Below are 53731 nucleotides of genomic sequence, written 5' to 3' on the forward strand. Positions count from 1 at the left end.
GTGGTCGGTCTCGGCCCTGCCGGCGGGCAAGGCCTGGCAAGGCCCCGCGACCTTCCTGCTGGCGCTGGTGCTCAGCGCCTTGGCCGGCACCATGGGTCTGACCCTGCCCTATCTGGAACAGGGCGTCGCGCTGTCGGTGGTGCTGTTCGGGCTGATGCTGGCCATCGCCACCCGGCCCCTGCCGCCGGCCCTGGGCCTGGGGCTGATCGCCATGGCGTCCGCGCTGCACGGCCTCGCCCACGGCTCGGAAACCCCCGCCACCGGCTTCGCCGGCTACGCCGCCGGCTTCCTGCTGACCACCGCCGCCCTGCACATCGGCGGCGTGGGTGTGGGCCTGGCCATCCGGCGCCTGCTCAGCGAACGCCGGGGCATGGCCCTGGGGGGGCTGGGCGCTGCGCTCGGCGGCGCTGGCCTGTACCTGTTTGCCCAACTCTGAGCACCGCGCCATGACCCCCGGCGAATACCTGATCGACGAGGGCGAACACGCCCTCAACCCCGGCCGCGCCACGCTGACCCTGGTGGTGCAGAACACCGCCAACCGCCCGGTGCAGGTCGGTTCGCACTACCACTTTGCCGAGACCAACGCGGCCCTGTCCTTCGACCGCGCCGCCGCGCAAGGCAAGCGCCTGAACATCGCCAGCGGCACCGCGGTGCGCTTCGAGCCCGGCCAGCAGCGCACGGTGGAGCTGGTGGACTTCGCGGGCGAGCGCGTGGTCTTCGGCTTCCGGGGTCTGACCCAGGGCCCCCTGGCCTGAGCCTCAGTGCGAAATGGTGGTGTTCGTCACCACCGGCTGGCCGGGTGCGGCCAGCACAAAGAAGCCCGGCAGCCCGGCGGTGCCGAAACGTGTGGCCGGGTTGCGCACGAACACCGAGTTGGACAGCGTCATGAGGCCGCTGCGGTCGTTGCTCACATAGAACACCGCGCTGCCGCCCTCGACACCATAGTTGTCGCTGACCATGCTGCCGTAGACCGACAGCGTGAAGCTGTTGCCGTCGTTGTAGATGGCACCGCCGCTGCCGCCGCCGGGGGTGCCTGCCCGGGCCGGGTTGGCGCCGTTGCCCACCGCCGAGTTGTGCGTGAGCAGGCTGTTGTAGACGCTGTAGGACACGCCGATGCTGCTGAGCGCCCCGCCGTTGGAGCAGCTGTTGCCCAGACCCAGCCCACCGCCGAAGGTGCTGCCCACCACATACACCGGCCGGTTCTGGTAGATGCTGAGCACCCGCACGGCGCCGCCGCCCATGTCGGGGCCGGTGGTCTCGCAGCGGTTGCGGGTGAAGACACTGTTGACGATCTTGAACTGCCCGCCGCGCACGAAGATCGCGCCACCGCCCCCCCCATCGGTGAGCTGGCCGGTGGAGTTGCCCTGCGTGAAGCCGATGTTCTGCACCGTCAGGCGGGGCGTCTCCTGGTTGTTGCAGTGCGAGGTGGTCCAGACCTGGGCCGGGTCGCAGGTGTTCTGGTAGAGGATGCGCACGCGGTCACCGCCGCTGAGCGTCACCAGACCGCCGCCGTCGAGCGTGACGTCGGGCCGGTTGTTGAAGACCTTGGCCGTGCTCGGCAGGGTGATGGTGACCGGGTTCGGCCCGCAGTTGAACCGGATCTTGCCGCCCAGGGCCACCGCATCCACCACCGCCTGCCCGGTGCAGCTGGCGGGGGTGCCACTGCCGATCAACCGATCGGGCTGGCTGGTGTCCACCGCCGCGCCGTCCGGGGGCACGGGCACCGGGTTGCCGTGGTAGCCCACGCCCGCAGGGGGCTGGGGATCGGCCTCCCCCAGCACGTAGTAGGCAACGCCTTCGTACCGGTATTGCGGCAGGGTGGCGATCACCTGTCCGGCCTCTGCCGAGCTGGTCGTGAAGAAGTGGAAACCGCGGTTGGCAACGTAGAAGCGGTAGAGCGGCCGGAAGCCTGTGCCCGCCGCCGTGCGGGCGTGGTAGGCCACGCCCTCATAGGTGAACTGGGGCAGGGTGGCGATGATGTGGTCGCGCTCCGACTGGCTGATGGTGTAGAAGTGCACACCGGTCTGGCCATTGAAGAACCGGTACACCGGGCTCAGGGCGGCGTCTGAGGTGCCGCTGGCCTGAAAGGCCAGGCCTTCGTAGGCCAGCACGGGCACGGTGGCGATCACCCGGTCCCGCTCGGTGGCACTGGCCGTGTAGAAGTGGGCACCGCTGTTGCGGTTGTAGAAGCGGTACACGTTCACCGGCGTCACCGCCTTGGCGACGATGTTCGTCGCCGGGCTTCCACTTTCTCCTGCAGCCACGTCCGTTTGCTGCACCTCGGCCGCGTTCAACTCCGCGGACTTCAGCCAGGGATCGGTCCTCGGGTCGTCCACCGCATCGGCGCGACTGGACGATGCAGACGACACCACACCGCCCCCGTCTGCGTCCTGGCCACCTCCGCAGCCGCCCAGGCCCACCGCCAGAAGCACCGCCACGCACCATCCACAGGTCTTCGGCCACCTGGCCGCCATCCGCTCACCGTTTCTCAACGCCATCTTGTATCCACTTGGTCAACCGACACCACCGAGTGCAACCTGAGCACCCACCGCACTGGCACGGTTCATGCTGAAGATGGCCCACTCCAAACCGCAAACATTGAAACATCAACCGCCGGCACGGTTTGCTTGAAAAAGATACGGTTGTGAACTTCGGTTACCGCCACCGGTATTCCCGTTCAAGCCCGCGCCCGGACAGCCTTCAGGTAACCGCATGGCCAGCATTCCCAAACGCGCCTATGCCGACATGTTCGGCCCCACCGTCGGCGACCGCGTGCGCCTGGCCGACACCGGTCTGGTCATCGAGGTCGAGAAGGACTTCACCCTGGCCGCGGGTGGCTACGGGGAAGAAGTGAAATTCGGCGGCGGCAAGACCATCCGCGACGGCATGGCGCAGTCGCAGCGCACGCGCGCCGAGGGCGCGGTGGACACGGTGCTGACCAACGCCCTCATCGTCGACCACTGGGGCATCGTCAAGGCCGACATCGGCCTCAAGGACGGCCGCATCGTGGCCATCGGCAAGGCCGGCAACCCCGACACGCAACCCGGCGTGGACATCGTCATCGGTGCCGGCACCGAGATCATTTCCTGCGAAGGCAACATCGTCACCGCTGGCGGCATCGACAGCCACATCCACTTCATCTGCCCGCAGCAGGTGGACGAGGCCCTGGCCTCGGGCATCACCACCATGCTCGGCGGCGGCACCGGCCCGGCCACCGGCACCTTTGCCACCACCTGCACGCCCGGCCCCTGGCACATCGAACGCATGCTGCAGGCCGCCGACGGTCTGCCCATGAACATCGGCTTCCTGGGCAAGGGCAACGCCAGCCAGCCCGCGCCGCTGCGCGAGCAGATCGAGGCCGGCGTGATCGGTCTCAAGCTGCACGAGGACTGGGGCACCACGCCGAGTGCCATCAGCAACTGCCTGGACGTGGCCGAGGAAACCGACACCCAGGTCGCCATCCACTCCGACACGCTCAACGAGTCCGGCTTCGTGGAAGACACCATCGCCGCGACCAAGGGCCGCACGCTGTGTGCCTTCCACACCGAAGGCGCCGGCGGCGGCCACGCACCCGACATCATCCGCGTGGTGGGCGAGGCCAACTTCCTGCCCTCCTCCACCAACCCGACCATGCCCTACACCGTCAACACGCTCGACGAACACGTCGACATGCTGATGGTCTGCCACCACCTGGACGCGTCGATTCCGGAAGACCTGGCCTTCGCCGAAAGCCGCATCCGCCGCGAGACGATTGCGGCCGAAGACATCCTGCACGACATGGGCGCCATCAGCATCATGAGCAGCGACAGCCAGGCCATGGGTCGCGTGGGCGAGGTGGTGATCCGCACCTGGCAGACGGCGGACAAGATGAAAGCGCAGCGCGGCTCGCTGCCCGAGGACAGCTCGCGCAACGACAACTTCCGCGTCAAACGCTACATCGCCAAGTACACGATCAACCCGGCCATCGCACACGGCATGTCGCACATCGTGGGTTCGCTCGAAGTCGGCAAATGGGCCGACCTGGTGATCTGGAAACCGGCCTTCTTCGGCGTCAAGCCGGCCCTGGTCCTCAAGGGTGGCAGCATTGCGCTGGCCGCCATGGGCGACCCCAACGCCTCCATCCCGACCCCGCAACCGGTGCACTACCGGCCGCAGTTCGGCGCTTTCGGCAGCGCGCTCGCCAAAGGCAGCCTGAGCTTTGTCTCGCAGGCCGCGCAGGCCGCCGGGGTGGCGCAGCGCTACGGTCTGGCCAAGACCACCGTGGCGGTGCAGGGCTGCCGTGGCGTGACCAAGGCGAGCATGGTGCACAACAGCTACCTGCCGGTGATGGAGATCGACCCGCAGCGCTACACCGTGCGCGCCGACGGCGTGCTGCTGACCTGCGAGCCCGCCAGCAAACTTCCGATGGCGCAGCGATACTTCCTGTTTTGATAGCAAAACAGGGAAGTTCCATGCTCCAAGTCTCCAAACTCGTCCCACAGGGCAAGGGCCTGGCGCCGGTGCTGTTGCGCCGCGCCGCCACCGTCACGCTCGACTGGGATGTCCGCCAGAAAAGCCGCTTCGACGCCGAGTCCTCGGACGGCCGCCGCGTCGGCGTGTTCCTGCCGCGCGGCACCGTGGTGCGTGGCGGTGACGTGCTGATCACGCAGGACGGTTCGCTGCTGCGCGTGATCGCCGCGCCGCAGCCGGTGCTCAAGATCACCGCCTGCACCGACCACCACCACGGTCACGACCACGACCCCGCCTTCGATCTCATGCGCGCGGCCTACCACCTGGGCAACCGGCACGTGCCGATCGAGCTGCGGCCAGACCACCTGAAGATTGAGCCCGACCACGTGCTGGCCGACATGCTGCGCGCCATGCACCTGAACGTGGCCGAGGTGCGCGAGCCCTTCGAACCCGAGGGCGGTGCTTACGCCGCGGGCCATGGACACGGCCATCACCACGGTGGTGACCACGGCCACAGCCATGGCCACGATCACCATGGGCACGACCATGGTCACGGTCACCACCCCGCGCATGCCCACGACCACGGCTGACGCCCCGGCCAGCGTGGCGGCGGGCCTGCTGCACACGCTCTGGCTCGCCTCGCCGGCCCTGCCGGTCGGCGGCTTCTCGTATTCCGAAGGGCTGGAGGCGGCGGTGGACGCCGGGCTCGTGCACGACGAGGCCAGCGCCGCCGGCTGGCTCACCGACCAGCTGCAGCTCTCGCTCGCGCGCAGCGACCTGGCGGTGGTGGCGCAGGCCATTCCCGCCTGGCAGGCCGATGACCTGGCCCGCATCCGTGCTCTCAATGAATGGGTGCTCAGCACCCGCGAGACCCAGGAGTTCCGCCTGCAGACCGAACAGATGGGGCGCTCGCTGCAGGCCTGGGCGCAGTCGCTCGGTGCGCTCGGCGGCGATGTGCTGCAGCGCCTGCAGGCCGCCGACCTGCAACCACCCACCTACCCGGTCGCCATGGCCTGCGCCGCCGCGGCCTCGGGCGCCGCCCTGGCCGACAGCCTGGCCGGCTTCGCCTTCGGCTGGGCCGAGAACATGGTGCAGGCCGCGATCAAGTCGGTGCCGCTGGGCCAGAGTGCGGGCCAGCGCATGCTGGCGCGACTGGTGGCGGACATACCCGCCGCCGTGGCCCACGCGATGTCGATGGGAGACGACGACCGGCAGGCCTTCACGCCCCTGCTCGCCATCCTGAGCGCCCGCCACGAAACCCAGTACTCACGGCTTTTCCGTTCCTGAAGACGCACACGATGACCGCCCTGCACCACATCCCCCACCGCACCAAGACCCTGCCCCCGCTGCGCGTGGGCATCGGCGGCCCCGTCGGCTCCGGCAAGACCACGCTGCTCGAAATGCTGTGCAAGACCATGCGCGAGCGCTACGACCTGGTCGCCATCACCAACGACATCTACACCAAGGAAGACCAGCGCCTGCTGACCGTCAGCGGCGCGCTGCCGGCCGAACGCATCATGGGCGTGGAGACCGGCGGCTGCCCGCACACCGCCATCCGCGAGGACTGTTCGATCAACCTCGAAGCCATCGACCGCATGCTCGGCGAGTTCCCGGACGCCGACATCGTGTTCGTGGAGTCCGGCGGCGACAACCTGGCCGCCACCTTCAGCCCCGAACTGAGCGACCTGACCATCTACGTGATCGACGTGGCCGCGGGCGAGAAGATCCCGCGCAAGGGCGGCCCCGGCATCACCAAGAGCGACCTGTTCGTCATCAACAAGACCGACCTGGCCCCGCACGTCGGTGCCGACCTGGAGGTGATGAAGCAGGACACCGCGCGCATGCGGCCGGACACGGCGCGCAAGCCCTGGGTGATGACCAACCTCAAGACCCTGGACGGCGTGCAGGATGTGGTGCGCTTCATCGAACAGCGCGGCATGCTGGCCCCGGCCGGCACCACGGACTGAGCACGCCGGCGGCTACAATGCCGCCCACTCCGGAGACGTGGGAGAGTGGTTTAATCCAGCGGTCTTGAAAACCGCCGACCCGCAAGGGTCCGTGAGTTCGAATCTCACCGTCTCCGCCAGGACATCAAGTAAAACGGGCCCTCGCGGCCCGTTTCTGTTTTCTACCCTCCGTGCGCTTCGCGCTGGCGTCAGCGCAGCGGCCCGCCGCCCTGGATTCAGGTTTTTCTTAAGAAAATCAAGGATCTCTTAAGTTCGCGTGCGTATAGTGCCGCCTCTGCGGAGCATGCCGTCGCCGCCACCGGCGCGGCGGGCATCGGCCCCGACACCAGACGAATCGGGGGAGATCCATGGCCACCACCGCACCAGCGACCACACACCGTTTGCCCGCCGTGCGGGACCTGCTGCGTTCGAACGGCCTGTGGCTCTGGCTGATCGTTGCCGCGGGCAGCACCCTGCGCCTGCAGCAGTTCATCTTCAACCGCTCCTTCTGGCACGACGAAACCCTGCTGGCCACGGCCTTTGTGGACCACGGCTTCGCGCAGCTGGTCTTTGAACCGCTGGCCAACAACCAGGCGGCCCCGGTGGGGTATCTGGTGCTGGTGAAGCTGGTCACCGTCCTCCTGGGCACAAACGAATGGACGCTGCGCCTGGTGTCCCTGCTCTGTGGCCTGGCGACACTGCCGCTGGCGCTGGCCGTGGCCCGACTGAGCTTCTCTTCCTCCGTGGCCCGCGCCACCCTGGTGGGGCTGGTGGCGGTTTCGCCGGTGCTGGTGTACTACAGCACCGAGTTCAAGCAGTACCAGGGCGACGTGCTCAGCACCCTGCTCATCCTGTGGCTGACGCTGCGCTTCAGGCCCGACCGTTGCCGCGAGGATGCGTTCTGGCTCGCGCTGGCCGGCGCGATCGGCATCTGGTGTTCGCACGCCATCGACTTCGTGCTCGCCGGCAGCGGGCTCGCGCTCTGGCTGGAGATGGCGCGGCGCCGGGATCGCAGGGCTTGGCTCGCGGTGAACGCCGTCGGCCTGGTCTGGCTGGCCAGCTTCGTGGCCGACTACCTGGTGGCCCTGCGGTCGGTGCCGCACAACGCCTACCTCGCCGGCTTCTGGGCCACCAGCTTCGCCCCCATTCCCCCCACCACACTGGCCGACCTCCACTGGTTCCGGGAAGCAGCCCTGGGCCTGGTGTACCTGGGCTTCCTGCAGATGGGCACGGCGTTCCGCGAGGTGCTGCCCGGCTGGTTCAGCGGCCCGGTGCACGCGCTGCTGGCCCTCACCGTGCTCGGCAGCGTGGCACTGGCGTTCCAGCGGGTACGGGCCGCCGCCATGGGGGCCATCACGCTGATGACGGTGCTGGGAGCCTCCGCGCTCCACCAGTACCCGTTCCGCGCCCGCCTGATTCTTTTTCTGGTGCCGTTCGTGTTCCTCGCTCTGGCGGCCCTGGTGCAGCAGCTGCACGAGCTGCCCCTTCGGCGGGCAGCCCCCTGGCTGGCGGCGGGCCTGGCCGCTGGCGTCTTGTGGATGCCCCTGCGTCTGAGCCTGCACGTCGTCCGGCACCCCCACAACTACCAGGACATCCGGGGCGCCTTGCAGTACATCGCCGACCACCGCCAGCCCGGTGACCACGCCATGCTCGGCAGCTGGACCTATCCCGCCTACAGCTTCTACGCCCCCCGGACGGGGCTGGCCGACATGCCCCGGTTCGTCTACCAGCCCACCATCAACGAGATCCACAACATCCGTTCCACGGTGCGGCGCATCTGCCAGGACCCCGCCTCGGGCCGGACCTGGGTGCTGGCCACCAACCAGATCGTGGCCAACAACCTGGCGTTCCTGGACGCGCTCCGCAGTGTGTCCCCGCCGCTGCAAACCTACCCGCTGGAGGGTGGTGCCCTGTTCCTGCACGACTTCCGGCCCACCGGGTACTGCCAGCGCTACCGCTCAACTTTGCCACCGGCGGGCCGATAGCAAGTCTGACGAGGCCTTCGGGGGTTGCCTTTCCCGAAGCTTCGGACCTGCCATGAACGCCCCCCCTGCCGCCGCCAACAACCCGCTGCTGATCCTGCTGGACTTCGTGGCGAGTCCGCTGCTGCTGTTCGGCGCCGACGGTCACGTGGTGTTCACCAACCAGGCCGCCAAGGCCATGCGCTGCAGGCCGGCGCTGCTGCTGGGCAGCGACCCGCACGTCAAGGCACTGGTGCGCGACGTGGCGGCCGGCCGCACGCTGCCCAGCTTGGAGCTGCGCGTGGAGGCCCTGTCGGACGACGGCATCGCGCGGCTGGTCTGCCGCAGCGCCCCCCGCCCCGTGGCCGGACTGGTGCCGGTGTCGGTGGCGGTGGCCGAGGTGGATGCGCTCGACCCCTCTCCCGGCGCGGCGGCGGAGGCCGACCCTCGCCTGTCACTGCAGCAGATCATGGAGCTGCTCAAGGCCGAGCTGCTGCCCCCCATCCAGCAGGTCACGGGCCTGCTCGAACCCTCATCGAACCCGGTGCTGGCGCAGTCGGTACGCGACCTGCAGGAGCGGCTCAAACGCATGGCAGACCTGGTCAACGTGTTCGGAGAGGACGTGCTCATCGGTGAAGACCGGATGCTGCTGCCCGAGCTGGTGCGCGGCGTCGCGCAGGAACTCGCGCCGCTGACCGACCAGCAGGACGTGTCCTTCGTGATCGAGGGCGACCGCGACGACCTGCCGCCGGTCTACGGGAGCCGGCGTCTGATGCGCCGGGCGCTGTACGAGTGCCTGCACAACGCGGTGACCCAGGCCCGCCAGGGGGTTCAGAGCAGGGAGCCGGTGGCCATCGGCATCGGCTTCCGGCCGTCCGGGCACCACCTGCTGATGGACATTCACCACCTGGGCGTGCTCTCGGCCGCCACGCTGTCGCGACACGCCGCGGCCATCTTCCGCCCCGTGGCCGACTCAAAGGGCGAAGGAGGCAGCGACACCGACGCCCTGCTCATCGGCCTGCCCCTGACCCAGCGCATCCTGCAGCTGCACGGCGGCCGGCTCCGCTTCGAGCAGGACACCGTCGAGGGGCTGCACGTGATGCTGGAACTGCCCACCGGCGCCCCCCTGCGCAACACGCACCACCTCGACATGCTGCAGGCCCAGATCTACGCCGAAGACCTGTCGAAACTGATGGCCCGCACCCGCCGAAGGAGCCTCGCATGACCGCCCGCATCCTCATCGTCGACGACCAGCCCGACATCCGCAAACTGATCCGGCTCACGCTGCAGCACCTGGACGACGCCGAGATCCACGAGGCCGACAACGGCGGCGACGGCTGGCGCCTGGCGCAGGACATCCGGCCCGACCTCATGCTGCTGGACGTGATGATGCCCGGCGAGCTCGACGGCTACCAGGTCTGCGCCAAGGTCAAGGGCCATCCGGTGCTGGCGGGCCAGACCAAGGTGATCCTGCTGACCGCGCGCGCCCAGGTGGAGGACCAGGAACAGGGCCGCAAGGCCGGCAGCGATGCCTACCTGACCAAGGCGTTCAGCCCGCTCAAGCTGCTCGACCTGGTGGACAACATGCTGGGCCGCACGGTCTGATTTCGACAACGGTCGTCGGACGTCCGATGAAAGCGGTGCCCAGACTGTTCGGCCACTGGATGGCCCTGCGCTCGCTGCGCTCGCAGCTGATGACCATCGCCATCGTCCTGTGCCTGGCCGCCATGGCCGTCACCGTGCCGCTGTCGCTCTCCAGCGTCCGCCAGCAGACCGAACAGGAAAGCATCCAGTGGGCACAGGCACTGGCCAGGATGGCGGCGCACGCCGCCAGCGTGCCGCTGGCGGACAACGACTTCGGCGCCCTGAACAATGCCTTGCAGGAGGTCGTGGCCCTGCCCGGCGTGCAGGCGGTCCGGGTGGTCCGTCCCGGCGGGTACGAGGCCATGCGGGTGGAGCAGCGCGCGAGCGGCAGCATCGTGTCGGTGCGTCCCCGGAGCGGTCAGGCCCTGCCGGCACCCACACGAGGACACGATCTGTCCGGCGAGCACCTGCACGCGGTGGCCAGCCTGCTGACCTCGAACCGCGGCGGCGAGGGCAAGGCGGTGAACTATCCGCAACTCGCCCGCGAAGGCTGGGTCGAGGTGGAGTTCAGCTTCGCGGCCCGGATGGCCGCCGCGCGCAAGAGCTGGGTGATCGCGTCGACCGGCGTCCTGATCCTGGTGCTGCTGGCGCTGGTCGGCTTCGCCATGTTCCTGCGGCGCACGATCCAGCCCATCCGCGCACTGGCGGCCTACGCCAGCACCATGGCCGAATCGCCCGGCAACACCCTGAAGCTGCGCTGGGGCAGCCGGGAGGTGCGCGAACTCGGTCGCGCGCTGAACTGGTCCTCGCAGGAGCTGGCCCGCCGGATGGCCGAAACCCGCCAGCGCCTCTCCCGCATGAAGGCGGTGCTGGACACCGCCGCCGACGCCATCGTCAGTGTCGGGCCCGACGGGCAGATCGTCGGCGCGAACCCGGCCGCCGAACGCATGTTCGGATCGGACGAGAAGGAACTGATCGGGCGCCCTCTGGCCGGCGTGCTGCCGGGCATGGACGCCGGCCGGCTGCGCCAGACCATGGCCGACGGCATGCTCATCCACAGCACACAGAGCCGCATCGGGCGGGTCGAGATGGAGGCGCTTCGCCACGGCGGCACCCCGTTTCCGGTGGAGGTGCTGCTGGGCGAGATCTCGGGTGACCCGGAGATCCGCTACACCTGCATCGTGCGCGACCTCACCGACATGAAGCTGGCCGAGGAGTACCTGACGCTGTACGGACGTGTGCTCGACTGCACCCCCAACGGCATCTCGGTCAGCGATGCACGCCGCTACCCGCAGCCCATCGTCCACGTCAACCCGGCCTTCACCCGCATCACCGGCTACACGGCCCGCGAGATCCTCGGACGCGATGCCAGCCTGCTGGCAGGACCCCTGACCGATCCGGACGATATGGCACTGCTCACAAAAACGGTGCAGAACGGTGCCGAGGTCAAGGTCACGCTGCGCAACTACCGCAAGGACGGCAGCGTGTTCCACAACAAGCTGTCGGTGTCTCCCGTGCGCGACGGCAAGGGAGAGATCACGCACTACATCAACGTGATCGAGGACGTCACCGCCCAGGTCGAGGTCAAGCAGCGGCTGATCGAGCGCACCGCGCGGCTGAACGCCACCTTCGACCTCAGTCCCGACGGTTTCGCGGTGTTCGATGCCGGGGGCGAGCTCATCACCAGCAACCCCGCCCTGCGCGCCATGGTGGGCGCAATGCCTCCGTGGATGCCGCTGTCCAGCTTCGACGAATGGATGCGGCAGCTGTGCGAAGAGCCCGAGCGCTATGGCCCAGTGGCCAGCGATGCGGGCAATGGCTCACGGCACACGATGGTGCTGGCGCGCCCGTCCCACAAGGTGCTGGAGCGCGAGGTCCGGCGCCACCTCGGTGGCAGCGGCGAAACCTTCGTGTACTTCCGGGACGTGACCCACCAGTTCGAGGTCGACCGCATGAAGAGCGAGTTCCTCGCCACGGCGGCGCACGAGCTGCGCACACCGCTGGCCAGCATCCTGGGGTTCACCGAGCTGATGATCCACCGCAGGTACAGCGAAGAAAGACAGAAGGACCTGCTGCAGACCGTGCACCGGCAGGGCACGCTGCTGAACAACCTGATCCAGGAGCTGCTGGATCTCTCGCGCATCGAGGCACGCCAGGGCAAGGACTTCCAAATCGTCTCGACGCCGCTGGCCGCCATCGTGGACGCCGCGCTGGACGGCATCGCCCACCAGGAGCTGGGCCGGCAGATCACGGTGGACCCGCTCCCGGAGGTGCAGGTGATGGCCGATGCCAGCAAGATCGAACAGGCACTGACGAACCTGCTGAGCAATGCGTTCAAGTACTCGCCCGCCGGTGGCGAGGTGTCGCTGAAGGTCCAGCTGAGCGGGCGCGAGGGCGAAGAAGCCGTGGAGATTGAGGTGCGCGACCAGGGCATCGGCATGACCCCCGCGCAACTGGCCCGTGCCTTCGAGCGCTTCTACCGCGCCGACACGTCCGGCAACATCCCGGGCACCGGACTGGGACTGAACCTGGTCAAGGAAATCGTCGAGATCCATGGCGGAACCATTGAGCTGGCCAGCGAGCCGGGCGCGGGCACCACGGCCCGCATGAGACTCCGGCGCGCGCCCTCGGCCGTGCCGGCCGACGAACCAGCGACCGCCTGAGTCAGCCGGGCAGGAACAGCGACTGCAGGTCGCTCAGGAAATCGAAACCGCGTGTGGTGGGCGCCACCCACACACCGTCCTGCGCCAGCCAGCCCTTGGCCAGCCCTTCGCGCAGCGCGCCATCAATGGCGGACAGCGGCAGGCCGGTGCGGGCGCTGAAGTCCGTCAGGCTGAAGCCCTCGCGCAGTCGCAGCGCGTTGAGCATGTACTCGAACGGCAGGTCGCGCCGCGCGACTTCCTCCACGCCCACCACCGCATCGCCCGCCATGGCCTTGTCCATGTACAGGCGCGGCTCGCGCGCCCGCACCTGCCGCACCACCCGGTGCGCAAAACTCAGCTTGCTGTGGGCACCCGCGCCGATGCCCAGGTAGTCGCCGAACTGCCAGTAGTTCTGGTTGTGCCGGCAGCGGTGGCCGCGCCGCGCATAGGCCGACACCTCGTAGCGATCCAGTCCCTCCGCGGTCGTCAGCTCGGTGATGCGGTCGAGCATCGCGTAGGCGTCGTCGTCCTCGGGCACCACCGGCGGGAATTTGGCGAACACCGTGTTGGGCTCGATGGTCAGGTGGTAGATCGAGATGTGCGGCGGGTTGAAGCCGAGCGCGGTGCGGATGTCGGTCTCGCACTGCGACAGGGTCTGGCCGGGCAGCGCGTACATGATGTCCAGGTTGAAGGTCTCGAACGCGCCCGCCGCCTCATCCACCGCAGCCAGCGCCTGGGCCCGGTCGTGCACACGGCCCAGGGCCTTCAGATGCGCGTCGTGGAAGCTCTGCACACCGATCGACAGGCGCGTCACGCCCGCCTGGCGGAAGGCCTTGAAGCGGTCTTTCTCGAAGGTGCCCGGGTTGGCTTCGAGCGTGATCTCGGCATCGGCGTCCAGCCGCGTCAGCGCCCGCACGTCGCCCAGCAGGCGGTCGATCGCCTCGGGCGAGAACAGGCTGGGCGTGCCACCACCGATGAACACGCTGTGGATGGGACGCCCCCAGATCAGCGGCAGCGCCGCCTGCAGGTCGGCCCGCAGCGCATCCAGGTACGGCTGCTCGGGCAGCGCCTGGCCCGGTGCCGAGGTCGCGCTCCATTCGTGCGAGTTGAAGTCGCAGTACGGGCACTTCTTCAGGCACCAGGGCAGGTGGATGTAGAGCGAGAGCGGCGGCAGCCCCTGCAGTTGCAGCGTGCCGGGGCGCATCCAGTGGCGGATGTCGCTCCAGTGCGGAGTCTCGTTCATGGCTGGGCGAACCAGCGCTCGCGCATGAGGGAGAGCATCTGCTGCGCTGCCTTGCCGCGGTGGCTGTTGGCGTTCTTCACTTCGGCGGGCAGCTGGGCAAAGGTCTTGCCGAACGGGGGCAGCAGCAGCACGGGATCGAAACCAAAGCCCTGGTCGCCGATGGGCTCCTGCGTGATCAGTCCCGCCGCACGGCCCGTGGCCACCAGCGGCTCCGGATCGTCGGCGCTGCGCAGCGCCACCAGCGTGCTCACCAGCGCCGCGCGGCGGTCGGTGATGCCCCGCATCTGCTCCAGCAGAGCCCGCACGTTGTTGTCGTCGCCTTTCTCGTAACCGAACTGCGTGGCGTAGAAGGCCGTGTCCACGCCCGGTAGACCGCCAAAGGCCTCGACGCACAGGCCCGCGTCGTCGGCCAGTGCGGGCAGGCCGCTCACCTGCGACGCGTGGCGCGCCTTGGCCAGCGCGTTCTCGATGAAGGTCTTGTGCGGCTCGGGCGCCTCGGGAATGCCCAGATCGGCCTGGCGCACCAGTTCCACGCCCAGCGGCGCGAACAGGGCCTGCAGCTCGGCCAACTTGCCCTGGTTGTTGGAGGCGAGGACCAGTTTCATTCGCCGAGCGACTTCTTCTGCGCCACGATCAGCTCGCCGATGCCCTTGTCGGCCAGCGCCAGCAGCGCGTCCATTTCCCTGCGGGTGAAGGCTGCGCCCTCGGCCGTGCCCTGCACCTCCACGTAGTGGCCGGCACCGGTCATCACCACGTTCATGTCGGTGTCGCAGGCCGAGTCTTCGACGTACTCCAGGTCCAGCAGCGGCTGGCCGTCCAGGATGCCGACCGAAATCGCAGCCACGTGGTCCTTGATCGGGGAAGCACCCAGCTTGCCTTCGGCAATCAGCTTGTTGACCGCATCCTGGGCCGCGACGAACGCACCGGTGATGCTCGCGGTGCGCGTGCCGCCGTCGGCCTGCAGCACGTCGCAGTCCAGCGAGATCGTGCGCTCGCCCAGGGCCTTGAGGTCGAACACCGCGCGCAGCGAGCGACCGATCAGGCGCTGGATCTCCTGCGTGCGCCCGCTCTGCTTGCCCTTGGCGGCCTCACGGCTGCTGCGGGTGTGGGTGGCGCGCGGCAGCATGCCGTATTCGGCCGTCACCCAGCCTTCGCCACTGCCCTTCTTGTGCGGCGGCACCTTTTCCTCCACCGAAGCAGTGCACAGCACCTTAGTGTGGCCGAACTCGATCAGCACCGACCCTTCGGCGTGCATGGTGTAACCACGGGTGATGCGCACCGGGCGCAACGAATCGTTGGCCCGCTGACCGGGCCGGCTGGAAATGCTCATGGGAAACCTCAGGAATTGCGTTCGGCGGTGCGCCGGATCGCTTCATTGATCTCGGCGATCGAACGCTCGATCGCCTCGTCGTCCATGTCCTCGATCGTGGGATCGGGCACACCGGACTGGATGGTGGATGCAAAGACACCCTCTTCGATCTCTTCGGTGGAAATGCGCGTGGTCTGGTACTCGTCCGGGGTTTCCCACTCCATCGCCAGCACCGTCACGTTGTCACATCGCGGGCCGCCGCGCTTGAGCGCCATCTCGACCAGCTCGGGCACCGCCTGCTCCAGCGGCTGCGACGCCATCTCGGCAGCAATCTCGAAGTCCTTGACCGTGCCCCAGAGCCCGTCGGAGCACAGCAGCACGCGGTCGCCCTGCTGCAGCTGCACCGGACCGGAGAGGTCGAACACCGGCTTGGCCGGCGACCCCAGACAGGTGAACAGGATGTTGCGGTTGATGTGCGAGGTGGCCCGCCCCAGATGCGCCTGCTGCTCCATGTAGGAGTGGTCGCGCGTACGTGTGAGCAACTCGCCGTTGCGGATCAGGTAGAGACGCGAGTCGCCGCAGTGCACCCAGTGCATGGAACCACGCTCCATCACCGCTGCCACCAGCGTCGTGCGGGGCGTGTCCAGCATGCCCTTCTCGGCGGCGTAGCGGATGATCTGGTGGTGGGCCGCCATCAGCGCACTGGAGAGGAACTCCGGCACTTCCTTGACCGTCGGGTTGGCGGCCTTCTGGAAGTAGGCAGACAGCGTCTGCAGAGCCAGCTGGGCGGCCATGGCGCCTTCAGGATGCCCACCCATGCCGTCGGCCAGCACGAACAGGCCGGACTCACGCGTGTAGGCGTAGCCCATCCGGTCTTCGTTGCGCTCCCGACCGCCCTGACGGCTGATCTGGTAGACCGAGAACTTCATTTGAACTTGGTTCCGCCAGCGGTGGTCTTGCGGGTCGACTTCTTGTTGTCCGAGACAATGTTGTCGAACTGCAGGCGCATCTTCTCTGCCACCGTCAGCTTGGTGTAGCTGCGTTCGGTCTCACGGCTGAGCTCCTTCTGCAGGGCGAACACCGATTGCGGGCGGGACAGCGGATCGAGCGACATGCACCATTCGACCACCTCGATCAGGTTGTCGGAGTACACACCGCGCAGACGGGACAACGCCAGCGACAGGCGGTCTTTCTCCAGCCGCTGCGGCGCGTCGTTGGGCGGATAGCCCTGCATGCTGGCATAGATGCAGGCGCCAATGGCGTAGATGTCGGTCCACGGCCCCATGCTCGAATCGCGGCGGTACATCTCGGGCGCGGCAAAGCCGGGCGTGTACATCGGGCGGATGAAGTTGCCTTCCTTGCTCAGCACCTCGCGCGCGGCGCCGAAATCGATCAGCACCGCCCGGTTGTCGTCGGTGATGAAGATGTTGGCCGGCTTGATGTCCAGGTGCAGCATCTTGTGCTGGTGCACGATCCGCAGGCCGCGCAGCACCTCGTCGTAGAGCGAACGGATGGTGGACTCGCGGAACACCTTCTGCTTTTTCAGCTCGCGTGCGGTGATGATGAACTCCTGCAGGGACGAGCCCTCCAGGTAGTTCATGACCATGTACACGGTCTCGTTCTCGCGGAAGAAATTCAGCACGCTCACCACCGACTGGTGGGAGATCTGGGCCAGCGCACGGCCTTCCTCGAAGAAGCTCTTGAGGCCCAGGCGGTACAGCGACAGCTTTTCGGGCTGGACCTGCGGCAACAGTTCGCCCGGAGCCCGGGAGGCCAGCGACGACGGCAGGTATTCCTTGACGGCCACCTGCTGACCTTCGGTGTCGACAGCCAGGTAAACGACGCCAAAACCGCCCGCAGCCAGCTTGCGAACGATCCGGTAACCACCGATCACCGTGTCCGGTGGCAAGGAAGCTGGTTTGACCTTTGACATAATTCGGGAGGAGTCCGGAACGCCTCGTTGTGGACCATTCAACCGGATCGGACCCAGTCTCATGGCAGTTTACAGCATGACCGGCTATGCCACGGCCCAGTACAACGGGCCTGCGGACGAGACCGGCCGGGAGGCCATGCCCGTGCTGGGCATGGAGATTCGATCGGTCAACAGCCGCTTCCTGGACCTGGCCTTCAAGATGTCCGACGAGCTGCGCGGCACTGAGCCCGCACTGCGGGAACTGCTCGGCGCGCGCCTCAAACGCGGCAAGGTCGAGGTCCGCGCCTGGATCGAAGGTCGCACGGAAAGCGGGCTGCGCACCCCCTCACCCGCCGAGCTGCAGCGTCTGGTCGGTCTGCAGGACAGCATCGTCGCCTGGCACCCCAAAGCCACCCTGCTGTCGGTCGCCGAACTCATCCAGCTGACCTCCCGCCAGCAGGCACTGCCCAGCGGTCTGCACGACCACCTGCTCACCCTCGCCCAGACCGTGCTGGACAGCTTTGTGGGTGCGCGCGAACGCGAAGGCAAACGGCTGGCCGACATGCTGCTGGACCGCCTGAAGCAATTGCGCCAGCTCGCCCGCGAAGCCCAACCGCTGATCCCTGAACTGGTGGCCCAGCAGCGCCAGCGCTTCATCGACCGCTGGAACGAGGCGCTCGGTGCGGGCAACGCGGCCGGCACGCCAAACCTGTCCACCGACGCCGTGCAGGAGCGCGCCCTGGCCGAGGCCACCGCCTTCGCCATCCGAATCGACGTCGCCGAAGAACTGACCCGGCTGGACTCCCACCTGGTGGAGATCGAGCGGCTCATCAAGAAGGGCGGCGATGTGGGCAAGCGGCTGGATTTCCTGATCCAGGAACTGCACCGCGAAGCCAACACCCTCGGCTCCAAGTCCTCCAGCCTCGAACTCACCCGCATTTCGGTGGACATGAAGGTGCTGATCGAACAAATGCGTGAACAGGTCCAGAACCTGGAATGAACTGATGCAATACCCGGGAAACCTGTTTGTCGTTGCGGCCCCCAGCGGGGCCGGCAAATCCAGCCTGGTCAAGGCCCTGATGGAGCTGGACCAGCGCGTCTCGCCGTCCATTTCGCACACCACCCGGGCGCCGCGTGGCCAGGAGGTGCATGGTCGCGAGTACTACTTCGTCAGCCGAGAAACCTTCGACCAGATGGTGGCGCAGGATGCGTTCCTGGAATGGGCGCACGTGCATGGCAATCGCTACGGCACTTCCAAACATGCGATCGAGCAGCGCATGGCCCAGGGAGCCGACGTGGTGCTGGAGATCGACTTCCAGGGGGCCATCCAGGTCAAGCGCATCTTTCCGAACGCCGTGCTCATCTTCATCCTGCCGCCCAGCTGGGAAGAGCTGCGCTCGCGCCTGGAGCGGCGCGCCGAGGACAGCGCCGACGTGATCGAGGTGCGCCTCAAGAATGCCGCCCAGGAGATGGCGCACGCCAAGGAATTCGATTTCGTTATAATCAACGAGTTGTTTGAGCGCGCCTTGTTCGACCTCAAGGCCATCGTCCACGCGCAGCGCCTGCGATTTACCGCCCAGCGCATCGCCCGCAGCGACACCTTCCAGGCGCTCAACATCTCCTGATACCCCCGCTTTCCTACCGAGGCCCGCACATGGCACGCATCACCGTCGAAGACTGTCTGGAAAAGATCCCCAACCGCTTTCAGCTGGTGCTGGCGGCCACCTACCGTGCCCGCATGCTCAGCCAGGGTCATGCACCGAAAATCGAAAGCAAGAACAAGCCTGGCGTGACCGCCCTGCGCGAGATCGCCGAAGGCAAGGTTGGCCTGGAGATGCTCAAGAAAGTGCCGACCTGATCAATCAAGATCGGATCTGCCCCAAAGAAAAAGCCCGCTGATCAGCGGGCTTTTTCTTTGGCCTGGAGGGTCGCCCGATCAGGCCGCTCCAATGTTGGGAACCAGCGCACCCGCGTCCTGACCGGCCTTGTGCGCAGCCGTGAAGGCCAGCATGCGGTCGATGGGCAGGCGCGCGCGCGGGATCAGCGCCGGGTCGACGTGAATCTGGTTCTCACCCGTCTCCAGCACGCGGGCCACGCCCGCCAGGCCGTTCATGGCCATCCAGGGGCAGTGTGCGCAGCTCTTGCAGGTGGCGCTGTTGCCAGCCGTGGGCGCCTCGATGAAAACCTTGCCCGGGTTTTGCTGGCGCAGCATGTGCATCATGCCGTTGTCGGTGGCCACGATGAATTCCGGTGCGTCCATCTCGTGCGCCGCCTTCAGGATGCCGGAGGTCGAGCCCACCGCATCGGCCAGCTTCACCACCTCGGCCGGGCTTTCCGGGTGCACCAGCACCTTGGCCTTGGGATGTTCCATCTTGAGCGCCTCCAGCTCGAAGGCCTTGAACTCATCGTGCACGATGCAGGAACCTGTCCACATCAGCATGTCAGCGCCGGTTTCGCGCTGGATGTAGCCGCCCAGGTGTTTGTCGGGCGCCCACAGGATCTTGTGGCCCTTGTCCTTGAGTGCGCGAACGATGTCCAGCGCGCAGCTGGAGGTGACCAGCCAGTCCGAGCGCGCCTTCACAGCGGCGCTGGTGTTGGCGTAGACCACCACCGTCCGGTCCGGATGCTGGTCGCAAAAGGCGCTGAACTCGTCGATCGGGCAGCCCAGATCGAGCGAGCAGTTGGCGTCCAGATCCGGCATCAGCACGGTCTTTTCGGGCGAGAGGATCTTGGCTGTCTCGCCCATGAAACGAACCCCCGACACGACCAGCGTCTGCGCCGCGTGGTCGCGGCCGAAACGCGCCATCTCCAGCGAGTCGCTGACGATCCCCCCGGTTTCGACGGCCAGATCCTGCAGGTCCGGGTGCACGTAGTAGTGCGAGACCATGACCGCATTGCGCTCCTTGAGCAGTCGGCGGATGCGCTCCTTGAGTTCGGTGCGCTGGCTGGCCGTGGGCTCGGCTGGCACCCGAGCCCAGGCGTGTTTCGTCGGACAGGCCGGCTGTTCGTACTCGACGTCGATGATGGCGTTGGCGGTCATGGTGGTGCTCACAGGGTTTCGAAGCGCATGGAGAAGTCGGTGGCCTTGACGTCCTTGGTCAGGGCCCCGATGGAGATGCGGTCCACACCGGTTTCCGCAAGGGCACGCACCGTGTCCAGGTTCACGCCGCCGGAAATTTCCAGGATCGCCCGGCCGGCGTTGCGGCGCACCGCCTCCTGCAGGGTCGGGATGTCCATGTTGTCCAGCAGCACCATGGTCGCGCCGCAGGCCAGGGCCTCATCCAGCTGCTCCAGCGTTTCGACCTCGATTTCGACGAAACGCGCCTGAGGGGCTGTTTCCTGCACCCGCTTGAGCACCGCGGCCACGCCGCCCGCCGCAGCGATGTGGTTTTCCTTGATCAGCACCGCGTCGTACAAGCCGATGCGGTGGTTCACGCCGCCGCCCGTCTTGACGGCGTACTTCTGCGCCAGGCGCAGGCCGGGGATGGTCTTGCGCGTGTCGACGATGGCCGCGCGCGTGCCCCTCACAGCGTCCACGAACACCGACGTCTTGGTCGCCACCCCGGACAGCAGTTGCAGGAAGTTGAGCGCGGTGCGTTCGGCAGTCAGCAGGGCCTGGGCGTTGCCCTCGATGTGCAGGACCACCTGGTCGGCGGCACAGCGCCCACCTTCCTCCACCTGCCAGTTCAGGCGCGCCGACGGATCGCAGGCCCGCACCGCCGCCTCTACCCAGGGGCGACCGCAGATCACCGCGGTTTCGCGGGCCAGGATGCGGGCCCGGGCCGGACGGCGGGCATCGACCAGCGCGGCGGTCAGGTCACCCGCGCCGACGTCCTCGGCCAGCGCGCGCGTGACGTCGGCTCGCGCCAGTTCGGCCACGTCCGAGGCATCGAATTCAGAGAGGTGTTTCATGGGGCGGAGCATAACGGGAACGAATGGGCGGGATGGACTATAGTGCGCCCCAAATCGACCACCCGCCGAGGGGACATCACCATGAGCCAGACCGCCTCCCTAGCACCCGCCACCGGCACACCCTACGGCACCCTGCCCTCGGCGTCTCCGCTGCCGCAGCGCAAGCCAGTCAGCCTGCCCCGGCTGCAGGAAATGCGCGACCGCGGCGAAAAGATCACCATGCTCACCGCCTACGACGCCACCTTCGCGGCGGTGGCGGACGCCGCCGGGGTCGAGTGCATCCTGATCGGCGATTCGCTGGGCATGGTCTGCCAGGGGCTGTCGAGCACCGCCGGCGTCACGCTGGAGACCATGGTCTACCACACCGAGAGCGTGGTGCGTGGCCTGCGCCGGGTGCAGGGCACCGCCTGGGTCATCGGCGACCTCCCGTTTGGCAGCTACCACGAGTCGAAGGAACAGGCCATGCGCAGCGCCGCGCAGCTGCTGCACGCGGGTGCCCACATGATCAAGCTCGAAGGTGGTGGCTGGACCGCCGACACCGTCCGTTTTCTGGTCGAGCGCGGCGTCCCGGTCTGCGCCCACCTGGGCCTGACGCCTCAGACCGTTCACTCGCTCGGCGGCTACCGGGTGCAAGGCCGCGACGAGGCGGCGGCGCGCGCCCTGCGCACGCAGGCGCTGGAGCTGCAGGACGCCGGCGCCACCATGCTGGTGCTGGAGATGGTGCCGGCGGCGCTGTCTACCGAGATCACCACGGCGCTGCCCACCTGCCACACCATCGGCATCGGCGCCGGCAAGGGCACGGCCGGCCAGGTTCTGGTGATGCACGACATGCTGGGCATCAACCTGGGCAAGAACCCGAAATTCGTTCGCAACTTCATGGACGGCGCCGCCAGCGTGCGCGATGCCATGGCCGCCTACGTCGCCGCCGTGAAGGATGGCAGCTTCCCGGACGACCAGCTGCACGCCTGGTGAACCTTTCCCGCGGTACCACCCGACCCACCCAGCCCCTCACATGCAACTCGTCCACACCATTGCCGACCTGCGCGACGCGCTGGCCCCCTTCCAGTCCCCCGCCTTCGTGCCCACCATGGGCAACCTGCACGACGGCCACCTCGACCTGGTCCGCCAGGCACAACCGCTGGGCGACGTGACGGTCTCCAGCATCTTTGTCAACCGGCTGCAGTTCGCGCCACACGAGGACTTCGACACCTACCCGCGCACCCTGCAGGCCGACTGTGCCCGGCTGGAACAGGCCGGCTGCGACATCGTCTTTGCGCCGCCCGAGAAGGAGCTGTACCCGGAGCCACAGGGCTACAAGATTCAGCCGCCCGCGGATCTGGCGGACATTCTGGAAGGCCACTTCCGGCCCGGCTTCTTCATCGGCGTCTGCACCGTGGTGATGAAACTGTTTCAGTGCGTGTTCTCGGAAGCCAAAGGCCCTCGCTACGCGCTGTTCGGCAAGAAGGACTACCAGCAGCAGATGGTGATCCGCCGCATGGTGCAGCAGTTCTGCATGCCGATTCAGGTCCTGGCCGGTGAAACGCAGCGGGCCGCCGACGGGCTGGCGCTCAGCTCTCGCAACGGCTACCTGAGCGAGTCCGAGCGCGCCGAGGCGGTGCAGCTGTCGATGTCGCTGCGCGCGCTGGCGCGCGACGCTTTGGCCGCCGCCGGCTCGCTGCCCGAGAAGCGCGAGGCTCTGGAAGCGCAGGCGATGCGCGCGCTGGCACTGCGCGGCTGGCAGCCCGACTACCTGACCGTGCGGCGCCGCGCCGACCTGCAGCCGCCGCGCGCGGAAGATGCGCTGACGCCGCTGTCGATGGTGGTGCTGGGTGCCGCCCGACTGGGTCGCACCCGCCTCATCGACAACTTCGAAATCTAGAAGGTTTCTTCCTTGGGGTCGCGCCCCATCAAGGCCGCGACCGCCTGGGCGGGCTGCAAGCGCCCGTCGAGCAGGGCCACCACGCCCTCGCTGATCGGCATGTCGACACCCAGCAGGCGGGCGCGCTGCACCACGGTCCGGGCGCTGTAGACACCCTCCGCCACGTGCCCCAGAGAGTCCACCGCCTGCTGCAGGCTCAGCCCCTGCGCGAGCAGCTGGCCGACCTTGCGGTTGCGTGAGAGATCACCGGTCGCGGTCAGCACCAGATCCCCGAGACCCGAGAGCCCCATGAAGGTGTCGGCGCGCGCGCCCAGCGCCAGGCCCAGGCGGGTCATTTCCGCCAGCCCGCGCGTGACCAGTGCTGCCCGGGCGTTGAGTCCGAGCGCCAGGCCGTCGCACAGCCCGGTGGCAATCGCCAGCACGTTTTTGACCGCACCACCCACCTCGACCCCGACCGCGTCGTCGTTGGCATAGATGCGCAGCGACGGGCCGTGGAACGCGCTCACCAGGGCGTCGCGAACCTCGGCGTGGGCGCTGGCCGCCACCAGGGCGGTCGGCTGGCCGCGCGCCACTTCCTGCGCAAAACTGGGACCGCTGAGCACCCCGGCCTTCAGCCTGGGCGCCACGGCGGCCTGGATCTCGTGACCAAGCAGGCCCGGTGACCCACCACCCTCACGAGGCGCCTCGAAGCCCTTGCAGAGCCAGGCCACCGGCGAACCCTGGTCCGCCAGCCGCTCCAGCATGCCGCGCAGACCTGCCATCGGGGTGGCCACCACCACCAGATCGGCCCCGGCCAGCGCAGCGGTCGGCCAGGGCTCGGCATCGCCCGCCAGCCGCAGGGCCGGCGGCAGGGTCACACCCTGGAGGTATCGGGCGTTTTCACCCTCGGCCCGCATGGCAGCCACCTGCGCCGCGTCGCGCGCCCACAGGGTCACCTGGTGGGGAGTGCCCGGCAGACGGGCGGCCGCAATGGCCAGCGCCGTGCCCCAGGCACCGGCACCGAGAACGACGATGTTCATCGCCTGCGGTTCAAGCCTGGCTTACTGCGTGACAGCGCCGGCAGCCTGCGCCTGCTGCTGTTCGTACATGGCCTGGAAGTTGATTTCGGCCAGGTGCACCGGCGGGAAACCGGCGCGCTGGATCAGGTCGGCCACGTTGCCGCGCAGGTAGGGGTACACGATCTGCGGGCAGGCGATGCCCATGATCGGGCCCATCTGGTCTTCCGGCAGGTTGCGGATCTCGAAGATGCCGGCCTGCTTGACCTCAACCAGGAACACGGTCTTGTCCTTGATCTTGGTCTGAACCGTGGCGGTCACAGCCACTTCGTACACGCCTTCGGCGGCAGGGGTGGCTTCCACGCCCAGCTGGATGTCGACCGAGGGCTGCTCCTGTTCCAGCAGGATGGCCGGGGAATTGGGCTGCTCCAGGGACGCCTCCTTGAGGTAGACGCGCTGGATCTGGAAAACGGGATCTTGGTCGGCCATAAGAGCTTTCGGATGATTCAGGAATGAACAGGGCCCGCCCGGGAAGTCTCCCGCAGCGGGCCCGAGGGCGGATTATCTCAGCAGTGCGGCAACGCTCTCAGCCCCGCAGCAGCGGCTCCAGGCCACCCTGGCGGTCCAGCGCGTGCAGGTCGTCGCAACCGCCCACGTGCGTCTGCCCGATGAAGATCTGCGGCACGCTGGTGCGTCCGGTGATCTGCGCCATCTGGGCGCGCACCTCGGGCCGGCCGTCCACCACGATCTCCTCGTAGTCGGTGACGCCGCGCTGCGCCAGCAGGGCCTTGGCACGGCTGCAGTACGGGCAATAGTCGCTGGAATAGATCTTCACGTGGGCCATGGTGCGCTCCGTTTCAGGCCTTTTCGACCGGCAGGTTGGCGGTGCGCCAGGCGCCCATGCCACCGGTCAGCGAATGGGCGTTCTCGTAGCCCAGCTTCTTGGCGATCGACACCGCGCGCTTGGAGCGCATGCCGGACGCACAGACCAGCACCAGCGGCAGGTTCTTGTTCTTCACCACACCAGCCAGCTTGGCCTCCAGCTCGGGCAGAGGCACGTTCTTCGCACCGGTCACGTGCCCGGCCGCGAACTCATCGGGCCCGCACACGTCCACCACCGCGGCTTTCTCACGGTTGATCAGCTGCACCACTTCGGCGGGGGTCAGGCCCGCCGCGCCGCCGCCCGAGGTCAGGGCGGGAAACATCAACATCCCGCCCGAGGCCAGGGCGATGGCAAACAGCATCCAGTTGTCGAGAAAAAAACTCACGAAACACCTTTCAGGTCAGACAAGGCCGGGATTTTAGAATGTGGGGCTGTCCGGCGCGGTCCGGCCAGCCTCCATGCCCCTTTTTCCTGCTCCCAACGCCTTCACGCCCATGCACAAGCTCGTCCTGATCCGCCACGGCGAATCCACCTGGAACCTCGAAAACCGCTTCACCGGCTGGACCGACGTGGAGCTGACCCCCACCGGCGTCTCCCAGGCCATGTCCGCCGGCAAGCTGCTCAAGGCCGAGGGCTACGAGTTCGACATCGCCTACACCTCGGTGCTCAAGCGCGCCATCCACACGCTGAACTACTGCCTGGACGAGATGGACCGCAGCTGGCTGCCGGTGGTCAAGGACTGGCGCCTGAACGAGCGCCACTACGGTGGCCTACAGGGCCTGAACAAGGCCGACATGGCCAAGCAGTACGGCGACGAGCAGGTGCTGATCTGGCGCCGCAGCTACGACACCCCGCCGCCCGCCCTGGAGGCCAACGACCCGCGCGGCCAGCGCCAGGACCTGCGCTACGCCAAGCTGCCGGCCGACGCCGTGCCGCTGACGGAATGCCTGAAAGACACCGTCGCCCGCGTGCTGCCCTGCTGGAACGACTCCCTGGCCCCGGCCATCAAGGCGGGCCAGCGCATCGTGATCGCCGCGCACGGCAACTCGATCCGCGCCCTGGTCAAGTACCTGGACAACATCGGCGACGCCGACATCGTGGGGGTGAACATCCCCAACGGCATCCCGCTGGTCTACGAACTGGACGCCGACCTCAAGCCCATCAAGAGCTACTACCTGGGCGACGCCGAAGCAGCCGCCAAGGCCGCCGCTGCCGTGGCCGCTCAGGGCAAACGCTGAACCGCCCGGGCGGAACCGAATCACAAGGCTTGACTCCTAGGTGTATATTGGTTTGCAGGCCCGCGGCGCAACCGCCCGGGCCAGCGCTTTTTTCGGGGTGAATGGATGGGCAAGCAAGTGAATCAGAAGCTGAAGATCGTCGGCTGGGTGGCCGCAGGCGCCGTGGCCGGTGCGCTGACCACGGTGCAGCTTCAGGCGGTGGCGCGCGGCTCGCTCGCCCCCCTGCCGCTGGAGGAGCTGCAGCAGCTCGCCGCAGTGTTTGGCATGGTCAAGACCGATTACGTCGAACCGGTCGACGAGAAGAAGCTGATCTCCGAGGCGATTTCGGGCATGGTCTCCAGCCTGGACCCGCACTCCCAGTACTTTGACAAGAAGTCCTTCAAGGAATTCCGCGAGGGCACCAGTGGCCGGTTTGTCGGCGTGGGCATCGAAATCACCATGGAAGACGGCGTGGTCAAGGTGATGTCGCCGATCGAAGACTCTCCAGCTTTCCGCGCCGGCCTCAGGCCCGGCGACCTGATCACCAAGATCGACGACACCGCCGTCAAGGGCCTGTCGATCAACGACGCCGTCAAGCTCATGCGCGGCGAGCCGCGCACCAAGGTGCTGCTGACCATCTTCCGCAAGGACGAGAACCGCAGCTTCCCGGTCACGATTACCCGTGAAGAGATCAAGACCCAGAGCGTCAAGAGCAAGCTGGTCGAACCCGGCTATGGCTGGGTGCGCGTCTCGCAGTTCCAGGAGCGCACGGTTGAGGACTTCGCGCGCAAGGTTGAGGAACTGTACAAGGCCGGTCCGCTCAAGGGGCTGGTGCTCGACCTGCGCAACGACCCGGGCGGCCTGATGGAAGCTGCCGTGGCCCTGTCGGCGGCCTTCCTGCCCGAGAACGTGACGGTGGTCTCGACCAATGGGCAGCTCGCCGACAGCAAGTTCACCTACACCGCCAACCCGCAGCACTACCTGCGCCGCGGCGGCCCGGACCCGATCGCCCGCCTGAACAAGGTGACCAACGGCGCGCTCAAGAACGTGCCGCTGGTGGTGCTGGTCAACGAAGGCTCGGCCTCGGCCAGCGAGATCGTCGCCGGCGCGCTGCAGGACCACAAGCGCGGCACCATCTTGGGCAGCCAGACTTTCGGCAAGGGCTCGGTGCAGACCGTGCGCCCGCTGGGCCCCGACACGGGCCTGAAACTCACGACCGCGCGCTACTACACGCCGGCCGGCAAGTCGATCCAGGCCAAGGGCATCGTGCCCGACGTGATGGTCGACGAAACGCCCGAGGGCAATGTGTTCGCCGCTCTGCGCACCCGTGAGGCCGACCTGACCAAACACCTGACCAATGGCGAAGAGGCCAAGGCCGGCGAGCCGATGACCGATGCCCAGCGCGCCGCCGAACAGCAGCGCGACCAGGAACGTGAGCAGGCCCGCAAGCGGCTGGAAGAAGAGTCCAAGAAGAACCCGGGCCAGCGCCTGGTGCCGGAATTCGGCAGCGACAAGGACTTCCAGCTGCAGCAGGCGCTCAACAAGCTCAAGGGCCGTCCGGTGCTGGTCAGCAAGACCCTGACCGAGCGCCCCGAAGAGAAGAAAGAGAACTGATCACCGCCCCGGTGAACGGGTCGGCGACGCGATCTTGGACGACCAGCAGCTCCTGCGCTACTCGCGCCACATCCTGCTCGAAGAGCTGGGCATCGAAGGCCAGGAGAAGCTGCTGGCGTCGCACGCCCTGGTGATCGGTGCCGGCGGCTTGGGGTCGCCGGTGGCGCTCTACCTGGGCAGCGCCGGCGTCGGGCGCATCACCGTGATCGACGACGACGAGGTGGACGCCACCAACCTGCAGCGCCAGATCGCGCACAACCTCGAACGCCTGGGCACGCCCAAGGCCGAGTCGGTGCGCCACGCGATCGCTGCCATCAACCCCGACCCGCAGGTCGCGGCCCTGGTACAGCGCGCCGACGACGCGCTGCTGGACCAGTTGCTGCCCGGTGTCGATGTGGTGATCGACTGCTGCGACAACTTCGCCACCCGCCACATGGTCAACCGCGCCTGCGTGCGCCACGGCGTGCCGCTGGTCTCGGGCGCCGCGATCCGCATGGACGGGCAGCTGGCGGTGTACGACCCGCGCGACGCCGACTCGCCCTGCTACGCCTGCGTGTTCCCCGAGGACGCCGGGGTGGAAGAGGTGCGCTGCGCCACCATGGGCGTGTTCGCGCCGCTGGTGGGCATCGTGGGCACCATGCAGGCGGCCGAGGCGCTCAAGATCCTCAGCGGCCTGGGCTCGCGCCTGACCGGTCAGTTGCTGATGATCGATGGCCGCGATCTGGCCTTCAACACCATCGCCCTGCCGCGCCAGCCGCACTGCGCAGTCTGCGCTCAGCGCGCCGGCTGATCCTTCGCGCTGCTGCGCGCCGGCATCGGGCACGGCCCGTGGCGCTTGCGGAAATCCCGCGGGTTCTCGGCACCCGCCGACGCGAAGATGCCTTTGCGGTCCTTGCGTGCCAATACCTCTTCGATGGCGAACGGCCCGTCGCTGTGCCGCCAGCGGTACGACCAGGCCCAGCCCTCGCGCACCAGCCAGCCCGCCACATCGTCGCCCCGGTGCTTCAGCCGCACCAGCGCCCGCCCGTAGTCGTCGCGCCGCCGTTCGGTCACCGTCACCGTCTGCTCCAGCAGACGCCCGGCCAGCGCCTCGCGAGACGCCACACCGCCGTCCTGGCAGATCTCCGGCGCATCCACCCCGTCCAGCCGCAGCTTGCGGTACGTCCCACCCGCCAGCGGCTTCACCCACAAGGTGTCCCCATCCGGCACCCGCGTCACCCGCGCCTCATAGGCCTCGTTGAACCGGGGACGAAAACCCGAAGCAGCGGACGACGTGGAAGCAGGCGACTGTGCGAGCGCAAGCGAAGCGCCGAACACAAAAAGCAACGGAGCGAAGAGAGACCAAGGCACCCGTGGAACCGGCTTCGCCGGGCCACAGGGTGCGTCCCCCCTCCGGGGGGAAGCCGCGAAGCGGCGCAGGAGGGGCCTCCTCATACAGCCATGTACCGGCCCGGCCGGTGGTTGATCGCCAGCGTCATGTTCAGCACCACCGCACCCAGCACCGACCAGGCGATCTGCACCGGCTCGCGCAGCGCGAACGCGGTCAGCACGATGGCGCAGTCCAGCCCCATCTGGATGTGCCCAGCGCGCCAGCCGAAACGCTCCTGCAGGTACAGCACCAGCACGTTGAAACCACCCAGGCTGGCCCGGTGGCGGAACAGCATCAGCATGCCCGCACCCACCAGCAGCCCACCCGCCACCGCGGCGAAGCCCGGGGCCAGCGCGCCGATGGAAATCCAGCGCGGGATCAGGTAAGCCCAGAGCGAGAGCAGACCCACCGCCGCAAAGGTCTTGAGCGCGAACGGCGCGCCCATGCGACGCCAGGCCAGCCAGTAGAACGGCAGGTTGATGAGGAAGAACCAGACGCTGAAGCTCACCCCGGTGGCGTAGTGCAGCAGAAAGGCCAGCCCGGCGGTGCCACCGCTGAGCAGGCCGACGTGGCCGAACAGCACCACACCCAGGCCGACGAACAGGGTGCCGGTGAGCAGGGCCTGAAGGTCTTCGTGCGGGCGGTGGCGGGAGATCGGTGCCGCCTTGGGAGCGGTCGAAAGAGCGTGGGACGGGGACGACATGGCGGTCGGCGCTCGAAGGCTGGAGAAAACGGGGCGCCAGTGTCGCAGGAATGCGCCGCCCCCGGCTTGACGCAGGTCAGCGGCAGGGCTCAGGGTCTGAGCACCTTGGCCACCGGGTTGTAGCGCAGCCGGAAGGCGTCGGGCATGTCCGAACCCAGCAGCGGGCGCAGGTAGAGCCGGAAGGCGTCGGTCACGTCGGTGCCGCTGGGCGCGATGAACTCATCCTCCATGGTGCGGGTCTTGCCCGCCACCGCCTCCAGCGGCAGCAGCTCGTAGTCGGCCGAATAGAAGCCGGTGCGCTTGATCGCCACCGAGCCGTCCACCTTGCCCCACATCGCGAACTGCACCGCCTTTTCGCCCACCTCGCGCGCCTCGCGCTGGTCCACGTCGCTCACGCAGCCGATGAAGCTGCGCTGCAGGTAGCCGAAGGTGTCGCCGCGCACGCGCTTGATGCCCAGCTTGGCCTTGATCTCCTCGCACAGCAGGTCGGCCAGCGCGCCGGTGCCACTGAGCTGCACGTTGCCGTGAGCGTCCTTCTCCACGTCCTTGGCCAGCTGGGTGATGATGGGCTGGCCCGAGGCGTCGTGGATGCCTTCGCTCACCGCGATCACGCAGCGGCCGTGGCGCTCGTACATGATCTTCACGTCGGCCAGGAACTTCGGGATATCGAACACCCGCTCGGGCACGTAGATCAGGTGCGGGCCGTCGTCGGGAAACTTCTTGCCCAGGGCCGACGCGGCCGTGAGGAAGCCGGCGTGCCGCCCCATCACCACGCCCACGTACACCCCTGGCAGGGCCGCGTTGTCCAGGTTCGCCCCCGCAAACGCCTGCGCCACGAAGCGCGCCGCCGACGGAAAACCCGGCGTGTGGTCGTTGCCCACCAGGTCGTTGTCGATGGTCTTGGGGATGTGGATGCTGCGCAGCGGGTAGCCGGCCTTGCGCGCCTCCTCGCTGACGATGCGCACCGTGTCCGACGAGTCGTTGCCGCCGATGTAGAAGAAGTGCTCGATCTCGTGCGCCTTGAGCACCTTGAAGATCTCCTGGCAGTAGGCCAGGTCGGGCTTGTCTCGCGTGGAGCCGAGCGCCGAGGCCGGCGTGCGCGCCACGGCTTCGAGGTTGTGGCTGGTCTCCTGCGTGAGGTCGACGAAGTTCTCGTCGACGATGCCGCGCACGCCGTGGCGCGCGCCGTAGATGCGTTGCACGTTCTGGAAGCGCCGCGCCTCCAGCGCCACGCCCACGAGGGACTGGTTGATCACGGCAGTGGGGCCGCCGCCCTGGGCGACGAGGATTTTTCCGGACGACATGGTGAACCTCTGGGTGACGGCAAAAGTGTGCTCGCGCAATATAGCCTTCGGCGCCGCAGAGTGGGACACTGTCGCGCATGAAGACCTTCCACAACCCCCACCACGCCCTGCACCAGGGGCGCGAAGAGATGTTCCGTGGCCGCATGGTGCCCTGTCACGAGGTGCCCGCGCGGCTGGACTACGTGCTGGCCGAGCTGCAGCGTCGTTCGCAGGGTGGGCTGTTCCTGCCGGAGGTGGGCGACACCGATCTGGACGCCGCCATCGCCCGCGTGCACGACGCGCGCTACACGCAGTTCCTGGCCGGCGCCTGGGACGAGTGGGTGGCGATGGACCCGGCGAACGCGCAGCGCGACGCCCTGCCCTCGGTCTGGCCGCTGGGCAACAAGCACGCCTTCCGCACCGATGTGCTGCCGCAGAACTTTGCTGCGCGGCTGGGCCTGTTCTCGTTCGATTCGGGCTCGCCGCTGATGGCCGGCACCTGGACCGCCGCGCGGGCCGGTGCTGCCTGTGCCGTGGCCGCCGCGCGCGAGGTGCACGGCGGCGCCCGCGCGGCGTTTGCGCTGACCCGCCCGCCGGGCCACCACGCCGGGCCGGACTTCTTCGGCGGCTACTGCTTCCTGAACAACGGTGCCATCGCCGCGCAGGCCTTGCGCGACCTGGGCCACGCCAAGGTGGCCGTGCTGGACATCGACTACCACCATGGCAACGGCACGCAGACCATCTTCTACGAGCGCGCCGACGTGATGACGGTCTCCATCCATGGTGACCCGGCGACCGAATACCCCTTCTTCCTGGGCCATGCCAACGAACGCGGCGCGGGTGCGGGCGAAGGCTTCAACCTCAACATCCCGCTGCCGCGCGGCACCGGCTTCGCCGCCTGGTGCGCCGCGCTGGACACCGCCATCGAAGCGGTAGAAGACTTCGGCGCCGACGCCTTGGTGGTGCCCATGGGCATGGACACCTTCAAGGGCGACCCGATCTCCGGCTTCACGCTGGAGAGCAGCGACTACGACACCGTCGGCCGCCTGCTGGCCGCCGCCAGCCTGCCCACCGTGTTCACCTTCGAAGGCGGCTACGCGGTGGACGAGGTCGGCGTCAACGCGGTCAACCTGCTCGAAGCCTACTGCCGCTCGATCTGACGCCGGCTCACGCCGGCTTCCAGAAGATGTAGTCGGCCGTGTAAGTGACCACGCGCTTGCTGCCCATGGTCGACGCATCGCAGGGTGCGGCCGGCGCCACGCCGCCCTTGGTCGCCACGCGCTGGATGTGGCTCACGCCCTGGGCCATGCCGCTGCCCATGGCCGGGTTGGCCCTGACCAGCTGCAGCGGGATGTTGCCGCTGCCGTTGGGCGCCACCGCCAGCTGCGCACCGCTCACCTTGGAGCCGTCGTTGAAGTCCCAGGTGGCGGGCGGGCCGTAGTACTTGCCCAGGCGCTCGCCCTTGCGGCCCTTGAGGCCGGCGTCGGGGCTCATGAACACCCACTCGTACTGGCCGGCCATGTTCTTCTTGGCCTGGCACTGGTAGGTGATGTCGCCGGCGGCGGCGGTCTCGAAGGCCACGCGGTGGCCGGCGGGCACCTGCACCGCGGCCGGCAGATCGGCCTGCGAGAACGGGGCCATGGTGGGGCCGCTGGCGCAGGCGGAGAGAGCGAGGACGGCGGCGCCGCCCAGTGCGGTGGTGGTGAAGCGGGAGAACATGGAACAGCTCCTGTGTGTATCTATATAGGTGGGTGAACGGCACTCAGCGGGCCGGCTGGCCCGTGGCGAGGGATTGCAGGAAAGCGACGACGTCGCGCCGGTCGGCCGCCTCGGACAGCCGGTAGCCCATGGCCTGGCCGGGCACCAGGGTCTCGGGGTCGGTCAGCCAGGCCTGCAGCTTCTCGGGCGTCCAGACGTGGGTGGCGGCGGCCAGCGCGGCGGAGTAGGCAAAGTCCGCCTTCTTGCCCGCCACGCGGCCGGCCACGGTGCCCAGCGCGGGACCGACGCGGTCGTCGTCCAGGCTGTGGCAGCCGCCGCAGCGCGACTCGAACAGCCCGCGGCCATGCGCCACATCGCCCGACTGGGCCTGGGCCGCCGGCCAGGCGGCGGCCAGCAGACCCAGCGCGAGCGCGGCGCGGCGCAACGACATGGTCATCAGGCGCCGAAGCTCAGGGCGCCGCCGGGCAGCGGACGGCCCAGGGCGTTGGTCAGCACGGTGAAGTGCATGGTCTCGTCGGCCGCCAGGCGCGCGGCCACCTTGGCCAGGTCCTTGCTGCCGAGCGACGGGATCACGCCCAGGTAGGCGTTGGTGGCGCCCAGCTCCAGCCGCGCCGCCAGGTCCAGCACGTCGGCCTGGTTGCGCAGCGTGTCGGCCTTGAGCGCCTTGGCGTAGTCGTCCAGCTTCTTCTCGGCCACCGGCGTGCCGCCCAGCTTCTGGATGGTGGCGATCAGCGCGTCGCGGTGCGCCTTGTGGTGCCCCTGGAAGCTCACGGCCACGTCCAGCACCGGCTTCTGCAGCAGCCCGCTGCCCGCACCCAGCTGGTAGGCGTTGATGGCCTCGTGCTCCAGGCCGAGCGCCACGTTGAGGATGGACACATCCTTGGACACATCGGCGGACATGCCCTGGGCCAGGGTGTCCTTGCCGGCCAGCAGGGCCACAGCCACGGCCGAGAGCGCACCGCCACGGCGCATGAAGCTGCGGCGCGATGCGGGTGGGCCGACGAGTTCGGAAGCGGGAAGGATGATGTTCGACATGGTGGGGTCCTTGTGTGGTGGGTGAGGGAAACAGCGCCGGTCGAGAAATCAGCACCGACGGACCGGATACGCAGGCCGCTCCCGCAGCGGATTCAGAAACCCACAAATTTCTTGTGGGTATGCCGCGCCTGAATCCACTGGCCCGGTGGCCGCGTACAGGGAAGGTCGGGTCTGTTCAGCGACCGGCACCTTTTCCCCATCACATCCCACCACCATGCCCCACACCTTCCACTCCCCACTGCGCCGGCACCCTGTCCGCCACCTGCTCGCCCTGGGCGCCACCGCCGCCCTGCTGGCCCACGCGCCCGCCCACGCCGACACCGGCAAGCTGCTGCTGACCGGCGGCGTCAGCACCATCGACGGCGCGGCCGGCGGCGGCCTCTCGCCCTGGGCCGTGATCGGCAGTCAGGCGACCGAAGGCCAGACCGGCTTTTCGGCACACCTCAGCCATGCGCGCACGCAGGACTACCGGCTCAACGCCTTCGGCGCCGCGGTCGGCATCAACGACCGGGTGGAACTGTCCGTGGCGCGGCAGGACTTCGACACCGGCATCACCGGCACCCTGCTGGGCCTGCCGGGCCTGAAGCTGAAACAGGACATCGTCGGCGCCAAGTTCCGCGTGGCGGGCGACGCCATCCTCGACAGCGACACGCTGATGCCGCAGATTGCGGTTGGCGTGATGGCCAAGCGCCTGGGCTCCACCGGACTGGACAGCACGCTGTCCGCCCTGGGCGCCAAGCGCTCGGGCACCGACATCTACGTCAGCGCCACCAAGCTGTTCCTGGCCCAGGGCCTGCTGGTCAACGGAACGCTGCGCGCCACCAAGGCCAACCAGGGCGGCCTGCTGGGCCACGGCGCCACGCTGGGCGGCGCCGACAACGGCTACGAGCTGATGCCCGAACTCTCGGTGGCCTGGCTGCTGCGCAACAACCTGGCGGTCGGCTTCGAGTACCGCGCCATGCCCGACAAGCTGAACAAGGCCGGTGCCGCGGCCGGTCTGGGCGACGGCCTGCGCGCCGGCGACTGGAAAGACATCTTCATCGCCTGGGCGCCCAGCAAGAACGTCTCGCTCACCTTGGCCTATGTGGATCTGGGCACCGTCGTGCCGGCCACCACGAAAAGCAAGAAGCAGACCGGCACCTACCTCTCGGCCCAGTTCGCGTTCTGAACGCCCACCCAAACAAGTCACCACCACCACCATGAAACAGCTCATCACCCTCTCCGCCCTCTCTCTGCTGGCCCTCATCGGCGCGCCGGCAGGCGCCCAGTCCATGGACAAGCCGCTGGCGCCCTCGGCCGCATCGGCCTACCCGGTGGCGCCGGCCCCTGGTCTGTACGACGCCCTGGGCGGCCAGACCGGCCTGCGCACCCTGATGAACGACTTCGTCAACCGCCTCAAGGCCGACGCTCGGCTGGCCGAGGCCTTCAAGGACGCGAACGGTGCCAACCTCGCCAAGCAGCTGACCGACCAGATCTGCCAGCTCGCCGGCGGCCCCTGCGTCTACAACGGCCCCGACATGAAGGAAGCCCACAGCAACATGGACGTGACCCGCGCCGACTTCAACGCGCTGGTCGAGGTGCTGCAAATGAGCATGGAAGTCCGCGGGATTCCGTTTGCCCGGCAGAATCAGCTGCTCGCGCTGCTGGCCCCGATGCACCGCGACGTGATCAACGTCCGATAAACCAGGAGACCCCATGCGCCACGCCCCCCTTCTGGCCGCCTGCCTGCTGGCCGGCCTTTCTGCGGCGCAGGCCGCCACCGTGCAGGTCACCGTGCTCGCCCGCGACGGCAAGCCGCTGCCCGACGCGGTGGTGGTGCTGGAGCCGGCCGCCGGCCAGCCGGTGCCGGCGGCGCAGCCGATCAACCAGACGGTGACGCAGGAGAAGATGCAGTTCGACCCGGTGCTAAGCCTGGTGCCGGTCGGCTCGAAGATCCGCTTCTCCAACCTCGACCGATGGGACCACCACGTCAAGGGCGGCACGCCCAGCCTCCTGTCCGCAGGCACCACCGCCTTCGAGTTCCGGCTGGCGGGACGTGTGCAGGGGCAGACGCCTCCCAGCAGCGAAGTCACGCTGGAGAAGGCCGGGCCGATCCAGCTTGGCTGCCACCTGCACGGCTCGATGCGCGGCTTCGTCTACGTGGCGTCCACGCCCTGGGCCGCCAAGACATCCGCCGATGGCACCGCCACCCTGCCCCAGGTGCCCGAGGGCGCGATGCAGCTGCGGGTCTGGCACCCGGACCAGCTGGTCGACCAGGCCAGCGTCGCGCTGCAGGTGCAGCCGGTCACCACGGTGAACGTGCCCACCCTGGTGCAGCCGCGCAAGCCACGCCGGGTGCAGTCCGACGCCGGCAGCACCTACTGAGGCCCGCCCACCGCATGGACACCGACCCCACCCTGATGGCGCTGCTCGACCGCGTGGCGCAGCGCGACGAGACCGCGCTCAAGTCGCTCTACGACCTCACCAGCGGCAAGCTCTACGGCCTGGCGCTGCGGGTGCTGGAACGCCACGAGTGGGCCGAGGACGCGCTGCAGGAAACCTTCCTGCACATCTGGCGCAGCGCGCCCGACTACCGCGCCTCGCTGAGCCCGCCCATGGCCTGGATGGGCCTGATCGTGCGCAGCCGCGCGCTGGACCTGCTGCGCCGGCGCAAGGCCGAGCGCGAGCACCTGAGCGACGACATCGACGACGACGGCATGGCCGACCGGCTCGAAGGCGACACCCCCGACCCGATGCACACCAGCCTGGCCAGCCAGCAGGCCTGGGCCCTGCACCAGTGCCTGACACGGCTGGAGAACAGGCAGCGCGAGGTGGTGAGCCTGGCCTACCTGCGTGACCTGAGCCACGGCGAGCTGGCCGAACAGCTCAAGCTGCCGCTGGGCACCGTCAAGACCTGGATCCGGCGCGGGCTGGACCAGCTGCGCATCTGCATGGCGCGTTTTGCCTGAGGAACGCCATGGACATCCACCGACACCCCGACCTGCTGGACCAACTGGCCGCGGCCTACGCCATCGGCACCCTGCGCGGCGGCGCGCGCCGCCGCTTCGAAACCCTGGCGCGCGAGCGGGCACCGGTGCGTGCGGCGGCCCTGGTCTGGCAGAGCCGCGTCGCCAGCATGACCGAGCTGGCGCCCGCGGTGACGCCCTCGCCCGTGGTCTGGACGCGCATCCACAACCTGATCGAGGCCGAGCGCGAACAGGCGGCCATGGCGGCGGCCCGCGCGGAACCGGCGCCGCCGCCCCCCACCGGCTGGTGGCGCAGCCTGGCGCTGTGGCGCGGTGCGGCCGGTGCCGGCGCGCTGGCCACCGTGCTGGCCGTGGTGACCACCGTGAGCCTGCGCGACCGGCTCGGGGCACAGATCGACGAACTGCAGGCGAAGCTGGGCAACCAGCCGCAGATCGAGTACGTGGCCGTGCTCAACGACGAACAGGCCAGCGCCTCCATGCTGGTGACCTTCGACCCGAAGAACCGCAAGCTGACGCTGCAACGCGTGGGCGGCTACCAGGAAGCGGCCGACAAGTCGCTGCAGCTCTGGGCCCTGCCGCCGGGCAGCAAGCCGCGCTCGCTGGGCGTGCTGAGCCAGGAGAAGCTGCTGCAGCTCGCAGCGGGCGAGGGCGACGTGCGCGAGGTGCCGGCGCTGGCCATCAGCCTGGAGCCCAAGGGCGGCGTGCCCAGCGAGACCGGCCCCACCGGACCGGTGCTGTTCAAGGGCGCACTGATCCAGAAGATGCTCTGAACCAGGCCCACCCCTGCCGCGCTGCGCGCGACCCCCTCAAGGGGGCGATGCGAGTGGCCCGGCAGAGCCGGTTCCACCGCATCCTCGATGGCGTACCGGCGCGCCGGAAACGGCCTATTGCCTGGCAGTCCGCGTATTTGCGGGCGGCAGCTGGGGGTGGCTGCTGCGCCAGGGATTGATGTCCAGCCCGCCGCGGCGCGTGTAGCGCGCGTAGACCATCAGCTTGGCCGGCTTGCAGCGCGCCATGATGTCCATGTAGATGCGCTCGACGCACTGCTCGTGGAATTCGTTGTGGTTGCGGAAGCTCACGATGTACTGCAGCAGCCCGGCCTGGTCGATCTGCGGCCCGCTGTAGCGGATCTGCACGCTGCCCCAGTCGGGCTGGCCGGTCACCGGGCAGTTGCTGCGCAGCAGGTCGCTCACCAGCACCTCGTCCACCGGCTTCTCGTCCAGCGCGGCGCTCAGGAAGGCCGGCGTCGGCTGGTAGGTGTCGCACTCGACATCGAGGCGGTCGATCGACACGCCTTCCAGCTCCTTCACCGGTTCGCATTCGAACAGCTCGGGCAGCAGCAGCCGCACGCCGGCCGAGGACTTCACCGCCTCACCGCCCCAGATGGCGCGGCTGATGTCGTCGCGAATGCGGTCGCGCACCGCGTCCGCACTGTCCAGGCGGGTGTTGTTGAAGCTGTTGAGATAGAGCTTGAACGACTTGCTCTCGACGATGTGCGTGCTCTCGCAGGGAATGGTGATGTGGGCGATCGCCACCTGCGGCTTGCCCTTCATGTTCAGCCAGCTCAGCTCGAAGGCGGTCCAGAGGTCGGCACCCAGGAAGGGCACGCTGCCGGTGATGCCGATTTCGACGCGCTTGGCCTCGCGCGGCAGCGGAAACAGCAGGGACGGGTCGTACTGGTCGACGTAGTCGGTGGTCTTGCCCAGGGGAGATTGGTCTGGCGTCATTCAAATACCCGTTCGCGCATCCATTTGGTCGCCACCCATTTTTCACCTTCGAGCACCGGCGCGCCGCCGTGCAGGGTCAGGGTGCCGGGGTGCGGCCGGTTGTAGGAAAAAAACACCGCATTGCCGCGCACCGGCGCCACTTCCAGACCGATGTCCGGAAAGGTGGTGCCGCCGCCGCGCGGCGGTTCGTTGAGGTACATGACCACCGTGCCCACGCGCTGGCCACCGCGCTTGAGGATGGTCGGCGTGCCCGGCTCGGCCGGGTCGAAGTAGTCGTAGTGCGGCTTGTATTCCGCACCCACCTTGTAGTTGAGCACCTGGATGCCCTCGCCGTTTTCCACCGGCCAGTTCACCAGCCGCGCGATGCGCGCCTCGATGCGTTTGACCAGCTCGCTCTCGCCGCGGTTGAAGAACATGCCGTTGCTGGTGCGGTCGGGATTGAGTTCCTCGCCGCCGGTGGCGGTCTGCACGGTGAGCGAGCGCGCCAGGCGCGGCCGGGACGCTTCGATCAGGCCGTCGCACTCTTCGTGGCTGAGCAGGCCGCCGAGCACCACCACCCGAGGCTGCGTCACGGAGATGATCACGTCGACCATGCGGTCGCCCGCGTCCAGCCGGCGTGGCGAACCGCTGAGTGCAATGTCGGGCACGCGCACCGTGGCCATCTCGCGCGCCGTGGCCTGGGCTGGAGCCTGGACCGGAGCGGGCGCGGCGGCACGGCCCGCGCCGAGCTTCTGCAGGTGGTCGCGCAGGGTCTGCTCCAGCGCGGCCTCAGCCACATCCGCCTGCCAGCCCGCTTTGACCATGGCTTCGAGCACCGCCTCGGGCATGCAGCCGGCCGTGGACTGCTCGATGATCCACTGGCGCAGTTCGGGGGTGACGGTCTGGGTCATGGTCGTCTCCTCGGTCGGCGGTCAGGCGCCCTGGTCGCGCCGGAACACGAAACGGTCGGGCCCGCTGGCGGCGGGCGCGAAGCGGTAGCCCTCCAGGTCGAAGCCCTTGAGCTGCTCGGGCGTGGCCGCCCGGTGCTGCAGCGCGTAGCGCACCATCAGGCCGCGCGCGCGCTTGGCGAAGAAGCTCACGATCTTGTAGTTCGCGCCCTTCTTCTCTTCGAACACGCAGTTCACCACACGCGGCTGCAGCGCTTTGAGGTCCACCGCCTTGAAGTACTCCTCGCTGGCCAGGTTGACCAGCACCGGGCTCTTGTCGGCGCGGGCGCGGCCATTGAGGTACTCGGCGATCTGGCTGCCCCAGAAGCGGTAGAGGTTGCTGCCCTTGTCGGTCTTGAGCCGAGTGCCCATCTCCAGCCGGTAGGCCTGCATGCGGTCCAGCGGGCGCAGCACGCCGTAGAGACCGCTGAGGATGCACAGGTGCTGCTGCAACCAGTCCAGCTCGTCCTCGTTCAGAGTCTTCGCATCCAGCCCGCCGTACACGTCGCCATCGAAAGCCAGCACGGCCTGCTTGGAGTTCTTGGCGGTGAATTTGGGCGACCAGGCCTGGTAGCGCGCGGCGTTCAGGCCTGCGAGCTGGTCCGACAGGTCCATCAGCTCGGCGACCTGCTGCGGCGACTTCTCGCGCAGCACGGCGATCAGCTCGCTCGCCTGTTCCACGAACAGCGGTTGCGTGTAGGTCTTGATGTGGGCCGGCGTCTCGTAGTCGAGGGCCTTGGCGGGGGAAATGACAAACAGCATGGTGGCTCAGCCAGCCTTCTTCTTGGTGGGCACGGGTTCGGGCAGCGGCTTCTCGACCAGGCGCTGCACCTCGTAGACCAGGTGGTTGTGCGCGTCCAGGAAGGCCGCCGCAATCACCTTGGCCTCGTTGGTGTTGCTCCAGCCCAGGCCGCCCGCGCCGCCGGCCTTGCCGATGGCCAGACCGCCGATGCCCAGATCGGTGCTGCGCGCGGCGCCGGTGGCGGCGGAGAGCTGCTCGGTGGTTTCGTTGTCGGTCAGCAGCAGCACCACCTGCGCTTCCTTGAGCTTGACGTTCTCGGCCGCGCCGGCGATCACGTTCAGGCCCGGAATCTGCGCCAGGATGCCGCCGATCTGGCGGCCCGCGTCCTGCTCGGAGAAGGTCAGGCTGGGCACCAGGGTGTACTGCGCCACGATGCCGCGGCCCTTCTTGACCGTGGTGTCGTCCTGGCGCAGCACGCCGGACTCCTTGAGGTCCTGCTCCTTGACGGTGGCGTTCAGGCCCGAGTGGCGGTCGACGATGCGGAAGCACCCGCTCTGCTGCATCATGACGCGCACCAGCGGCAGCGGCGAATCGGGCAGGCCGCCGCGGCCGATGCCGACATACCCGTTGGGGTTCTCCATCAGCGCCACCACCGCGACCGGCGCCGCGCAGGTCTTGAGCTCGGTGGCCGCGTTGTGGGCACCGTCCGGACCGGCCGAACCCTTGACGACGGAGCCGCCTTCGCCGAGTTCCACGCCCTGCTTGCCGCAGGCGGCCAGCAGCAGCGAAAAGGCCAGCGCAGCGAGGGTCGGGACGCGTCGGAGCATGGTGTTTCAGAGGGAGAAAACAGGAAAAAGCGAGTGTACCCGTGGCATCCGGAGGCTTCAGTCACCGGACAATCGTCCCCATGCTGCACATCCTGCACCGCGACGAGCACCTGATCGCCATCGACAAACCCCCAGGCCTGCTGGTGCACCGCACCGGGCTGGACGCGGGCGAGACCCGCTTTGCGGTGCAGCTGCTGCGCGACCAGATCGGCCGGACGGTCTGGCCGGTGCACCGGCTCGACAAGGGCACCAGCGGCGTGCTGCTGTTCGCGCTGGACGCGGCCACCGCCAGCCAGTTGGGCCGCGCCTTCGAATCCGGCGAGGGCATGCGCAAGACCTACCACGCCGTCGTGCGCGGCTGGCCCGCCGACGAAGGCCTGATCGACCACCCGCTGCGGCGCCTGCCCGACGACATGCGCACCGAGCGTGAGGAAGTGCAGGAGGCTCAGACCCGGTTTGCGACGCTGGAGCGCTACGAGCTGCCGCTGCCGTACGGCGGCTTCCCGGCCACACGCTGCGCCCTGGTGGAACTGCAACCACTCACCGGCCGCCGCCACCAGCTGCGCCGCCACATGAAGCACATCGCCCACCCGATCATTGGCGACGCGACGCACGGCAAGGGGCCGCTGAACAGAGCCGTCGCCGAGTGGCTGGGCATGCAGCGGCTGTGGCTGCATGCGAGTTCGCTGGCGCTGCGGCACCCGGTCAGCGGCGACGCGCTGGCGCTGGAGGCACTCCGCGATCCGGACTGGTCGCGCTGGTGCCAGGCCTGAGGCCTACTTCAGATCTCCGGCCAGACTCGCCAGCGTCTCCGCCGCAATCTGCACATGCGCAGGGTAGTGCGTGTGGTCGCAGCCGAGCTTGACGGCCGCACCGGCTTTGATGGCGGCCCGCATTGCAGGCGTGAACTCGAAGCGCACGAAGTGCACCGCGCTGGTCTTCTGTTCGTTCTCGCGGTCCAGGTCCTCGTCGGCGATGGCGTAGACGCGGTCGTAGCCTTCGACCTCGACGAACATGCGGTCTTCCACGCCGATCAGCCGCGCCAGCTCGCGCTTGCGCTCGTTGACGTCGATGTACTCGATCATCATCGTCGCCTTCCAGTTGCCGCCGTCGGGCACCAGCGGCGCGTAGGCCTCGATCTCGCTCTGGATGCCCTCTTCCTCGAAGATCTTCTCGATGCGCAGCATCTCCTGGATCTGGTAGCGGATGGTGGTCTCGCTCTCGAACTGCAGGTTCAGGTGCTCGCCCAGCTGCACGCTGCGCAGCTTGCGGTGCGCGATGACCTCGGGCTTGTGGACCTTGCGCCACTTGCTGTAGGCCTCCAGGCTCATGAGGCTGTCGGGGGTGATGTGTCCGGTCAGTTGCATGGTGTCGTCCTCACTTCAGACCATAGGCGCGGGCCACGAGCGACAGCGGATGCTGCAGCTCGGGCGCCCCGTGGCCGTTCACTTCAAAACCCTGCGCGATGTGGTGGCCGCCCAGCGGGCAGTCGGAGCTGATGTAGTCGGGCTTGGAGCCGTCCTTCATGGTGGCCATGGCCTTGAACACCGGCTTGCCGATTTTCATCGCCTGCTGGTGCGTGCCCTTCTTGACGCCGAAGGTGCCGGCGTGGCCCGAGCAGCGTTCGATGGTGTTCACCGTGGTGTCCGGGATCATCTTGAGCATCTCTTCGGTCTTGCGGCCGATGTTCTGCACCCGGCCGTGGCAGGGGATCTGGTAGCTGATGTTGCCCAGCTTCTGGGGGAACTCGGTCTTGAGCAGACCGTCGCGCTTGCGCGCCATCAGGTACTCGAAGGGATCCCACATGTGTTCCTTCACCAGCTGGGTGTCGGCATCGTCGGGGAACATGAGCGGGATCTCCTGCTTGAACATCAACGCGCAGCTGGGCACGGCCGCGAGGATGGCAAAGCCATCGCGCGCGTACTTCGCCAGCACCGGGATGTTGGCCTCCTTGCTGGCCTGCACCGATTCCAGGTCGCCCAGTTCCAGCTTAGGCATGCCGCAGCACTTTTCCTTCTCGACGATGGTGTAGGGGATGTCGTTGTGGTCGAGGATCTTGAGCAGGTCCAGGCCGATGCCGGGTTCGTTGTAGTTGATGTAGCAGGTGGAGAAGATGGCGACCTTGCCGGGCGTCTTCTCGCCATCGACGACCTTGGTGGCCCTGGCGTCGGGCGCCGACCAGCGGAAGCGCTTGGTCGCCAGATCGGGCAGCCAGGCGTCCTTGTCCACGCCCATGGCGCTTTCCATCACGCCGCGCGCGGCCTTGGTCTTGTTCACCGCGTTGACCACCTGCACCACGATCGGGATGCCGGCGAACTGGCCGTGCACGTCGGTGGAGGCCAGCAGCTTCTCACTGGTCTTGACCTCACCCTTTTTGAACTTGATGGCCTTGGCGCGCAGCATGGTGTGCGGAAAGTCCAGGTTCCACTCGTGCGGTGGCGTGTAGGGGCACTTGGTCATGTAGCAGAGGTCGCACATGTAGCACTGGTCCACCACCTTCCAGTAGTCCTGCTTGGCGACGCCATCGACCTCCATGGTCGCGCTCTCGTCCACCAGGTCGAACAGGGTCGGGAACGAGCCACACAGGCTCACGCAGCGCCGGCAGCCGTGGCAGATGTCGAAGATGCGCTCGAGCTCGTGGAAACACTTCTCCTCGTCGTAGAAGTCGGGGTTCTTCCAGTCCAGCGGGTGGCGCGTCGGTGCCTGCAGGTTGCCTTCTGTGGCCATGTCTCTTGTCCTCGTCTGTGCGGGTTGGCTCGTGGGTTTTTGAAAGCGCTCGGCCAGGCAGAACGCTTTCAAAAACGCGCCGCAGGTGCGGCGCGCAAGGGATCAGTCCACCAGTTCGTTGAGGGCCTTCTGGTAGCGGTTCGCGTGCGAACGCTCGGCCTTGGCCAGGGTTTCGAACCAGTCGGCGATCTCGTCAAAACCTTCTTCGCGCGCGGTCTTGGCCATGCCCGGGTACATGTCGGTGTACTCGTGGGTTTCGCCAGCGACGGCGGACGCGAGGTTCTGGCGGGTGCTGCCGATCGGCAGGCCGGTGGCCGGGTCGCCGGACTGCTCCAGGAACTCCAGGTGGCCGTGCGCGTGGCCGGTCTCGCCTTCGGCGGTGGAGCGGAACAGGGCCGCCACATCGTTCTGGCCTTCCACGTCGGCCTTGTTTGCGAAGTACAGGTAGCGGCGGTTGGCCTGGGATTCGCCGGCGAAGGCGTCCTTCAGGCACTGCTCGGTTTTCGAGCCTTTCAATGCGGCCATGGGTATCTCCTTGTCTCGTGGGTTGAGGAAGTGCCCAGCCCGCCCGCCAGACGGCGGGGAGGTCTGTGACAGGCAGACCGTACGCCGCCCATTTCCGTCCGTCAAATTGCCGCAGGCTATGTGACGAATTGTTCAAATCTATTCAGAGGGAGCCATTGATAACCACTCTCAACTGGATCGACACCCCTCAGGAAAACCCTCACACTGACCCGGTGTCGGATGCCCGATAAGATTTCTTTTTGTTAAATGCATTCAACATTGCGAAATAACATCACACATCAGGAGACCGCATGAACGCCACCCTGCCCCCACCCGCCGCCGTCCAGCAGCTGCACCACTACGCCTACCGGGCGCGCGATGCCGAAGAAACGCGGCATTTCTACGAGGACATCCTGGGTCTGCCGCTGTACCACATCATCCAGAGCGACTACGTGCCCAGCACGGGCGAGTACTGCCCGTACACGCACTTCTTCTTCCGCCTGCAGGACGGTTCGTTCATCGCCTTCTTCGACCTGGGCGACGACGTCGCGGCCGAGCCTTCGCCGAACACGCCGAAGTGGGTGAACCACATCAGCTTCCGGGTGAACACGGTGCAGGAGCTGGAGAACACGAAGGCGCGCCTGCAGGCGCACGGGATCGAGGTGCTGGGGGTGACGGACCACCACATCTTCAAGAGCATCTATTTCTTCGACCCGAACGGGATCCGGCTGGAGCTGACGGCGCAGCTGGCGGACGAGTTCCAGATGCTGCAGGAGAGCAAGACGGCGCATGCGCGGCTGGCGGAGTGGAACGCGCGCAAGGAGCAGTGGCGCAAGGAGAGGGCTTCGGGTCAGTCGTCGGCGCCGTTGAAGCCGCAAACGAATGACCGGCCGGAGTTTGTGCCCGCATCGTCCTGATTTCTTTTGGCGTGAGGCCGCGTGGTGAGGGCTGGGTGACCGGCTCCGCTCGTGTCCCCCGCCAGCGGCTGCGCCGCTGGCTCCTCCTTTACCTCGCTGCGCCGGTCACCCAGCCCTCACCACACTCGTTGGCGCGCCCATGAGCCCGCGAGGTCGATGAGCGGAAAACAGAACACAGACAGGAGACACCCGTGACACCCACGGCATACAAGCAAGCCGCCCACACCAACAGCTACGAGTTCACCCAGGGCAGTGGTTACCAGCTGCCCGAATACCCCTTCGCCCCCCCGCCCGAACTGGGCGGAACACGAACAAAAAGACACCCCATCGTCATCGTCGGCGGCGGCATCACCGGCCTCACCCTCGCCTGCTCGCTCGCGAAACTGGGCACCCCCGCCATCCTGCTCGACGAAGACAACACCGTCGGCGTCAAGGGCGCCTCTTCCCGCGGCATCTGCTACACCCAGAAATCGCTCGAAATCTTCCAGCGCCTCGGCATCTACGACCGCATCGCCACCAAAGGCATTCAGTGGAGCGTCGGCAGGACCTTCGCTGGCCAAGACGAGGTCTACAGCTTCGACCTGCGCCAACAAGGCGGCTACAACCTCTCGCAACAGCCGCCCTTCATCAACATCCAGCAGTTCTACATCGAAGGATTCCTGGTCGAACGCATCGCCGAACTTGGCCATGTCGAGTTGCGCTGGCAGAACCGCCTGACCGCCTTCACACAGAACGCCGACTTCGCCACCCTCACGGTCGAGACACCCGCGGGCTCCTACGTCATCGAAGCCGACCACGTCATCGACGCCACCGGCTCGCACAGCCCGCTGCGCCAGTGGCTGCAGGTGCCGTTCACCAGCAAGCGCGGCGACGACCGCTGGTGCATCGCCGACGTGCGCTTCACGAAACGACCGCCGGCCGAGCGCCACACCTGGGTCGAGGCGCCGTTCAACGAGAACCGCGCCGTCTGGCAGCACCTGATGGCCGACGACGTCTGGCGCATCGACTACCAGATGGCGCCCGACAGCGACCCGTCCCATGTCAGCCGCGAGGACGTGGTGCGCGAGCGCCTGTCGCGCCAGTTCGGTCCGGACACCGAGGTCGAGATCGTCTGGGTCGGGCCCTACGCCTACCGCAGCGAGTGCGTGCACCGCATGCGCGAGGGCCGGGTGTTTTTCATGGGCGACTCGGCCAAGGTGGTCAGCCCCTTCGGCGCGCGCGGGGGCAACACCGGCGTGGCCGATGCCGACAACCTGGCGTGGAAGCTCGCGGCTGTTCTGCGCGGCCGCGCCCACCCCGCGCTGCTGGAGAGCTACGACGACGAACGCCTGGAGGCCGCGCAGCAGAACGTGCTGGTGACCAACCGCACGGCACGATTCCTGCGCCCGGCCGACGGCGTGGAACGGCTGTTTCGCAACGCCGCCATCGGCCTGGCGAAGAAACACCCCTTCGCCCGCACGCTGATGAACACCGGCCGCATGGCGGTCGCCAACCCGTACTCGCGCTCGCGCGCCTGCAGCTACGCCGAGGGCAGCGCAGCCGGCCAGTCGGTGCAGAACGTCGCGCTGCGCTGGGCCGACGGCTCGGCGGGCTGCGTCAACGAGCTGCTGAACTGGGCGGCGGGCGACCTCTTGCTGCTGGCCTTCGGCCCGCTGGGCCGCGCCGACCAACAGCGCCTGAATACGCTGACCGGCGGAGCGCCGCTGCGCGCCGTGCAGGTGCCGACCGGTCGCGACCGCGCCCAGGCGACAGAACACGTGCGCGACCCCGACGGCCACCTGCGCGCCGCCTGCCAGCTGGCCGGCCCGGGCTGGGCGCTGGTCCGGCCCGACGGCTACCTGGCCGCCAGTGGTGACCGCATCGACGGCCGCCTGGTCGCCGCCCTCGAACGCTCGCTCGGCCTGCGCTGAAACCCTTTGGAGAACCGCATGAACACCGCCCCGAACTTCCAGGACGCCGACGGCTTCTATGAGCGCCTGCTCGACGCCCACCAGGGCCTCTCGCGCGAGCAGTCGGAGCTGCTCAACGCCCGCCTGGTCCTGCTGCTGGCCAACCAGATCGGCAACGCCCAGGTGCTGGCCGACTGCGTCGCCGCCGCCCGGGACACCCTCGAATAAAATCGGGGGCTTCCCGAACACCCACCCGACGGCGCCCTGCGGGGCGCCGTCGCACTTTCTGCGCCCCACCCCCATGTCCGACGCTCCCGACACCCTGCAGCAACCCGGTCTGAACAGCCTGTCCAAGTCCTTCGAGCCCGCCGCGCTCGAAGCCCACTGGGGCCCCGAGTGGGAGCAGCGCGGCTACGGCGTGGCGGGCTTCCGCGGCACCTCGGCCCCCAGCGCCGAAGCGGCCACCGCAGGCAAGAACTTCGCCATCCAGCTGCCGCCGCCCAACGTGACGGGCACGCTGCACATGGGCCACGCGTTCAACCAGACCATCATGGACTCGCTGACGCGCTACCACCGCATGAGCGGCTTCAACACCGCCTGGATTCCGGGCACCGACCACGCCGGCATCGCCACGCAGATCGTGGTGGAACGACAGCTGCAGGAACAGAAGATCAGCCGCCACGACCTGGGCCGCAAGAACTTCGTCGCCAAGGTCTGGGAATGGAAGGAACAGTCGGGCAACACCATCACCACGCAGATGCGCCGCATGGGCGACAGCGTGGACTGGAGCCGCGAGTACTTCACCATGGACGAGAAGCTCTCGACCGTGGTGACCGAGACCTTCGTCAAGCTCTACCAGCAGGGCCTGATCTACCGCGGCAAGCGCCTGGTCAACTGGGACCCGGTGCTGATGTCGGCCGTGTCCGACCTGGAAGTGGAGAGCGAAGAGGAAGACGGCTCGCTCTGGCACATCGCCTACCCGCTGGTCAACGGCAGCGGCCACCTGACCGTGGCCACCACCCGCCCCGAGACCCTGCTGGGTGACGTGGCCGTGATGGTGCACCCCGAGGACGAGCGCTACAGCGCCCTGATCGGCCAGTACGTGAAGCTGCCGCTGTGCGACCGCGAGATCCCCGTGATCGCCGACGAGTACGTGGACCGAGAATTCGGCACCGGCGTGGTCAAGGTCACGCCCGCGCACGACGCCAACGACTACGCCGTCGGCCAGCGCCACCAGTTGCCCATCATCGGTGTGCTGCACCTCAACGCCACCATCAACGACAACGCGCCCGAGAAGTACCGCGGCCTGGACCGTTTCGTGGCGCGCAAGCAGGTCGTGGCCGACCTCGAAGCCGCCGGCCTGCTGGTCGAGGTCAAGAAACACAAGCTGATGGTGCCGCGCTGCGCCCGCACCGGCCAGGTGGTCGAACCCATGCTGACCGACCAGTGGTTCGTGGCCATGAGCAAGGTCAGCGACCAGGACCCGACGGGCAAGAGCATCGCCCAGAAAGCCATCGACGCCGTGGCCAGCGGCCAGGTCAGGTTCGTGCCCGAGAACTGGGTCAACACCTACAACCAGTGGATGAACAACATCCAGGACTGGTGCATCTCGCGCCAGCTCTGGTGGGGCCACCAGATCCCCGCCTGGTACGACGAGCAGGGTCAGGTCTACGTGGCGCGCAACGAAGCCGAAGCGCAGGCCCAGGCCGGCGCCGGCAAGACGCTCACACGCGACGAAGACGTGCTGGACACCTGGTATTCCTCCGCGCTGGTGCCGTTCAGCACCATGGGCTGGCCGAACCAGGGCGAGGCCGCCACCGACGACTACAACCTCTACCTGCCCAGCAGCGTGCTGGTCACCGGCTACGACATCATCTTCTTCTGGGTCGCCCGGATGATCATGATGACCACCCACTTCACCGGCCGCGTGCCGTTCAAGGACGTCTACATCCACGGCCTGGTGCGCGACGCGCAGGGCCAGAAGATGAGCAAGTCCGAAGGCAACGTGCTCGACCCGGTGGACCTGATCGACGGCATCTCGCTCGCCCCGCTGCTGGACAAGCGCACCACCGGCCTGCGCAAGCCCGAGACGGCGCCCAAGGTGCGCAAGCAGACCGAGAAGGAGTTCCCCGACGGTATCCCGGCCTACGGCGCCGACGCGCTGCGCTTCACCTTCGCCGCACTGGCCTCGCTGGGCCGCAGCATCAACTTCGACAGCAAGCGCTGCGAGGGCTACCGCAACTTCTGCAACAAGCTCTGGAACGCCACCCGCTTCACGCTGATGAACTGCGAAGGCCACGACTGCGGCCTGATGGAACACACCAAGGCCGACTGCGAAGTCGGCGGCAAGGCGCACGGCTACATGAGCTTCAGCCACGCCGACCGCTGGATCGTCTCGCGCCTGCAGCGCGTCGAGGCCGAGGTGGCCCAGGGCTTTGCCGAGTACCGCCTGGACAACGTGGCCAACGCGATCTACGACTTCGTCTGGAACGAGTTCTGCGACTGGTACCTGGAAATCGCCAAGGTGCAGATCAACACCGGCAACGAGGCGCAGCAGCGCGCCACCCGCCGCACCCTGATCCGCACGCTGGAGACCATCCTGCGCCTGGCCCACCCCGTCATCCCGTTCATCACCGAAGAGCTGTGGCAGAAGGTCGCGCCGGTCGCCGGACGCGAGGGTGCCTCGGTGAGCGTGGCGGCCTACCCGGTGAGCCAGCCGGAGCGCATCGACGAAGCCGCCGAGGCCCAGGTCGCCAAGCTCAAGAGCCTGGTGGACGCCTGCCGCACACTGCGTGGCGAGCTCAACGTCTCGCCCGCTACCCGTCTGCCGATGTTCGTGGTCGGCGATGCGGACTTCATGCGCGCCAACGCCGCCGTGCTGCAGGGTCTGGCCAAACTGGCCGAGGTCAAGGTGTTCGACGACGAGGCCGCCTGGGCCGCCGCCGCGCAGGCCGCACCGGTGGCGGTGGTGGGCGAGGCCCGCCTGTGCCTGTTCATGGAAATCGACGTGGCCGCCGAGAAGGCCCGCCTGACCAAGGAAGCCGCACGGCTGGAGGGCGAGATCGCCAAGGCGAACGCCAAGCTGTCCAACGAAGCCTTCGTGGCCAAGGCGCCGCCGGCCGTGATCGAGCAGGAGAAGAAGCGCGTGGCCGACTTCGGCGCCACGCTGACCAAGGTGCGCGAGCAGCTGGCGCGGCTCTGACGCGCCAGCGACCGGATCTCAGCCCGGTCGCTCCTCGCCCCGCGAGATCTCGGCCCACTGGGACCCCGAGTCGACCGGCGGCCATTCCGGGTCGCGCGAGCTGTCGAGGCTGTCGAGCACGGAGAAGTCGCTGGCCTGTGCCTGCCCCCGCTCCACCACTGGTGACAGGGTTTCGTGGATGCGGTGCGCCACGTACCAGCTGGCGCGCAGCTTGGCCTCGCGGGTGTGCGACCCCAGCCGGGGTGTGAGGTGCAGGTTGGGAATGTTGTGCAGCGGGGTGCCGGGCCCGGCGAACTGGGGGTGCGCCCCGTCGAGCAGGCAGGCGTCGATCCGGCCATCCGTCAGCGCCAGTGCCAGTGCCTCGGGTTCGAACAGCGCGCTGCGGCTCAGCCCCACCCACAGCTGACCGGGCTTGCAGTTGTTGAGCAGGCGTTCGTTGATCCAGCCCTTGAAGCGGGAGGCATAGACCATCTGCAGCGACACGGCGTCGCTGCGCGCCAGCAGCTCGTTGGCCGGGATGTATTCGATGCCCAGCTTCTTCCAGATCGGTGCGCCCTGGTGCACCGCCGGGTCGTAGCCCAGCAGGCGCACCCCGAGCCCCCTGAGCATGGGCGCCAGGGTGTGGGCCACCGGGGCCAGGCCCAGCAGGCCCACGGTGCTGCCACAGAGCTCCCGGCCCATGCGCACCTGCGCCAGCTTGCGTCCCAGGAGGGCGCTGACCATGCCGCGCCGGTAGAGCATCAGCAGACCATAGAGCAGGTACTCTGCATTCGAACGCACCGTGGCGCTGCGTGCCTGGATCACCCGGATGTTGCGCTGCGCGCAGGCCTCCAGGTCGGTGTTCTCGCTGGAGATCTGCATGCGCGCCACCACCTTCAACAGGGGCGCGAAATCGAGAAACTCCCGCGAGACGACCACATGCGAGGGCAACACCAGTGCCTTCGTCTTGTAGACCTGCTTGCGCAGTGCCATGGGGTCGTCTGCCAGCTCCGGGGCCAGCGTCACGGCGTGGCGCTCCTGGAGCCAGGACAGGGCTTCAGGAACTAAGGGGTCGAGGAGCAGGATTTCCATGGTCGTCGGGCCGGCGATTGCGGCATGCCGCAACCATGGTGGACCCAGTTCAGCGGCGCTTGAGCACCGTGATGAAGTCGCTCCCTACGGTCTGCTGCTCCACCAGTTCGTTGCCCGTCTGCTTGGCAAAGGCCTGGAAGTCGCGAACCGATCCGGCATCGGTGGCGATCACCTTGAGCGTCTGGCCACTGGTCATGTCCGCCAGGGCCTTCTTGGCCTTCAGGATGGGCAGCGGGCAGTTCAGGCCGCGGGCGTCGAGTTCTTTGGTGGCGTTCATGAAGGGGGTCCTCGGGAGAGCGAATTTTAAACAGGAAGGGTGACAGAGATCAAAAAATGTATCAATTTGTACAAAAGAAGTCACACCGCCGGAAGCTCCATGAACTGGGGCTCGATGCCGATCGAGCGCAGCCAGTCGGCCAGGGCAAAGCCCGTTCCGGCCGGCCAGCACCGGACCTGTTCCGGCGCGAGCAGCTTGTATTCGGCCAGCTCCGGGGACAGCACGATCTGCCCTTCGGCGAGCGCGTGGTAGGTGATGATGACCTGGTTCATGCGCTGGAAATCGTGCACGCCGATCAGCTTCAAGGCCGTCACGGTCAGCCCGGTTTCTTCGGCGATCTCGCGCCGGATGCCCTCTTCCGGCGTTTCGCCGGCCTCCATGAAGCCGGTGATCAGCGCGAACATGCGGTGCTGCCAGGCGGCGTTGCGGGCCAGCAGGACCTTGTCACCCACCTGCACAATGGCGGCCAGCACGGGCGTCGGGTTGTTCCAGTGGGTGAAGTCGCAGGCCGTGCAGCGCAGGCGGTGCTTCAGACCGCCGTCTTCCTGCGCAGCGGTCAGCGCCAGAGGCGCGGCACAGCAGGGACAGAACCGGTACTCGGCGGCCATGGCAGGCAACGGCCTCAGGCCGGGAACACGCCGGTCGAGAGGTAGCGGTCGCCGCGGTCGCAGACGATGAAGGCGATGGTGGCGTTCTCGACCTGCGCCGCAATCTGCTGCGCCACCCAGCAGGCACCGGCGGCCGAAATACCCGCAAAGATGCCCTCTTCTCGCGCCAGGCGACGGCACATCTCCTCGGCGTCCGACTGCCCCACCAGCACCAGTTCGTCCACACCCGACGGGTCGTAGATCTTGGGCAGGTACTCCTGCGGCCACTTGCGGATGCCCGGAATGCGCGAGCCTTCGCTGGGCTGCGCACCGATGATGCGGATGGCCGGGTTCTTTTCCTTCAGGAAGCGCGAGACACCGGTGATGGTGCCGGTGGTGCCCATGGCGCTGACGAAGTGCGTGATGCGCCCGCTGGTCTGCTCCCAAAGCTCGGGGCCGGTGGTTTCGTAGTGGATGCGCGGGTTGTCGGCATTGGCGAACTGGTCCAGCACGCGGCCCTTGCCCTCCTTCTCCATCTTGTCGGCCAGGTCGCGCGCGTACTCCATGCCACCGCTCTTGGGTGTGAGGACGAGCTCGGCACCAAAGGCCTTCATGGTCTGGGCGCGTTCGACCGACAGGTCCTCCGGCATGATCAGCACCATGCGGTAGCCCTTGATGGCCGCGGCCATGGCCAGTGCGATGCCGGTGTTGCCCGAGGTGGCCTCGATCAGCGTGTCGCCGGGCTTTATGTCGCCGCGCTCCTCGGCGCGCTTGATCATCGACAGCGCGGGCCGGTCCTTCACCGAACCGGCCGGGTTGTTGCCTTCGAGCTTGCCCAGGATCACGTTGCCCCGCGCGCGGAGCATCTCAGAGCCGATGCGCTGCAACGCAACCAGCGGCGTGCGGCCGATGGCGTCTTCAATGGTCGGGTAGTTCATGCACCCCACTGTGCCATAATTTCGGGCTGTCCATGACACCCGCCCGGGTGGCGAAATCGGTAGACGCAGGGGATTCAAAATCCCCCGCCAGAGATGGTGTGTCGGTTCGAGTCCGACCCCGGGCACCAGCTTTCAGGGCCGCGCAGCGTTGGTTGCGCGGCCTTTTGTTTTGGTGCTTTCCGCGGGGGCATCCGCGTTGGCCAGCTCATCCTCCAGCATCTGCCGGTACACCCGCGGCAGCTCGCGGGACATGCTGTTGTTCTCGATGCCATAGCCCAGGCTGGTCCAGGTGCCCGAAAGCCGGCGCAGCACCGGCTGGATGCGGCCCTGGCGCAGCTGGGCCGAGAGGTTGCCCCAGCGCCCTTCCTGCAGCCAGGCGTGCACAACCACGTCCTGGTACACGGGTGCAAAGCTCAGGCCAGTGGCGTCCAGTGCATCGTCGGTGCGCTCCGGGTGGTAACGCGCAGCCAGCTCCAGCCAGGTGCTGTAGAGCAGCTGGTAGCGGCCCGCCGCGGTGGAGCAGTTGCCCCGGTTCGGCCCCTGACCGATCGACTCGCAGCGGTTGGGATGCCGCTCCAGGGTGCCCACGTAGTCGCCTCCGTACAGCACGTGGTAGGGGCGCATGACATTGGACTCGCTGGCCGAGATGGTGCGCATCAGCGCCCGCAGGTAGGGGTCGCCCCCGGCCATCACCAGTGGCTGGGTGCCCGGCAGCAGCAGCCAGGGTCGCCACAGCCAGAGCATCAGCAGCATGAACGCAACCGCCAGCGCCGTCA

The 53731-nt window shown here is 67.8% G+C and carries 59 protein-coding genes and 2 tRNA genes (1 of these 61 cut by a window edge); 31 read left to right on the top strand and 30 right to left on the bottom strand.

Features of this window, described 5'->3' with window-relative positions; translation table 11 throughout:
* Together HPS01S_RS16575 and HPS01S_RS16580 are read left to right on the top strand one after the other, a co-directional pair.
* On the top strand, positions 1–436 hold a 436-nt coding region (locus HPS01S_RS16575), incomplete at its 5' end, for a HupE/UreJ family protein (RefSeq protein WP_174545263.1).
* A gap of 10 nt (positions 437–446) precedes the next feature.
* The gene (locus HPS01S_RS16580) at positions 447–755 is read left to right on the top strand and encodes an urease subunit beta (protein ID WP_066158493.1); all 309 of its coding nucleotides are present in this window, start codon (positions 447–449) and stop codon (positions 753–755) included.
* 3 nt (positions 756–758) lie between these two features.
* Here the strand turns inward: HPS01S_RS16580 and HPS01S_RS21625 are convergent, their stop codons facing one another.
* The gene (locus HPS01S_RS21625) at positions 759–2438 is read right to left on the bottom strand and encodes a hypothetical protein (RefSeq protein WP_157576403.1); all 1680 of its coding nucleotides are present in this window, start codon (positions 2436–2438) and stop codon (positions 759–761) included.
* A gap of 274 nt (positions 2439–2712) precedes the next feature.
* Between HPS01S_RS21625 and ureC the strand changes: the two genes are divergently transcribed.
* The 9 genes from ureC to HPS01S_RS16630 all read left to right on the top strand — a co-directional run bounded on the left by ureC (position 2713) and on the right by HPS01S_RS16630 (position 12603).
* A complete protein-coding gene (gene ureC / locus HPS01S_RS16590; RefSeq protein WP_066158495.1) occupies positions 2713–4431 on the top strand; it encodes an urease subunit alpha in 1719 nt (572 codons plus the stop codon).
* A gap of 20 nt (positions 4432–4451) precedes the next feature.
* Positions 4452–5039, top strand: coding sequence for an urease accessory protein UreE (ureE, locus tag HPS01S_RS16595; protein WP_066158498.1), 588 nt, complete (start codon positions 4452–4454; stop codon positions 5037–5039).
* The gene (locus HPS01S_RS16600; RefSeq protein ID WP_373270129.1) at positions 4996–5736 is read left to right on the top strand and encodes an urease accessory protein UreF; all 741 of its coding nucleotides are present in this window, start codon (positions 4996–4998) and stop codon (positions 5734–5736) included. Before ureE ends, HPS01S_RS16600 begins: the two co-directional genes overlap by 44 nt.
* Before the next feature lie 11 nt (positions 5737–5747).
* A complete protein-coding gene (gene ureG / locus HPS01S_RS16605; RefSeq protein ID WP_066158501.1) occupies positions 5748–6416 on the top strand; it encodes an urease accessory protein UreG in 669 nt (222 codons plus the stop codon).
* Between the two features lie 31 nt (positions 6417–6447).
* Positions 6448–6535, top strand: a tRNA-Ser gene (locus HPS01S_RS16610).
* Positions 6536–6763: 228 nt separating this feature from the next.
* On the top strand, positions 6764–8380 hold the full coding sequence (locus tag HPS01S_RS16615; protein WP_066158502.1) for a glycosyltransferase family 39 protein: 1617 nt from the start codon (positions 6764–6766) through the stop codon (positions 8378–8380).
* 52 nt (positions 8381–8432) lie between these two features.
* The gene (locus HPS01S_RS16620) at positions 8433–9581 is read left to right on the top strand and encodes a sensor histidine kinase (protein WP_066158505.1); all 1149 of its coding nucleotides are present in this window, start codon (positions 8433–8435) and stop codon (positions 9579–9581) included.
* The gene (locus HPS01S_RS16625; protein ID WP_066158507.1) at positions 9578–9961 is read left to right on the top strand and encodes a response regulator transcription factor; all 384 of its coding nucleotides are present in this window, start codon (positions 9578–9580) and stop codon (positions 9959–9961) included. Before HPS01S_RS16620 ends, HPS01S_RS16625 begins: the two co-directional genes overlap by 4 nt.
* Positions 9962–9996: 35 nt before the next feature.
* Complete coding sequence (locus HPS01S_RS16630) at positions 9997–12603, top strand: sensor histidine kinase (protein WP_169803951.1); 2607 nt, start codon at positions 9997–9999, stop codon at positions 12601–12603.
* Between the two features lies 1 nt (position 12604).
* Here the strand turns inward: HPS01S_RS16630 and hemW are convergent, their stop codons facing one another.
* Genes hemW through HPS01S_RS16655 form a run of 5 tightly spaced genes read right to left on the bottom strand, consistent with a single transcriptional unit; the run spans position 12605 to position 17067 of the window.
* Positions 12605–13825, bottom strand: a complete 1221-nt coding sequence (gene hemW, locus HPS01S_RS16635; RefSeq protein ID WP_066158511.1) for a radical SAM family heme chaperone HemW — start codon at positions 13823–13825, stop codon at positions 12605–12607.
* The gene (gene rdgB / locus HPS01S_RS16640) at positions 13822–14430 is read right to left on the bottom strand and encodes an RdgB/HAM1 family non-canonical purine NTP pyrophosphatase (protein ID WP_066158513.1); all 609 of its coding nucleotides are present in this window, start codon (positions 14428–14430) and stop codon (positions 13822–13824) included. The genes hemW and rdgB overlap by 4 nt, the downstream gene beginning before the upstream one ends.
* Positions 14427–15155 carry a ribonuclease PH gene (rph, locus tag HPS01S_RS16645; protein ID WP_066158515.1) on the bottom strand — a complete coding sequence of 243 codons (729 nt, stop codon included), beginning with the start codon at positions 15153–15155 and terminating at the stop codon, positions 14427–14429. Before rph ends, rdgB begins: the two co-directional genes overlap by 4 nt.
* Before the next feature lie 8 nt (positions 15156–15163).
* Positions 15164–16063 (bottom strand): PP2C family protein-serine/threonine phosphatase, encoded by a 900-nt coding sequence (locus tag HPS01S_RS16650; protein ID WP_066158516.1) that lies wholly within the window; start codon positions 16061–16063, stop codon positions 15164–15166.
* Positions 16060–17067: a serine/threonine protein kinase gene (locus HPS01S_RS16655; RefSeq protein ID WP_066158518.1), complete on the bottom strand. Its 1008-nt coding sequence runs from the start codon at positions 17065–17067 to the stop codon at positions 16060–16062. Before HPS01S_RS16655 ends, HPS01S_RS16650 begins: the two co-directional genes overlap by 4 nt.
* Before the next feature lie 61 nt (positions 17068–17128).
* Here HPS01S_RS16655 and HPS01S_RS16660 point away from each other — a divergent pair, with 61 nt between their 5' ends.
* The 3 genes from HPS01S_RS16660 to rpoZ are packed head-to-tail and all read left to right on the top strand — an operon-like array spanning position 17129 to position 18904.
* Entirely contained in the window at positions 17129–18046 is a 918-nt protein-coding gene (locus HPS01S_RS16660; protein WP_066158520.1) for a YicC/YloC family endoribonuclease, read from the top strand.
* A gap of 4 nt (positions 18047–18050) precedes the next feature.
* Positions 18051–18671 (top strand): guanylate kinase, encoded by a 621-nt coding sequence (gmk, locus tag HPS01S_RS16665; protein WP_066158521.1) that lies wholly within the window; start codon positions 18051–18053, stop codon positions 18669–18671.
* Positions 18672–18700: 29 nt separating this feature from the next.
* Positions 18701–18904 (top strand): DNA-directed RNA polymerase subunit omega, encoded by a 204-nt coding sequence (gene rpoZ, locus HPS01S_RS16670; RefSeq protein WP_066158523.1) that lies wholly within the window; start codon positions 18701–18703, stop codon positions 18902–18904.
* A 78-nt stretch (positions 18905–18982) separates the two neighbouring features.
* On the opposite strand, the gene nadA is transcribed toward rpoZ, so the two are convergent.
* Both nadA and nadC read right to left on the bottom strand, forming a co-directional pair.
* On the bottom strand, positions 18983–20086 hold the full coding sequence (gene nadA / locus HPS01S_RS16675; protein WP_066158858.1) for a quinolinate synthase NadA: 1104 nt from the start codon (positions 20084–20086) through the stop codon (positions 18983–18985).
* Between the two features lie 8 nt (positions 20087–20094).
* On the bottom strand, positions 20095–20958 hold the full coding sequence (gene nadC, locus HPS01S_RS16680) for a carboxylating nicotinate-nucleotide diphosphorylase (RefSeq protein WP_066158525.1): 864 nt from the start codon (positions 20956–20958) through the stop codon (positions 20095–20097).
* An 81-nt stretch (positions 20959–21039) separates the two neighbouring features.
* Here nadC and panB point away from each other — a divergent pair, with 81 nt between their 5' ends.
* Complete coding sequence (gene panB, locus HPS01S_RS16685; RefSeq protein WP_066158527.1) at positions 21040–21930, top strand: 3-methyl-2-oxobutanoate hydroxymethyltransferase; 891 nt, start codon at positions 21040–21042, stop codon at positions 21928–21930.
* 40 nt (positions 21931–21970) lie between these two features.
* Entirely contained in the window at positions 21971–22837 is an 867-nt protein-coding gene (panC, locus tag HPS01S_RS16690) for a pantoate--beta-alanine ligase (RefSeq protein WP_066158529.1), read from the top strand.
* Here the strand turns inward: panC and HPS01S_RS16695 are convergent.
* From HPS01S_RS16695 to HPS01S_RS16710, 4 genes are all read right to left on the bottom strand, one after another.
* Positions 22834–23856, bottom strand: a complete 1023-nt coding sequence (locus HPS01S_RS16695; protein WP_066158531.1) for an NAD(P)H-dependent glycerol-3-phosphate dehydrogenase — start codon at positions 23854–23856, stop codon at positions 22834–22836. The two genes, panC and HPS01S_RS16695, sit on opposite strands and share 4 nt — an antisense overlap.
* Positions 23857–23877: 21 nt before the next feature.
* Positions 23878–24321, bottom strand: a complete 444-nt coding sequence (secB, locus tag HPS01S_RS16700) for a protein-export chaperone SecB (RefSeq protein ID WP_066158533.1) — start codon at positions 24319–24321, stop codon at positions 23878–23880.
* A 97-nt stretch (positions 24322–24418) separates the two neighbouring features.
* Positions 24419–24676: a glutaredoxin 3 gene (gene grxC / locus HPS01S_RS16705; protein WP_066158534.1), complete on the bottom strand. Its 258-nt coding sequence runs from the start codon at positions 24674–24676 to the stop codon at positions 24419–24421.
* Between the two features lie 13 nt (positions 24677–24689).
* A complete protein-coding gene (locus tag HPS01S_RS16710) occupies positions 24690–25100 on the bottom strand; it encodes a rhodanese-like domain-containing protein (RefSeq protein WP_066158536.1) in 411 nt (136 codons plus the stop codon).
* Between the two features lie 109 nt (positions 25101–25209).
* On the opposite strand from HPS01S_RS16710, the gene gpmA reads away from it, so the two are divergent.
* The 3 genes from gpmA to HPS01S_RS16725 all read left to right on the top strand — a co-directional run bounded on the left by gpmA (position 25210) and on the right by HPS01S_RS16725 (position 28336).
* Complete coding sequence (gpmA, locus tag HPS01S_RS16715; protein WP_066158861.1) at positions 25210–25953, top strand: 2,3-diphosphoglycerate-dependent phosphoglycerate mutase; 744 nt, start codon at positions 25210–25212, stop codon at positions 25951–25953.
* A 117-nt stretch (positions 25954–26070) separates the two neighbouring features.
* On the top strand, positions 26071–27546 hold the full coding sequence (locus HPS01S_RS16720) for a S41 family peptidase (protein ID WP_157576406.1): 1476 nt from the start codon (positions 26071–26073) through the stop codon (positions 27544–27546).
* A gap of 34 nt (positions 27547–27580) precedes the next feature.
* Positions 27581–28336, top strand: a complete 756-nt coding sequence (locus HPS01S_RS16725) for a HesA/MoeB/ThiF family protein (protein WP_066158541.1) — start codon at positions 27581–27583, stop codon at positions 28334–28336.
* On the opposite strand, the gene HPS01S_RS16730 is transcribed toward HPS01S_RS16725, so the two are convergent.
* The 3 genes from HPS01S_RS16730 to HPS01S_RS16740 all read right to left on the bottom strand — a co-directional run bounded on the left by HPS01S_RS16730 (position 28321) and on the right by HPS01S_RS16740 (position 30922).
* Positions 28321–28764, bottom strand: coding sequence for a thermonuclease family protein (locus HPS01S_RS16730; RefSeq protein WP_066158543.1), 444 nt, complete (start codon positions 28762–28764; stop codon positions 28321–28323). The two genes, HPS01S_RS16725 and HPS01S_RS16730, sit on opposite strands and share 16 nt — an antisense overlap.
* A gap of 212 nt (positions 28765–28976) precedes the next feature.
* Complete coding sequence (locus HPS01S_RS16735; protein ID WP_066158546.1) at positions 28977–29618, bottom strand: YitT family protein; 642 nt, start codon at positions 29616–29618, stop codon at positions 28977–28979.
* Between the two features lie 89 nt (positions 29619–29707).
* Positions 29708–30922 (bottom strand): 6-phosphofructokinase, encoded by a 1215-nt coding sequence (locus HPS01S_RS16740; protein WP_066158865.1) that lies wholly within the window; start codon positions 30920–30922, stop codon positions 29708–29710.
* Between the two features lie 77 nt (positions 30923–30999).
* On the opposite strand from HPS01S_RS16740, the gene HPS01S_RS16745 reads away from it, so the two are divergent.
* Complete coding sequence (locus HPS01S_RS16745) at positions 31000–32061, top strand: histone deacetylase family protein (protein WP_066158547.1); 1062 nt, start codon at positions 31000–31002, stop codon at positions 32059–32061.
* Positions 32062–32068: 7 nt separating this feature from the next.
* Here the strand turns inward: HPS01S_RS16745 and HPS01S_RS16750 are convergent, their stop codons facing one another.
* The 3 genes from HPS01S_RS16750 to HPS01S_RS16760 are packed head-to-tail and all read right to left on the bottom strand — an operon-like array spanning position 32069 to position 33655.
* Entirely contained in the window at positions 32069–32620 is a 552-nt protein-coding gene (locus tag HPS01S_RS16750) for a DUF3455 domain-containing protein (protein WP_066158549.1), read from the bottom strand.
* Positions 32621–32663: 43 nt separating this feature from the next.
* Complete coding sequence (locus HPS01S_RS16755) at positions 32664–33050, bottom strand: c-type cytochrome (protein WP_169803952.1); 387 nt, start codon at positions 33048–33050, stop codon at positions 32664–32666.
* A 5-nt stretch (positions 33051–33055) separates the two neighbouring features.
* The gene (locus HPS01S_RS16760; protein ID WP_066158553.1) at positions 33056–33655 is read right to left on the bottom strand and encodes a ferritin-like domain-containing protein; all 600 of its coding nucleotides are present in this window, start codon (positions 33653–33655) and stop codon (positions 33056–33058) included.
* A 214-nt stretch (positions 33656–33869) separates the two neighbouring features.
* Here HPS01S_RS16760 and HPS01S_RS16765 point away from each other — a divergent pair, with 214 nt between their 5' ends.
* Genes HPS01S_RS16765 through HPS01S_RS16785 form a run of 5 tightly spaced genes read left to right on the top strand, consistent with a single transcriptional unit; the run spans position 33870 to position 37391 of the window.
* Entirely contained in the window at positions 33870–34823 is a 954-nt protein-coding gene (locus HPS01S_RS16765; RefSeq protein WP_066158554.1) for a DUF3034 family protein, read from the top strand.
* A 31-nt stretch (positions 34824–34854) separates the two neighbouring features.
* Positions 34855–35337, top strand: coding sequence for a group I truncated hemoglobin (locus HPS01S_RS16770; RefSeq protein WP_066158557.1), 483 nt, complete (start codon positions 34855–34857; stop codon positions 35335–35337).
* A 13-nt stretch (positions 35338–35350) separates the two neighbouring features.
* Complete coding sequence (locus tag HPS01S_RS16775) at positions 35351–36019, top strand: cupredoxin domain-containing protein (protein ID WP_079364543.1); 669 nt, start codon at positions 35351–35353, stop codon at positions 36017–36019.
* Positions 36020–36033: 14 nt separating this feature from the next.
* A complete protein-coding gene (locus HPS01S_RS16780) occupies positions 36034–36603 on the top strand; it encodes a sigma-70 family RNA polymerase sigma factor (RefSeq protein ID WP_066158559.1) in 570 nt (189 codons plus the stop codon).
* Between the two features lie 8 nt (positions 36604–36611).
* Complete coding sequence (locus HPS01S_RS16785) at positions 36612–37391, top strand: anti-sigma factor (RefSeq protein ID WP_066158561.1); 780 nt, start codon at positions 36612–36614, stop codon at positions 37389–37391.
* A gap of 114 nt (positions 37392–37505) precedes the next feature.
* On the opposite strand, the gene queF is transcribed toward HPS01S_RS16785, so the two are convergent.
* Genes queF through HPS01S_RS16805 form a run of 4 tightly spaced genes read right to left on the bottom strand, consistent with a single transcriptional unit; the run spans position 37506 to position 40843 of the window.
* Entirely contained in the window at positions 37506–38348 is an 843-nt protein-coding gene (gene queF / locus HPS01S_RS16790; protein ID WP_066158563.1) for an NADPH-dependent 7-cyano-7-deazaguanine reductase QueF, read from the bottom strand.
* Positions 38345–39238, bottom strand: coding sequence for a 2OG-Fe(II) oxygenase (locus HPS01S_RS16795; RefSeq protein ID WP_066158565.1), 894 nt, complete (start codon positions 39236–39238; stop codon positions 38345–38347). The genes queF and HPS01S_RS16795 overlap by 4 nt, the downstream gene beginning before the upstream one ends.
* A 21-nt stretch (positions 39239–39259) precedes the next feature.
* A complete protein-coding gene (yaaA, locus tag HPS01S_RS16800) occupies positions 39260–40036 on the bottom strand; it encodes a peroxide stress protein YaaA (protein ID WP_066158566.1) in 777 nt (258 codons plus the stop codon).
* Between the two features lie 6 nt (positions 40037–40042).
* Positions 40043–40843 carry a CsgG/HfaB family protein gene (locus tag HPS01S_RS16805; RefSeq protein WP_066158568.1) on the bottom strand — a complete coding sequence of 267 codons (801 nt, stop codon included), beginning with the start codon at positions 40841–40843 and terminating at the stop codon, positions 40043–40045.
* Between the two features lie 80 nt (positions 40844–40923).
* Here HPS01S_RS16805 and HPS01S_RS16810 point away from each other — a divergent pair, with 80 nt between their 5' ends.
* The gene (locus tag HPS01S_RS16810; protein ID WP_066158570.1) at positions 40924–41616 is read left to right on the top strand and encodes a pseudouridine synthase; all 693 of its coding nucleotides are present in this window, start codon (positions 40924–40926) and stop codon (positions 41614–41616) included.
* A 3-nt stretch (positions 41617–41619) separates the two neighbouring features.
* Here the strand turns inward: HPS01S_RS16810 and HPS01S_RS16815 are convergent, their stop codons facing one another.
* The 3 genes from HPS01S_RS16815 to HPS01S_RS16825 all read right to left on the bottom strand — a co-directional run bounded on the left by HPS01S_RS16815 (position 41620) and on the right by HPS01S_RS16825 (position 44095).
* Positions 41620–42210 carry a DUF3501 family protein gene (locus tag HPS01S_RS16815; RefSeq protein WP_066158572.1) on the bottom strand — a complete coding sequence of 197 codons (591 nt, stop codon included), beginning with the start codon at positions 42208–42210 and terminating at the stop codon, positions 41620–41622.
* Positions 42211–42220: 10 nt separating this feature from the next.
* A complete protein-coding gene (locus tag HPS01S_RS16820) occupies positions 42221–43570 on the bottom strand; it encodes a (Fe-S)-binding protein (RefSeq protein WP_066158574.1) in 1350 nt (449 codons plus the stop codon).
* Positions 43571–43672: 102 nt separating this feature from the next.
* Positions 43673–44095 carry a rubrerythrin family protein gene (locus HPS01S_RS16825; RefSeq protein ID WP_066158576.1) on the bottom strand — a complete coding sequence of 141 codons (423 nt, stop codon included), beginning with the start codon at positions 44093–44095 and terminating at the stop codon, positions 43673–43675.
* Positions 44096–44385: 290 nt separating this feature from the next.
* Here HPS01S_RS16825 and HPS01S_RS16830 point away from each other — a divergent pair, with 290 nt between their 5' ends.
* The 4 genes from HPS01S_RS16830 (at position 44386) to HPS01S_RS16845 (ending at position 50082) form a co-directional block, all read left to right on the top strand.
* The gene (locus HPS01S_RS16830; RefSeq protein WP_066158578.1) at positions 44386–44991 is read left to right on the top strand and encodes a VOC family protein; all 606 of its coding nucleotides are present in this window, start codon (positions 44386–44388) and stop codon (positions 44989–44991) included.
* Between the two features lie 191 nt (positions 44992–45182).
* Positions 45183–46901, top strand: coding sequence for an FAD-dependent monooxygenase (locus HPS01S_RS16835; protein ID WP_066158580.1), 1719 nt, complete (start codon positions 45183–45185; stop codon positions 46899–46901).
* An 18-nt stretch (positions 46902–46919) separates the two neighbouring features.
* Positions 46920–47108, top strand: coding sequence for a DUF2783 domain-containing protein (locus HPS01S_RS16840; protein ID WP_066158581.1), 189 nt, complete (start codon positions 46920–46922; stop codon positions 47106–47108).
* Between the two features lie 73 nt (positions 47109–47181).
* On the top strand, positions 47182–50082 hold the full coding sequence (locus HPS01S_RS16845) for a valine--tRNA ligase (RefSeq protein ID WP_066158583.1): 2901 nt from the start codon (positions 47182–47184) through the stop codon (positions 50080–50082).
* Between the two features lie 18 nt (positions 50083–50100).
* Here HPS01S_RS16845 and HPS01S_RS16850 read toward each other — a convergent pair whose 3' ends face one another.
* The 4 genes from HPS01S_RS16850 to cysM form a co-directional block, all read right to left on the bottom strand.
* The gene (locus HPS01S_RS16850) at positions 50101–51153 is read right to left on the bottom strand and encodes an NAD(P)-dependent oxidoreductase (protein WP_066158585.1); all 1053 of its coding nucleotides are present in this window, start codon (positions 51151–51153) and stop codon (positions 50101–50103) included.
* Positions 51154–51202: 49 nt separating this feature from the next.
* Entirely contained in the window at positions 51203–51430 is a 228-nt protein-coding gene (locus tag HPS01S_RS16855) for a sulfurtransferase TusA family protein (protein WP_066158587.1), read from the bottom strand.
* 80 nt (positions 51431–51510) lie between these two features.
* Positions 51511–52038, bottom strand: coding sequence for an NUDIX domain-containing protein (locus tag HPS01S_RS16860; protein WP_066158588.1), 528 nt, complete (start codon positions 52036–52038; stop codon positions 51511–51513).
* Between the two features lie 14 nt (positions 52039–52052).
* Positions 52053–52955 carry a cysteine synthase CysM gene (gene cysM, locus HPS01S_RS16865; RefSeq protein ID WP_066158590.1) on the bottom strand — a complete coding sequence of 301 codons (903 nt, stop codon included), beginning with the start codon at positions 52953–52955 and terminating at the stop codon, positions 52053–52055.
* A gap of 41 nt (positions 52956–52996) precedes the next feature.
* Here cysM and HPS01S_RS16870 point away from each other — a divergent pair.
* A tRNA-Leu gene (locus HPS01S_RS16870) sits at positions 52997–53083 on the top strand.
* Positions 53084–53087: 4 nt separating this feature from the next.
* Here HPS01S_RS16870 and HPS01S_RS16875 read toward each other — a convergent pair.
* Positions 53088–53731, bottom strand: partial view of a glycoside hydrolase family 24 protein gene (locus HPS01S_RS16875; protein WP_079364527.1) — the 3' portion only. It continues 76 nt past the right edge of the window; the window shows 644 of its 720 coding nt (coding positions 77–720); the start codon falls outside the window, past its right edge; it ends in the stop codon at positions 53088–53090.

Origin of the sequence: Hydrogenophaga pseudoflava NBRC 102511, from assembly GCF_001592285.1 — a bacterium.
GTDB lineage: Bacteria > Pseudomonadota > Gammaproteobacteria > Burkholderiales > Burkholderiaceae_C > Hydrogenophaga > Hydrogenophaga pseudoflava.

What these genes read in the sequence shown, in the direction of transcription:
- HPS01S_RS16580 (WP_066158493.1), top strand. Translation starts at nt 447, where the DNA reads ATGACCCCCGGCGAATACCTGATCGACGAGGGCGAACACGCCCTCAAC.
- ureC (WP_066158495.1), top strand. Translation starts at nt 2,713, where the DNA reads ATGGCCAGCATTCCCAAACGCGCCTATGCCGACATGTTCGGCCCCACC.
- ureE (WP_066158498.1), top strand. Translation starts at nt 4,452, where the DNA reads ATGCTCCAAGTCTCCAAACTCGTCCCACAGGGCAAGGGCCTGGCGCCG.
- HPS01S_RS16600 (WP_373270129.1), top strand. Translation starts at nt 4,996, where the DNA reads ATGGTCACGGTCACCACCCCGCGCATGCCCACGACCACGGCTGACGCC.
- ureG (WP_066158501.1), top strand. Translation starts at nt 5,748, where the DNA reads ATGACCGCCCTGCACCACATCCCCCACCGCACCAAGACCCTGCCCCCG.
- HPS01S_RS16615 (WP_066158502.1), top strand. Translation starts at nt 6,764, where the DNA reads ATGGCCACCACCGCACCAGCGACCACACACCGTTTGCCCGCCGTGCGG.
- HPS01S_RS16620 (WP_066158505.1), top strand. Translation starts at nt 8,433, where the DNA reads ATGAACGCCCCCCCTGCCGCCGCCAACAACCCGCTGCTGATCCTGCTG.
- HPS01S_RS16625 (WP_066158507.1), top strand. Translation starts at nt 9,578, where the DNA reads ATGACCGCCCGCATCCTCATCGTCGACGACCAGCCCGACATCCGCAAA.
- hemW (WP_066158511.1), bottom strand. Translation starts at nt 13,825, where the DNA reads ATGAACGAGACTCCGCACTGGAGCGACATCCGCCACTGGATGCGCCCC.
- rdgB (WP_066158513.1), bottom strand. Translation starts at nt 14,430, where the DNA reads ATGAAACTGGTCCTCGCCTCCAACAACCAGGGCAAGTTGGCCGAGCTG.
- rph (WP_066158515.1), bottom strand. Translation starts at nt 15,155, where the DNA reads ATGAGCATTTCCAGCCGGCCCGGTCAGCGGGCCAACGATTCGTTGCGC.
- HPS01S_RS16650 (WP_066158516.1), bottom strand. Translation starts at nt 16,063, where the DNA reads ATGAAGTTCTCGGTCTACCAGATCAGCCGTCAGGGCGGTCGGGAGCGC.
- HPS01S_RS16655 (WP_066158518.1), bottom strand. Translation starts at nt 17,067, where the DNA reads ATGTCAAAGGTCAAACCAGCTTCCTTGCCACCGGACACGGTGATCGGT.
- HPS01S_RS16660 (WP_066158520.1), top strand. Translation starts at nt 17,129, where the DNA reads ATGGCAGTTTACAGCATGACCGGCTATGCCACGGCCCAGTACAACGGG.
- gmk (WP_066158521.1), top strand. Translation starts at nt 18,051, where the DNA reads ATGCAATACCCGGGAAACCTGTTTGTCGTTGCGGCCCCCAGCGGGGCC.
- rpoZ (WP_066158523.1), top strand. Translation starts at nt 18,701, where the DNA reads ATGGCACGCATCACCGTCGAAGACTGTCTGGAAAAGATCCCCAACCGC.
- nadA (WP_066158858.1), bottom strand. Translation starts at nt 20,086, where the DNA reads ATGACCGCCAACGCCATCATCGACGTCGAGTACGAACAGCCGGCCTGT.
- nadC (WP_066158525.1), bottom strand. Translation starts at nt 20,958, where the DNA reads ATGAAACACCTCTCTGAATTCGATGCCTCGGACGTGGCCGAACTGGCG.
- panB (WP_066158527.1), top strand. Translation starts at nt 21,040, where the DNA reads ATGAGCCAGACCGCCTCCCTAGCACCCGCCACCGGCACACCCTACGGC.
- panC (WP_066158529.1), top strand. Translation starts at nt 21,971, where the DNA reads ATGCAACTCGTCCACACCATTGCCGACCTGCGCGACGCGCTGGCCCCC.
- HPS01S_RS16695 (WP_066158531.1), bottom strand. Translation starts at nt 23,856, where the DNA reads ATGAACATCGTCGTTCTCGGTGCCGGTGCCTGGGGCACGGCGCTGGCC.
- secB (WP_066158533.1), bottom strand. Translation starts at nt 24,321, where the DNA reads ATGGCCGACCAAGATCCCGTTTTCCAGATCCAGCGCGTCTACCTCAAG.
- grxC (WP_066158534.1), bottom strand. Translation starts at nt 24,676, where the DNA reads ATGGCCCACGTGAAGATCTATTCCAGCGACTATTGCCCGTACTGCAGC.
- gpmA (WP_066158861.1), top strand. Translation starts at nt 25,210, where the DNA reads ATGCACAAGCTCGTCCTGATCCGCCACGGCGAATCCACCTGGAACCTC.
- HPS01S_RS16735 (WP_066158546.1), bottom strand. Translation starts at nt 29,618, where the DNA reads ATGTCGTCCCCGTCCCACGCTCTTTCGACCGCTCCCAAGGCGGCACCG.
- HPS01S_RS16740 (WP_066158865.1), bottom strand. Translation starts at nt 30,922, where the DNA reads ATGTCGTCCGGAAAAATCCTCGTCGCCCAGGGCGGCGGCCCCACTGCC.
- HPS01S_RS16745 (WP_066158547.1), top strand. Translation starts at nt 31,000, where the DNA reads ATGAAGACCTTCCACAACCCCCACCACGCCCTGCACCAGGGGCGCGAA.
- HPS01S_RS16750 (WP_066158549.1), bottom strand. Translation starts at nt 32,620, where the DNA reads ATGTTCTCCCGCTTCACCACCACCGCACTGGGCGGCGCCGCCGTCCTC.
- HPS01S_RS16755 (WP_169803952.1), bottom strand. Translation starts at nt 33,050, where the DNA reads ATGTCGTTGCGCCGCGCCGCGCTCGCGCTGGGTCTGCTGGCCGCCGCC.
- HPS01S_RS16760 (WP_066158553.1), bottom strand. Translation starts at nt 33,655, where the DNA reads ATGTCGAACATCATCCTTCCCGCTTCCGAACTCGTCGGCCCACCCGCA.
- HPS01S_RS16765 (WP_066158554.1), top strand. Translation starts at nt 33,870, where the DNA reads ATGCCCCACACCTTCCACTCCCCACTGCGCCGGCACCCTGTCCGCCAC.
- HPS01S_RS16770 (WP_066158557.1), top strand. Translation starts at nt 34,855, where the DNA reads ATGAAACAGCTCATCACCCTCTCCGCCCTCTCTCTGCTGGCCCTCATC.
- HPS01S_RS16775 (WP_079364543.1), top strand. Translation starts at nt 35,351, where the DNA reads ATGCGCCACGCCCCCCTTCTGGCCGCCTGCCTGCTGGCCGGCCTTTCT.
- HPS01S_RS16780 (WP_066158559.1), top strand. Translation starts at nt 36,034, where the DNA reads ATGGACACCGACCCCACCCTGATGGCGCTGCTCGACCGCGTGGCGCAG.
- HPS01S_RS16785 (WP_066158561.1), top strand. Translation starts at nt 36,612, where the DNA reads ATGGACATCCACCGACACCCCGACCTGCTGGACCAACTGGCCGCGGCC.
- queF (WP_066158563.1), bottom strand. Translation starts at nt 38,348, where the DNA reads ATGACGCCAGACCAATCTCCCCTGGGCAAGACCACCGACTACGTCGAC.
- HPS01S_RS16795 (WP_066158565.1), bottom strand. Translation starts at nt 39,238, where the DNA reads ATGACCCAGACCGTCACCCCCGAACTGCGCCAGTGGATCATCGAGCAG.
- yaaA (WP_066158566.1), bottom strand. Translation starts at nt 40,036, where the DNA reads ATGCTGTTTGTCATTTCCCCCGCCAAGGCCCTCGACTACGAGACGCCG.
- HPS01S_RS16805 (WP_066158568.1), bottom strand. Translation starts at nt 40,843, where the DNA reads ATGCTCCGACGCGTCCCGACCCTCGCTGCGCTGGCCTTTTCGCTGCTG.
- HPS01S_RS16810 (WP_066158570.1), top strand. Translation starts at nt 40,924, where the DNA reads ATGCTGCACATCCTGCACCGCGACGAGCACCTGATCGCCATCGACAAA.
- HPS01S_RS16815 (WP_066158572.1), bottom strand. Translation starts at nt 42,210, where the DNA reads ATGCAACTGACCGGACACATCACCCCCGACAGCCTCATGAGCCTGGAG.
- HPS01S_RS16820 (WP_066158574.1), bottom strand. Translation starts at nt 43,570, where the DNA reads ATGGCCACAGAAGGCAACCTGCAGGCACCGACGCGCCACCCGCTGGAC.
- HPS01S_RS16825 (WP_066158576.1), bottom strand. Translation starts at nt 44,095, where the DNA reads ATGGCCGCATTGAAAGGCTCGAAAACCGAGCAGTGCCTGAAGGACGCC.
- HPS01S_RS16830 (WP_066158578.1), top strand. Translation starts at nt 44,386, where the DNA reads ATGAACGCCACCCTGCCCCCACCCGCCGCCGTCCAGCAGCTGCACCAC.
- HPS01S_RS16840 (WP_066158581.1), top strand. Translation starts at nt 46,920, where the DNA reads ATGAACACCGCCCCGAACTTCCAGGACGCCGACGGCTTCTATGAGCGC.
- HPS01S_RS16845 (WP_066158583.1), top strand. Translation starts at nt 47,182, where the DNA reads ATGTCCGACGCTCCCGACACCCTGCAGCAACCCGGTCTGAACAGCCTG.
- HPS01S_RS16850 (WP_066158585.1), bottom strand. Translation starts at nt 51,153, where the DNA reads ATGGAAATCCTGCTCCTCGACCCCTTAGTTCCTGAAGCCCTGTCCTGG.
- HPS01S_RS16855 (WP_066158587.1), bottom strand. Translation starts at nt 51,430, where the DNA reads ATGAACGCCACCAAAGAACTCGACGCCCGCGGCCTGAACTGCCCGCTG.
- HPS01S_RS16860 (WP_066158588.1), bottom strand. Translation starts at nt 52,038, where the DNA reads ATGGCCGCCGAGTACCGGTTCTGTCCCTGCTGTGCCGCGCCTCTGGCG.
- cysM (WP_066158590.1), bottom strand. Translation starts at nt 52,955, where the DNA reads ATGAACTACCCGACCATTGAAGACGCCATCGGCCGCACGCCGCTGGTT.